The 56,459-nt window shown below is 67.7% G+C and carries 49 protein-coding genes and 1 tRNA gene (2 of these 50 cut by a window edge); 28 read left to right on the top strand and 22 right to left on the bottom strand.

Going from position 1 to position 56,459, the window contains the following annotated elements; translation table 11 throughout:
- A protein-coding gene (locus tag N5D62_RS08960) for a hemagglutinin repeat-containing protein (RefSeq protein WP_279757367.1) crosses the window boundary here: on the top strand, positions 1-7,076 show its end. 7,705 nt of this gene lie to the left of the window's left edge; the window shows 7,076 of its 14,781 coding nt (coding positions 7,706-14,781); its start codon lies off the left edge, out of view; its stop codon occupies positions 7,074-7,076.
- Positions 7,073-7,960, top strand: a complete 888-nt coding sequence (locus N5D62_RS08965; protein ID WP_279757368.1) for a PoNe immunity protein domain-containing protein — start codon at positions 7,073-7,075, stop codon at positions 7,958-7,960. Before N5D62_RS08960 ends, N5D62_RS08965 begins: the two co-directional genes overlap by 4 nt.
- On the opposite strand, the gene N5D62_RS08970 is transcribed toward N5D62_RS08965, so the two are convergent.
- Positions 7,940-8,614, bottom strand: coding sequence for a hypothetical protein (locus tag N5D62_RS08970; protein ID WP_279757369.1), 675 nt, complete (start codon positions 8,612-8,614; stop codon positions 7,940-7,942). The genes N5D62_RS08965 and N5D62_RS08970 overlap by 21 nt on opposite strands.
- A gap of 157 nt (positions 8,615-8,771) precedes the next feature.
- On the opposite strand from N5D62_RS08970, the gene N5D62_RS08975 reads away from it, so the two are divergent.
- The 7 genes from N5D62_RS08975 to N5D62_RS09005 all read left to right on the top strand — a co-directional run bounded on the left by N5D62_RS08975 (position 8,772) and on the right by N5D62_RS09005 (position 15,563).
- Complete coding sequence (locus N5D62_RS08975; RefSeq protein WP_279757452.1) at positions 8,772-12,170, top strand: hemagglutinin repeat-containing protein; 3,399 nt, start codon at positions 8,772-8,774, stop codon at positions 12,168-12,170.
- A 2-nt stretch (positions 12,171-12,172) separates the two neighbouring features.
- Positions 12,173-12,595, top strand: coding sequence for a hypothetical protein (locus tag N5D62_RS08980; RefSeq protein ID WP_279757370.1), 423 nt, complete (start codon positions 12,173-12,175; stop codon positions 12,593-12,595).
- Between the two features lie 143 nt (positions 12,596-12,738).
- The gene (locus N5D62_RS08985) at positions 12,739-13,137 is read left to right on the top strand and encodes a hypothetical protein (RefSeq protein WP_279757371.1); all 399 of its coding nucleotides are present in this window, start codon (positions 12,739-12,741) and stop codon (positions 13,135-13,137) included.
- A gap of 175 nt (positions 13,138-13,312) precedes the next feature.
- Positions 13,313-13,774 carry a hypothetical protein gene (locus tag N5D62_RS08990; protein ID WP_279757372.1) on the top strand — a complete coding sequence of 154 codons (462 nt, stop codon included), beginning with the start codon at positions 13,313-13,315 and terminating at the stop codon, positions 13,772-13,774.
- 126 nt (positions 13,775-13,900) lie between these two features.
- Complete coding sequence (locus N5D62_RS08995; protein ID WP_279757373.1) at positions 13,901-14,245, top strand: hypothetical protein; 345 nt, start codon at positions 13,901-13,903, stop codon at positions 14,243-14,245.
- Positions 14,246-14,581: 336 nt separating this feature from the next.
- The gene (locus N5D62_RS09000; protein ID WP_279757374.1) at positions 14,582-14,863 is read left to right on the top strand and encodes a hypothetical protein; all 282 of its coding nucleotides are present in this window, start codon (positions 14,582-14,584) and stop codon (positions 14,861-14,863) included.
- Between the two features lie 388 nt (positions 14,864-15,251).
- Positions 15,252-15,563 (top strand): hypothetical protein, encoded by a 312-nt coding sequence (locus tag N5D62_RS09005; protein ID WP_279757375.1) that lies wholly within the window; start codon positions 15,252-15,254, stop codon positions 15,561-15,563.
- 53 nt (positions 15,564-15,616) lie between these two features.
- On the opposite strand, the gene N5D62_RS09010 is transcribed toward N5D62_RS09005, so the two are convergent.
- The gene (locus N5D62_RS09010; protein WP_279757376.1) at positions 15,617-15,991 is read right to left on the bottom strand and encodes an antibiotic biosynthesis monooxygenase; all 375 of its coding nucleotides are present in this window, start codon (positions 15,989-15,991) and stop codon (positions 15,617-15,619) included.
- Between the two features lie 60 nt (positions 15,992-16,051).
- Here N5D62_RS09010 and N5D62_RS09015 point away from each other — a divergent pair, with 60 nt between their 5' ends.
- Positions 16,052-16,729 carry a glutathione S-transferase gene (locus tag N5D62_RS09015; RefSeq protein ID WP_279757377.1) on the top strand — a complete coding sequence of 226 codons (678 nt, stop codon included), beginning with the start codon at positions 16,052-16,054 and terminating at the stop codon, positions 16,727-16,729.
- 12 nt (positions 16,730-16,741) lie between these two features.
- Here the strand turns inward: N5D62_RS09015 and N5D62_RS09020 are convergent, their stop codons facing one another.
- The 3 genes from N5D62_RS09020 to N5D62_RS09030 form a co-directional block, all read right to left on the bottom strand.
- A complete protein-coding gene (locus tag N5D62_RS09020) occupies positions 16,742-16,954 on the bottom strand; it encodes a DUF4287 domain-containing protein (RefSeq protein WP_279757378.1) in 213 nt (70 codons plus the stop codon).
- An 81-nt stretch (positions 16,955-17,035) separates the two neighbouring features.
- Positions 17,036-18,352: an Nramp family divalent metal transporter gene (locus N5D62_RS09025; protein WP_279757380.1), complete on the bottom strand. Its 1,317-nt coding sequence runs from the start codon at positions 18,350-18,352 to the stop codon at positions 17,036-17,038.
- A 63-nt stretch (positions 18,353-18,415) separates the two neighbouring features.
- Positions 18,416-19,825, bottom strand: a complete 1,410-nt coding sequence (locus N5D62_RS09030; protein ID WP_279757381.1) for a hypothetical protein — start codon at positions 19,823-19,825, stop codon at positions 18,416-18,418.
- Positions 19,826-20,049: 224 nt separating this feature from the next.
- Here N5D62_RS09030 and N5D62_RS09035 point away from each other — a divergent pair, with 224 nt between their 5' ends.
- On the top strand, positions 20,050-22,035 hold the full coding sequence (locus N5D62_RS09035) for an ATP-binding protein (RefSeq protein WP_279757382.1): 1,986 nt from the start codon (positions 20,050-20,052) through the stop codon (positions 22,033-22,035).
- Between the two features lie 57 nt (positions 22,036-22,092).
- On the opposite strand, the gene rpoZ is transcribed toward N5D62_RS09035, so the two are convergent.
- From rpoZ to N5D62_RS09050, 3 genes are all read right to left on the bottom strand, one after another.
- On the bottom strand, positions 22,093-22,296 hold the full coding sequence (gene rpoZ, locus N5D62_RS09040) for a DNA-directed RNA polymerase subunit omega (protein WP_058936171.1): 204 nt from the start codon (positions 22,294-22,296) through the stop codon (positions 22,093-22,095).
- Positions 22,297-22,318: 22 nt separating this feature from the next.
- Complete coding sequence (gene gmk / locus N5D62_RS09045) at positions 22,319-22,942, bottom strand: guanylate kinase (RefSeq protein WP_279757384.1); 624 nt, start codon at positions 22,940-22,942, stop codon at positions 22,319-22,321.
- Between the two features lie 103 nt (positions 22,943-23,045).
- Positions 23,046-23,963, bottom strand: a complete 918-nt coding sequence (locus tag N5D62_RS09050; RefSeq protein WP_279757385.1) for a YicC/YloC family endoribonuclease — start codon at positions 23,961-23,963, stop codon at positions 23,046-23,048.
- Between the two features lie 31 nt (positions 23,964-23,994).
- Here N5D62_RS09050 and N5D62_RS09055 point away from each other — a divergent pair, with 31 nt between their 5' ends.
- The 5 genes from N5D62_RS09055 to hemW are packed head-to-tail and all read left to right on the top strand — an operon-like array spanning position 23,995 to position 28,453.
- On the top strand, positions 23,995-24,963 hold the full coding sequence (locus N5D62_RS09055) for a serine/threonine-protein kinase (RefSeq protein WP_058936168.1): 969 nt from the start codon (positions 23,995-23,997) through the stop codon (positions 24,961-24,963).
- Positions 24,960-25,859: a serine/threonine-protein phosphatase gene (locus N5D62_RS09060; RefSeq protein ID WP_279757388.1), complete on the top strand. Its 900-nt coding sequence runs from the start codon at positions 24,960-24,962 to the stop codon at positions 25,857-25,859. Before N5D62_RS09055 ends, N5D62_RS09060 begins: the two co-directional genes overlap by 4 nt.
- An 11-nt stretch (positions 25,860-25,870) precedes the next feature.
- A complete protein-coding gene (gene rph, locus N5D62_RS09065; RefSeq protein WP_279757389.1) occupies positions 25,871-26,605 on the top strand; it encodes a ribonuclease PH in 735 nt (244 codons plus the stop codon).
- A gap of 36 nt (positions 26,606-26,641) precedes the next feature.
- Positions 26,642-27,247 carry an RdgB/HAM1 family non-canonical purine NTP pyrophosphatase gene (gene rdgB, locus N5D62_RS09070; RefSeq protein ID WP_279757390.1) on the top strand — a complete coding sequence of 202 codons (606 nt, stop codon included), beginning with the start codon at positions 26,642-26,644 and terminating at the stop codon, positions 27,245-27,247.
- Between the two features lie 24 nt (positions 27,248-27,271).
- On the top strand, positions 27,272-28,453 hold the full coding sequence (gene hemW / locus N5D62_RS09075) for a radical SAM family heme chaperone HemW (protein WP_279757453.1): 1,182 nt from the start codon (positions 27,272-27,274) through the stop codon (positions 28,451-28,453).
- Here the strand turns inward: hemW and N5D62_RS09080 are convergent.
- The gene (locus tag N5D62_RS09080; RefSeq protein ID WP_279757391.1) at positions 28,419-29,384 is read right to left on the bottom strand and encodes a LysR substrate-binding domain-containing protein; all 966 of its coding nucleotides are present in this window, start codon (positions 29,382-29,384) and stop codon (positions 28,419-28,421) included. The genes hemW and N5D62_RS09080 overlap by 35 nt on opposite strands.
- A gap of 164 nt (positions 29,385-29,548) precedes the next feature.
- On the opposite strand from N5D62_RS09080, the gene N5D62_RS09085 reads away from it, so the two are divergent.
- Positions 29,549-29,905 carry a hypothetical protein gene (locus N5D62_RS09085; RefSeq protein ID WP_279757392.1) on the top strand — a complete coding sequence of 119 codons (357 nt, stop codon included), beginning with the start codon at positions 29,549-29,551 and terminating at the stop codon, positions 29,903-29,905.
- Between the two features lie 52 nt (positions 29,906-29,957).
- Here N5D62_RS09085 and N5D62_RS09090 read toward each other — a convergent pair whose 3' ends face one another.
- The 4 genes from N5D62_RS09090 to N5D62_RS09105 form a co-directional block, all read right to left on the bottom strand.
- A complete protein-coding gene (locus tag N5D62_RS09090; protein WP_279757393.1) occupies positions 29,958-31,676 on the bottom strand; it encodes an AAA family ATPase in 1,719 nt (572 codons plus the stop codon).
- Positions 31,677-31,848: 172 nt separating this feature from the next.
- Positions 31,849-32,970 (bottom strand): chemotaxis response regulator protein-glutamate methylesterase, encoded by a 1,122-nt coding sequence (locus N5D62_RS09095; RefSeq protein WP_279757395.1) that lies wholly within the window; start codon positions 32,968-32,970, stop codon positions 31,849-31,851.
- A 47-nt stretch (positions 32,971-33,017) separates the two neighbouring features.
- The gene (gene cheD, locus N5D62_RS09100) at positions 33,018-33,689 is read right to left on the bottom strand and encodes a chemoreceptor glutamine deamidase CheD (RefSeq protein ID WP_279757396.1); all 672 of its coding nucleotides are present in this window, start codon (positions 33,687-33,689) and stop codon (positions 33,018-33,020) included.
- A 12-nt stretch (positions 33,690-33,701) separates the two neighbouring features.
- Positions 33,702-34,568, bottom strand: a complete 867-nt coding sequence (locus N5D62_RS09105; RefSeq protein WP_279757397.1) for a CheR family methyltransferase — start codon at positions 34,566-34,568, stop codon at positions 33,702-33,704.
- Positions 34,569-34,835: 267 nt separating this feature from the next.
- Between N5D62_RS09105 and N5D62_RS09110 the strand changes: the two genes are divergently transcribed.
- From N5D62_RS09110 to N5D62_RS09125, 4 genes are all read left to right on the top strand, one after another.
- Complete coding sequence (locus tag N5D62_RS09110; protein WP_279757454.1) at positions 34,836-35,474, top strand: GGDEF domain-containing protein; 639 nt, start codon at positions 34,836-34,838, stop codon at positions 35,472-35,474.
- Positions 35,471-36,283 carry a MinD/ParA family protein gene (locus N5D62_RS09115; RefSeq protein ID WP_279757398.1) on the top strand — a complete coding sequence of 271 codons (813 nt, stop codon included), beginning with the start codon at positions 35,471-35,473 and terminating at the stop codon, positions 36,281-36,283. The genes N5D62_RS09110 and N5D62_RS09115 overlap by 4 nt, the downstream gene beginning before the upstream one ends.
- Before the next feature lie 17 nt (positions 36,284-36,300).
- Complete coding sequence (locus tag N5D62_RS09120) at positions 36,301-36,738, top strand: group II truncated hemoglobin (protein ID WP_279757399.1); 438 nt, start codon at positions 36,301-36,303, stop codon at positions 36,736-36,738.
- A 135-nt stretch (positions 36,739-36,873) separates the two neighbouring features.
- Positions 36,874-37,257, top strand: a complete 384-nt coding sequence (locus tag N5D62_RS09125; RefSeq protein ID WP_279757400.1) for a hypothetical protein — start codon at positions 36,874-36,876, stop codon at positions 37,255-37,257.
- A gap of 100 nt (positions 37,258-37,357) precedes the next feature.
- Here the strand turns inward: N5D62_RS09125 and N5D62_RS09130 are convergent, their stop codons facing one another.
- The 3 genes from N5D62_RS09130 to radC all read right to left on the bottom strand — a co-directional run bounded on the left by N5D62_RS09130 (position 37,358) and on the right by radC (position 39,661).
- Positions 37,358-38,026, bottom strand: a complete 669-nt coding sequence (locus N5D62_RS09130; protein ID WP_279757401.1) for a hypothetical protein — start codon at positions 38,024-38,026, stop codon at positions 37,358-37,360.
- A gap of 292 nt (positions 38,027-38,318) precedes the next feature.
- Positions 38,319-38,960 carry a Smr/MutS family protein gene (locus N5D62_RS09135; RefSeq protein WP_279757402.1) on the bottom strand — a complete coding sequence of 214 codons (642 nt, stop codon included), beginning with the start codon at positions 38,958-38,960 and terminating at the stop codon, positions 38,319-38,321.
- Positions 38,957-39,661: a DNA repair protein RadC gene (gene radC, locus N5D62_RS09140; protein ID WP_279757403.1), complete on the bottom strand. Its 705-nt coding sequence runs from the start codon at positions 39,659-39,661 to the stop codon at positions 38,957-38,959. The genes N5D62_RS09135 and radC overlap by 4 nt, the downstream gene beginning before the upstream one ends.
- A gap of 73 nt (positions 39,662-39,734) precedes the next feature.
- Here radC and N5D62_RS09145 point away from each other — a divergent pair, with 73 nt between their 5' ends.
- The 5 genes from N5D62_RS09145 (at position 39,735) to N5D62_RS09165 (ending at position 43,511) form a co-directional block, all read left to right on the top strand.
- Positions 39,735-40,181: an FKBP-type peptidyl-prolyl cis-trans isomerase gene (locus N5D62_RS09145; RefSeq protein WP_279757404.1), complete on the top strand. Its 447-nt coding sequence runs from the start codon at positions 39,735-39,737 to the stop codon at positions 40,179-40,181.
- On the top strand, positions 40,181-41,161 hold the full coding sequence (gene ispH / locus N5D62_RS09150; protein WP_279757406.1) for a 4-hydroxy-3-methylbut-2-enyl diphosphate reductase: 981 nt from the start codon (positions 40,181-40,183) through the stop codon (positions 41,159-41,161). Before N5D62_RS09145 ends, ispH begins: the two co-directional genes overlap by 1 nt.
- Before the next feature lie 123 nt (positions 41,162-41,284).
- Complete coding sequence (gene serS / locus N5D62_RS09155) at positions 41,285-42,586, top strand: serine--tRNA ligase (RefSeq protein ID WP_279757407.1); 1,302 nt, start codon at positions 41,285-41,287, stop codon at positions 42,584-42,586.
- A gap of 150 nt (positions 42,587-42,736) precedes the next feature.
- Positions 42,737-42,824: transfer RNA gene (locus N5D62_RS09160), tRNA-Ser, on the top strand.
- Positions 42,825-43,169: 345 nt separating this feature from the next.
- Positions 43,170-43,511, top strand: coding sequence for a hypothetical protein (locus N5D62_RS09165; protein WP_279757408.1), 342 nt, complete (start codon positions 43,170-43,172; stop codon positions 43,509-43,511).
- A gap of 613 nt (positions 43,512-44,124) precedes the next feature.
- Here the strand turns inward: N5D62_RS09165 and N5D62_RS09170 are convergent.
- The 3 genes from N5D62_RS09170 to N5D62_RS09180 form a co-directional block, all read right to left on the bottom strand.
- Entirely contained in the window at positions 44,125-45,153 is a 1,029-nt protein-coding gene (locus N5D62_RS09170) for an acyltransferase (RefSeq protein ID WP_279757409.1), read from the bottom strand.
- A gap of 92 nt (positions 45,154-45,245) precedes the next feature.
- A complete protein-coding gene (locus tag N5D62_RS09175; RefSeq protein WP_279757410.1) occupies positions 45,246-45,842 on the bottom strand; it encodes a PEP-CTERM sorting domain-containing protein in 597 nt (198 codons plus the stop codon).
- Between the two features lie 11 nt (positions 45,843-45,853).
- Positions 45,854-49,447, bottom strand: a complete 3,594-nt coding sequence (locus tag N5D62_RS09180) for an alpha-1,6-glucosidase domain-containing protein (protein WP_279757411.1) — start codon at positions 49,445-49,447, stop codon at positions 45,854-45,856.
- A 243-nt stretch (positions 49,448-49,690) separates the two neighbouring features.
- On the opposite strand from N5D62_RS09180, the gene N5D62_RS09185 reads away from it, so the two are divergent.
- Positions 49,691-50,428, top strand: coding sequence for a VacJ family lipoprotein (locus tag N5D62_RS09185; protein ID WP_279757412.1), 738 nt, complete (start codon positions 49,691-49,693; stop codon positions 50,426-50,428).
- A gap of 55 nt (positions 50,429-50,483) precedes the next feature.
- On the opposite strand, the gene N5D62_RS09190 is transcribed toward N5D62_RS09185, so the two are convergent.
- The 3 genes from N5D62_RS09190 to N5D62_RS09200 are packed head-to-tail and all read right to left on the bottom strand — an operon-like array spanning position 50,484 to position 55,729.
- Positions 50,484-51,458, bottom strand: a complete 975-nt coding sequence (locus N5D62_RS09190; protein ID WP_279757413.1) for an aspartyl/asparaginyl beta-hydroxylase domain-containing protein — start codon at positions 51,456-51,458, stop codon at positions 50,484-50,486.
- A complete protein-coding gene (locus N5D62_RS09195; RefSeq protein WP_279757414.1) occupies positions 51,455-54,523 on the bottom strand; it encodes an efflux RND transporter permease subunit in 3,069 nt (1,022 codons plus the stop codon). Before N5D62_RS09195 ends, N5D62_RS09190 begins: the two co-directional genes overlap by 4 nt.
- A gap of 12 nt (positions 54,524-54,535) precedes the next feature.
- On the bottom strand, positions 54,536-55,729 hold the full coding sequence (locus N5D62_RS09200) for an efflux RND transporter periplasmic adaptor subunit (RefSeq protein WP_279757415.1): 1,194 nt from the start codon (positions 55,727-55,729) through the stop codon (positions 54,536-54,538).
- Positions 55,730-56,186: 457 nt separating this feature from the next.
- On the opposite strand from N5D62_RS09200, the gene N5D62_RS09205 reads away from it, so the two are divergent.
- Positions 56,187-56,459, top strand: partial view of a MipA/OmpV family protein gene (locus N5D62_RS09205; RefSeq protein WP_279757416.1) — the 5' portion only. It continues 519 nt past the right edge of the window; the window shows 273 of its 792 coding nt (coding positions 1-273); the start codon lies at positions 56,187-56,189; the stop codon falls past the right edge of the window.

Below are 56,459 nucleotides of genomic sequence, written 5' to 3' on the forward strand. Positions count from 1 at the left end.
CGCTGGTCGGCGGCCTGACCAACGGCGCGGGCACGTTGCTGCAATCGCGCGGCGACCTGTCGCTCACGCTGGGCGGCGACTTCATCAACCAGGGCGTGCTGCGCGCCAACGGCGCGTTGAGCGTGGACGCCCGCAACATCGATAACCAGGCCAGCGGCGAGCTCAGCAGCGCCGACACCCGGTTGACGACCTCGGGCACGCTGAGCAATCGCGGGCTGATCGACGGCGACCGCGTTCGCATCGACGCGGGGCAGGTGCTGAACCTGGGCAGCGGCCGCATCTACGGCAGCGACTTGACGATCACCGGCGGCCAACTGACCAACGGCGCGGAGGGCGGCCAGTCGGCGGTGATCGCCTCGCGCGGCGCGATGGCGGTGGCGATGACCGGCGCGGTGGCCAACACGGCGCAGTCGATGATCTACGCGGACGGCGACCTGTCGCTGCGCGCGGGCAGCCTGCTCAACGAGAACGCGACGATCGAGGCGAGCCGCCTGCTGCAGCTCGACGTGACCGGCGCGGTCCGCAACGCGAGCGTGCATGACGGCGCGGACAGCCTGCCGCAGGACCCGGCGGCGCCGCGCGTGCTGGCCAGCAAGTCCTTCATCAGCAGCGGCGGCGACATGCGCATCACCGCCGGCCAGGTCGTCAACAGCGGCGCGACGATCGAGGCGCGTGGCGACCTGCTGCTGCAGTCGGCCGACATCCAGAACCTGAACCCGTATCTGAAGTGGGCGCTGGTCAATGGCGAGACCACGACGGGCTGGGAGTTCCAGGCGCCGGGCAGCACGACGCGCTACAAGCCGGAGGACATCCGGGTGCTGTGGGCGGTGACCTTCTACAACGGATCCTGGGGCAGCGAATGGGGCAGCCCGGCGCAGAACTCGCTGGAGCCCTTCGTGTACGAGTTCCACCCGAAGAGCAAGAGCTGGTCGCAGGACACGTACAACCGCAAGATGCTGCTGCCGTCGGTGCGGTATCCCAACGAGGTGTTCGGCCGCTACCTGGGCGGGCTGGGCGGAGACACGGACGGCTCGGCGTATCGAGGCTTCGAGGTCAAGGCCAGCGGCGACCACCCGTACCGGGACTGCACGCCGGACGGCTGCACCGACACGACCATCACCGGCGCGCACTATCCGGCCTCGGACCGGATCTGGTCGGACTTCGGCGTGACGCCGGGGGACGACGCGGGGCTGGATGCCGCGCTGCAGGCCTTCTACGACGACACCAACAGCCGTTTGCGTGGTGACTTCACCGCGTTCGACATCACGCGGACGATGCAGTCGGCGAAGGTCACGCAGAGCTCGGCGGGCCAGATCATCGTCGGCGGCACGCTGCGGGTGGAAGGCGGCGGGCGCATCGTCAACGACATGAGCCGGGTGATCGGGCGCGACGGCGTCGACATCCAGTCGGCGTCCGTCGACAACCGGACGAAGGAGGTGACGGTCACCGGGACCGAGAAGACCTACGTGTACGTGACCTGGAACGACGGCACGGGCGTGCCCAACACCGGCTACGACTACACGACGACGGAAGTGGCCATCAATCGGCCACAGAAGCTGGTGTTGCCGGAATCGGGCGCCGGCGGGGCCGGGACGGGCACCACGCCGGGCGGCCGGCAGCTGGCGGGCGCCGTCGGCGGCGACGCGGGCGCGCAGGCGCAGCAGGCGTCGTCGTCGGGGACGGTGAACGCCGGCGCGACCGGCGCGGTCGGCGCGCTGAACGGCGTGTCGCGGCAGGCGGTCCTCGGTGGCGGCGCCGCGGGCGCGGGGCGCGCGACGACGGGCTGGCGCGCGAGTGGCGATGAAGCGCTGCAGACGCTGACGGCGCAGGACGGCACGAATGGCGCGGTGGAGGCGCAACTGCGCGTGATCGACGCCGCGGAGGCAGGCGCGCGGGTGGTGCAGGGCGAGGACGGCGCGCTGGTGCGAACCGGCGCGCGCGCGGACCGCGTGACGGCGCAGGCGGTGCGGTCGCAGACGCTGCAGCCGCTGGACGGGCAGGGCGCGAATGTCGGCGGTCCGGGGCGCCTGACGTCGATCGGCGCGGGCGCGGCGCAGGTGGTGACGGGCACCGATGCGAACGGCCGGCTGCGGGCGACGCCGGTGTCGCTGGCGTTGCCGGGCAACAGCCTGTTCAAGCTGCGCGCGGACACGCGCTCGGGCTACCTGGTGGAGACGGATCCGCGCTTCGCCAACTACCGCGACTGGCTGTCGAGCGATTTCCTGCTGCAGGCGATGCAGCTGGATCCGGCGACGGCGCAGAAGCGCCTGGGCGACGGCTTCTACGAGCAGCGGCTGGTGCGCGAGCAGATCGGCAAGCTCACGGGCTCGACCTTCCTGAAGGGCTACGCGAGCGACGAGGAGATGTACCGCGCGCTGATGGCCAACGGCGCGAGCTTCGCGCAGGCGCACCAGCTGCGCCCGGGCGTGGCGCTGACGGCGGAGCAGATGGCGCTGCTGACGACCGACCTGGTGTGGCTGGTGGAGCAGGAGGTGACGCTGGCGGACGGCTCGACACAGCGCGTGCTGGTGCCGCAGGTGTACCTGCTGCCGCGCGACGGCGACCTGGCGGGCACGGGCGCGCTGATCGCCGGGGACCGGGTGAAGCTCGCGTTGAGCGGGACGCTGGACAACAGCGGGGACCTGCGCGCGTCGCAGTCGCTGAGCGCGACGGCGCAGGGCATCGTCAACACGGGCAGCGTGCGCGGCACGAGCCTGGCGCTGAGCGCGAAGGAGGACCTGCGCAACCTGGGCGGCGAGCTGAGCGCGACGCAGGACCTGAGCCTGAAGGCGGGACGCGACCTGGTGATCGCCAGCACGACGGCCAGCGGGACGTCGGCGACGAGCCAGCGCACGGTGCTGGACCGCGTGGCCAGCCTGACGGCGGGCGGCGTGATGGTGCTGCAGGCGGGACAGGACGTGGTGCTGGACGCGGCGCGGCTGAAGCAGACGGGCAGCGACGGCGGCGTGCTGGTGGATGCCGGGCGGGATCTGAAGCTGGGGACGGTGAAGACTGTGAGCAGCGATCGGGCGACGTTTGATGCGAAGAACTTCATCAACGTCAGCCAGAGCGCCGATGTCGGCAGCTCGATCCAGGCCGAAGGGGTCGTGATCCTCAAGGCGGGCCAGGACTTGAGCGCCAAGGCGGCCCAGGTGGCCAGCGAGAAGGGCGCGGTGTCGCTGTCCGCAGGGCGGGACGTCGCGCTGCTGGCGGGGGAAACGACCGCGGGCCTCGAGCAGCAGACGTATCACACGACCAAGAGCCTCTTCTCCAAGACCACGACGAGCACCTACGACAAGGTCGATGAGAAGGGCGTGGTCGCCACGACGCTGTCGGGCGATTCCGTGACCGTGCTGGCGAAGCAGGACATCCGCCTGCAGGGCGCGCAACTGACGGCCGAAGGCAAGGCGACGCTGGACGCCGGCCGCGACCTGCTGGTGGAGAGCGCGGAGCAAAGCCGCGACAGCACGAGCATGCGTCAGTCGGTCAAGCAATCGACGGGGCTGGGCAAGGCGGTCGGAGGTGCCCTGGTGCTGACGGGGTCACCGTTGGGCGTGAGCGCCGGCGCCGCGCTGATGGGCGGCAAGAGCGGCGCGCAAGGCCAATCGCAGAGCGTTACCGAGGCCGTGGGCAGCAGCATCAGCGCGGGCAGCGTCGTGGCGCATGCCGGACGCGACGCATCGCTGCAAGGCGCCACGGTCGTGGCCGATGGCGACGTGCTCATCCGCGCGGAGCGCAACCTGACGCTGGGCACCTCAGAGAACACGCAGGACGGCAGCAGTAGCGCCAGCAGCAAGAAGAGCGGCTTCATCGGCAGCTTCCTGCAGCCGGCGGTGGGCACGGTCAAGCAGAGCAACACCAGCGACCAGCACGGCACGACGCAGACCGGCACGCAAGTGGGAAGTCTCGGCGGCAGCGTCACGCTGCAGGCCGGTGAGCGCTACACGCAGACCGGCTCACAGGTCATGGCGCAGAAGGCGGCCGACGGCAGCGGCGGCGACATCGACATCCTGGCCAAGCAGGTCAAGATCGACGCGGCGCAGAACACCGCCGACAGCACGCAGACCAGCAAGTTCAGCAAGACGGCGTTGGGGGGCACGGTGAGCGTGCCGTTGGTCAGCGCGGTGCAGAGCGCGATCGGCGCGGCCGAGGCCGGCGGCAAGACCAGCGACAAGCGCATGCAGGCGCTGGCCGGTATGAGCGCGGCGTTGGCGGCCAAGGATGCGGTGGACGCGGCGCAGACGCTGTCCAAGGGCACCGGCATCAAGGTCGGCGTGAGCCTCGGTACCTCCAAGAGCGAAAGCACGACCACCGAGCAGAGCACGACCGCGATCGGCAGCCAGGTGGCGGCACAAGGCAACGTGAGCATCCGAGCCACCGGCGGAGGAAAGGACAGCACGCTGCAGGTCGTCGGCTCCGACATCAAGGCTGATGGCAAGGCCACGCTGAAGGCCGATGGCGCGGTCAGCCTGGAGGCGGCGCAGTCGACCAGCACTCTGCACAGCACCAACAGCAGCAGCGGCGCGAGCATCGGCGTGTCGTATGCCTTCGGCGGCACGCAGAACGGCTTCACGCTGGAGGCCTCGGCCAACAAAGGCAAGGGACGCGCGGAGGGCACCTCGGTGACCAACACGCAGACGCATGTCGCCGGCAACGAGGTCCGGATCGAGTCCGGCGGCGACACGACGCTCAAGGGCGCGGTCGTCGAAGGCGGCAAGGTCAGCGCCAACGTCGGCGGCAACCTCAACATCGAGAGCGTGCAGGACGGCGCCACCTACGACGCCAAGCAGCAGAGCTCGGGTGTGGGCGTGAGCCTGTGCATCCCGCCGTTCTGCTACGGCACGAGTTCGGTGAACGCCAGCGTGAGCAACGCCAAGGCCAAGGGCGACTTCACGTCGGTGACGGAGCAGAGCGGCATCGCCGCGGGCGACGGCGGCTTCCAGCTGACGGTGAAGGGCAACACGGACCTGAAGGGCGGATCGATCACCAGCACGCAACAGGCGGTCGACGACAAGAAGAACAGCCTGGTGACAGGCTCGCTGACGCAGAGCGAGCTGCAGAACTCCGACAGCTACAAGGCCAGCGGCTACAGCGTGGGCGTGAGCCTGAGTTCGAAGGTGGGGGACCAGCCGTCGACGAAGACCGAGGAGGAAAAGAAGGGCGACGGGAAGTCCAGCACCAAGCCCGGGTTCTCACCCGGCATGGGCAGCGTGAACGGCAGCCAGGGCAGCACGACGGTCAGCGGTATCAGCGGAGCGGAAATCACGATCACCGACGAGGCCAAGCAGAAGGAGCTGACCGGGAAGGATGCGGCCACGACGGTGGCGGAGCTGAACCGCGATGTCACCACCGGCAAGGACGCCAGCGTCTCGCTGAAGAAGAGCTGGGACGGCCAGGCGCTGATGAACGAGGTGCAGACCCAGATGCAGATCACGCAGCAGGCGCTGCCGCGGATCGCCAATGAGATTGGCACGGAGATGGGGAACATGGCCACGCGTCTGCGGGCGGAAGGTAAGGACGAGGAGGCGGCCAAGTACGACGAAGGTGGCGCGTATCGCGTGGCGGCGCATGCGGCGCTGGGAGCGCTTGGTGGTGGACTGGCCGGGGGTGTCGGCGCGGGAACATCCGCGTACGTGACGGCGGATATCGCCAAGGCCCTCAAGGGCTTGCCGGAGGCGGTCAGTGACCTCGTCACCGCGGCCGCGGCCACGGCGGTGGGTGCTGCGACGGGTGGAGCGGCGGGCGCTGCGACGGCGGGGAATCAGGTGGTGAACAACTATCTGAATCACCGCGAGGCCGCTCAACTGGAAGCCGCTCGCGAAAAGTTGCAGAAGTGCAAGGGCGACAGCCAGTGTCAACAAGAAGCCAAGCAAGAGATTGCGGCTCTGGTTGCGCTGGACAACAGCCGAAACGCCGCCCTCCAAGCTGCCTGTGTGAATCCGTCTTCCGCCGCATGCGCCAAGGAACTTTCCGGCGTTCAAGGCGCGGCTCAAAGCTATGCCGGCAAGCCTCGGCAGGTCGACATCTTTGGCGTGATCGCGAAGGAGCAAAGTGAGGCGCAGACGCTCAGCGAGATGTACGGCAACAGAGCAAGAAATGCTGGAGCGTTCAACACGATCAGCGCTGTCGGCGATGTGATCGCACAGGGAGTGGTCGACGGGCTGAAACTTGTCAAGACAGCGGTGCTCGCGACCGAGCCTCTTGGCCCGGACGGGATGCCGATTGATCGCGGAGTTGGTGGCGAACCGAATCCGGTACGGCAGCAGGCCCAAAAGGATCTTTCGGACCTGTCCAAGGGTCTGGCTACCTTCCTTTCCGCGCCCATCGACAACACGGAGAAGGCGATCAAGGCAACGCTGGATCGCGCTGACCAACTTGAAGCCGCAGGTCGAGTTGACGAGGCCCAGCGCGTCCGCGCGGAGCTCTACACCAACGGGCTGCTTGTCGTTACGGGCACCGGTAGCGTCATGGTGAGCGGCGGCCGAGTCATCAAGCAGTTGGCGCAAGGAAGCGAGGCCGCATTGGAGGCGGTCGCGAAGGAGGCGCTGATGAAGTCTGGTGGCGTTGTCGACAGATCGGGAGCGCCGTTACTCGATATGCGTCAGCTCTCTACCGAGCAGAAGGGGGTGATGGGGGACCTCTTTGGCCAACGCACGGTTCAGCAGATCGTGCCGGACGGCCAAAAGATCGCTCGAACGCCTGGTGTGGGCGAGACAGGTATCGACGACATGTTCAAAGTTCAACGCGCCGACATCGATTACCTGTTGATCGAATACAAGTTCGTCGGTCCGGATGGCAAGACGGGCGCCCAGGTGCTAGGTAAGACCAATGACGGTCTGCAGGGTAGCCAAAGTTGGACCACCGGAAGTAGTCGACTGGAAAGAGCGGTTGGAGAGCGCGAGGCAGGAGCGGTTCGCGACGCAATCGCCGCGAATAGGCTGGAGACTTGGGTTGTCACGACTCGGCCGGATGGTTCGACGCTTGTTCAAGTTCTGGATGCGAGAGGTAAGCCAAAAGTCGTAGATACTTCCAAGCTTATCCTTCCAGGAAAATCGGTTACCGGAGCCAAGCCATGATTCGAGCACCCGTTGGAGATGCAGCTTACTGGGATGAATGGGTAGCGTACGGAAAAGAACGTATTGCAAAAGAGCAAGCGATTCTTCGTCAACCAAGTGCAAATCCGGCATATATGCCGCAATATGCGTTTGATCTCTCTATTGGGGTCGGTAGGTACATGCTGAAACGATATTGTCGCGGAGATGATGTCAAGGAAATAGCAACCAGCTTCCCTGATTTGTTGGACGCGTGGGAAATTTCCAATCGCCTAAGTGACGATGTCTGTGGTAAAGAAGAGGTGTCGACCTGTCGAGACTGGGATTTTCTATTGACCAACTTGAATCACTACAACTGGTGCTTCTGGTTGGTTGGTTTGGCGTTGGCGCTGGATGTTCCTGAAGATCAATGGCTTCGCCTCCTGGCTCTTATTGGGGACGACGGTGAAGATGTTCTCTTGGATCGAGTGATTGCCAGTCGCCAATCGTCTTGGAAAATCGGTGGTGCACTTATCCATGAGAAACCTTATCGCCGTTTACAGCGCGCGGTGGACGCGGAAAGAGAAGAGCAGGCCGACCTGCTTTTTGATTTTGTTGCTCATTGGTACGACGAGTTGAAGCGGCCAAGCCCGAGGAATTCCAAGGCACCAACGAAGGAGCCTTTTTGGTACGCGTACGGCGATGCGACGTTGATGCCAATAGAGAAGGGCAGTTATTTTGGTCGTTGGTGCATCGAGGCTGTTGCTGCGGTAAAAGCATTTGGTTTGGATGACAGCAAATGCGTCGGGCACCAGCACTATCCGGGAGATCTGTTGAGAGCGGATGCTCCGAATAATGGCGCCGCAAGTGAAATTGGATCGGTGTCGCGGGTCAGCATTCTTTCCCGCCTATTTGGTTTTCGCAAATAGGCTTTGTTTTTCGTAGGCGATGTCGTGTCGGGTAATCGCGTCGAAACATTCCTTTCTGGCCGCTTCCACCATTGAGTGAGCCACTCCGATTCCGTTCCATAGGGATCGATTCTCTCGCGAAGAATCGCCGTATTGTTCATCAAAAGATGAATCGTAGGCTTGGATGCCTGTCTCAATGCGTTCAAGCTGAGTTGACATTAGTACTAGTAATTCAATTGCCCGAGTGGAAGGGCAGTTGAAAAGGTCAATCGCTCTGACAGCTCTGATGGCTACTCGAAGATATAGTCCGTGGGGACCTAGTGGAATCGTGTGCTCCAAAAGGGCTTTCTGGGCTTCCAAGCACTGCCGTTCGAGGCAGCCGAGCACGGTATCCAGGACCTGCAGGCGTCGAACGTCTTCACTACTGCGGCGAAAGAGCTCAAGTTTTCGATCGGCCTTGGCTTGGTTATGCCCTAAAAGCAATGCAGCGAATATGGCGCTAATAGAGCCGATTGCCTGTATCCAAGCCGCTAGATCAACTTCCTTGTATGTTATGCCATATGTGATTTGGCGGTCCACGAATAACAATGCGATGTATGCCAGGACCAGGCAAGCGAGAAAGCCTATGGTGATCGCGAGAACCAAGTCCGACGGTGTGTTTTGCTCTTGCTTCATGAGCCCTCCGAAACAAATATCTCGGAAGAGTACCCGATTGGTACTCGGCCGCTGAAAGCCATTTTTGCCATTAATATTCCGACAGATTGATCTTCGGCACAGGCAGCTCCGCTTGTACGAACTCCCCTGAAACGCTTCGCGCAGTGCCAAGGGCTTCCTGAAGTCGACGACGACGACGACGCGGGAGACGCAGCTCGAGCGCACGACCGCGCTGGGCACGACGATCTCGGGCCAGACGGTGTCGGCGCAGGCCGGGCAGGACCTGCTGATCAAGGGCTCGAACGTGGTGTCCGACAACGGCACCACGCTGGTTGCCTCGCGCGACGTGAAGATCGAGAACGCGCTGGACACGTCGACCTTCTACGAGAACAAGCAGCAGGTCACGAAGGGCCTCATGGGCGGCGGCATCGGCTTCACCGTGGGCACGCGCGACCAGCGCCCCGGCCATCAGGCCTACAGCCAGACGGTGGTCGGCTCGACCGTGGGCAGCGTCAACGGCGACGTGACGATCGTGGCTGGACGCGACTTCGCCCAGGTCGGCTCGGTGATCCAGACGCCCAAGGGCGACGTGGACGTGCTGGCGCAGAAGATCTCGATCCAGGGCGCGGCACAGGAAGGCAAGGACGTGCAGACGACGGCCTTCCGCCAGAGCGGGCTGACGGTGGCGGTCAGCGCGCCCTTGCTCAGCGCGCTGGAGAGCACGAAGGACATGGCCGAGAACGTCGGCGAGGTCGGCGACGCGCGCATGCAGGCGCTGGGCCTCGCGGCCACGGCGATCAAGGCCAAGGAGGCGGTGCAGGCGCTGCAGGCTGATCCCAAGGCCGCGGGCGGGCTGTCGGTCAGCATCACCGTGGGGTCGAGCCAGTCCAAGAGCCGGACCGAGACGACAACCACGACGAACCAGGGCAGCGAGGTCACCGCCGGCGGCGACATCCGTCTGACCGCGCAGGGCGCGGGCAAGGACAGCAGCATCGACGTGCAGGGCTCGGACCTGGCGGCGGCGCAGCGCCTGGCGATCAAGGCGGAGGGCGACGTGTCGCTGACCTCGTCGCAGGACCTGGTCAAGCAGAAGAGCGAGAACTCGTCCAGCAGCGCGTCAGTGGGCGTGGCCATCAGCGTGGGCTCGGGTGGCGCCTCGATGGGCTTCACCGCGAGCGCCAGCCTGGCGCGCGGTAAAGCCGACGGCGAGGACGTCATTCAGCGCAACACGCATGTGCAGGGGAAGGAAGTCAGCATCGAGTCCGGCGGCGATACGACGCTCAAAGGCGCGGTGGTCAGCGGCGACAAGGTGAAGGCGACGGTGGGGGGCGACCTCAACATCGAGAGCCTGCAGGACACGAGCCGCTTCCGCAGCGAGAGCATGCAGGCCGGCGGCAGCGTGACGGTGGGCGCGGGCTTCAGCGGCAGCGCGAGCTTTGGCCAGAGCAAGGTCAACAGCGACTTCACCAGCGTGGTCGAGCAGAGCGGGATCCGCGCCGGCGACGGCGGGTTCCAGGTGGCGGTCAAGGGCAACACGGACTTGAAGGGCGGCTCGATCACGAGCACGCAGGCTGCGGTCGACGCGGGCGTCAACAGCTTCAAGTCGGGCAGCCTGACGATGAGCGACATCGAGAACAAGGCGGATTACAAGGGGTCGAGCTTCTCGGTGGCGGCGGGGTTCGGGAAGAAGGATGGGAGCGAGAAGAACGAGGGCGGGGAGAAGCCCAAGGACGGGTCGTACCAGCTCATGACGATGAAACCGGGGGATCCGGGGCAATCGGCGGGGGTGGGGGTGGTCAGCGAGAAGGCCGGCAGCACCACGAAGGCGGGGATCAGCGGGGTGGCGGGGAACTCGACCGCCCGCACTGGCGATGCCGAGAGCGGCATCAAGCAGATCTTCGACAAGGAGAAGGTGCAGCAGGACCTCGCCGCGCAGGTGGCGGTCACGCAGACGTTTGGGAAGGAGGCGGCGAAGCAGATTGGGGAGTTCGCCAAGGAGAAGCTGGACGAGGCGACGGTGCTCAGGGGCAAGGCCGTAGCGGCAAAGGACCCAGTTGAGCGAGATGAGTACCTTGCACAAGCCGCGCAATTGGAGAAGAACTGGGGACCCGACGGCGCACTCCGAGTCGCTGCCCATACGGCGCTGGGCGCTCTGACGGGCAATCTCGATGGAGCGATCGGAGCGGCCGCAGGCACCTTGACTGCGCCCAATGTGAAGTCCGCGCTTGAGGCTGCGGGTGTTGACGGCAGTCTCGTCAACGGTCTGACCGGTCTTGCCAGCACTGCCGTCGGTGGATTGACGGGCGGCTCGGCTGCCGGTGCGGCCACGGCTTTCAATGAGGTCACCAACAACTTCCTCGCCCACCCGCAGCGCCAACAACTAGAGGCCCTCAAGAAGAAGAGCCAGAACGGTGGACTCTCTGTCGATGAGAGTCGCGCGCTCGTCGCCCTGGAAATCGCGGATCAAATGAGCGATGAGCTCTTGGCGAAGTTCTCCAAGGGGCAGGCGCTGACGAAGGATCAGAAAAATGATCTTGCCTTCTACGCCGTGGCCTATACCGAAAGCAAATATGGCGAGGCATATCGCAGTCTCTCTCCGGACGCAGCAATGGCGCTCGCAGGCCAAGAGCTTCGTAAACTTGCCACGAATCCACCATCTCCAAGCTACACCTATCCCTATGCGGGCAGCAATGATGCAATGGCGGCATGGGTGAATGGCACGTATCCCGGCGGGGAGAGGGTATTCGCGTACCTGTTCGGCGCGGCACCTCAATCAACTGAAAGGGATATCTTCCTTGCCGCGAAGAAGGACATCGGAATGGTGGGTGACAGGCAATGGAATGAAAGTCGATTGCCTTCTGCCATTGCACGAGAGACCGCGGGTGCGGAAATCGAACCGCTGCGCAACAGTGCGTATGCTTCCGCTGGCTACTTGATTGGGCACGCTGCTGGCTACGATAAGGAAGACAAGGATCGGATTGCGACTATCCTTTCCATTGCTTCTGATGTCTTCGGCACCATCGGAATGCCGAAGCAGATCCTAGAAGTCCAGAAGGGACCAGTCCGAGTAAGTAGTGGGGGTGGTAGGAAGGACCGAAGCGACCCAACAACAGGAGAGTCCACACGGAATGGTCCACCACAATCCTCAACTTTAGAACTATTTACCGATGAGCGAGGCCCTCAAGTCGCCGGCGCCAAGGGGGTTGGACCTACCGACCCTACCGCCGTAGCCGCAGATGTTAGAAATATGTCGAGCGTCCTGACTGGCAGTCAAGGTCGAGTAGTCGCCAACAATCCGCTCATTCCGAAATCTGCGGGAGGCACCGGGAACCCAATGGAATACTTGCCAGAGGTTTCTCGAGTGGTAAAGAGTGGGGGTGAGATTGTGATCAATTTGAACGAATCGAATCCTACCTTCCGAAAGTTTCCGAGTGAGGCTGAGCTCAGCACTCTTGGTCTAAAGGTTAAATATCAAGGTGCGTTGTTGTCAGAATTTTCTGATATGACCTTCCGGAGGGTTGATGGTTCTTCCATTCCAAAGGAAACTATGAAAACAATCGTTTTGGTAAAGGATTAAAAATGAAAGTTTTACGAGACTGCTGGGATGAGTTGACCGTCACAGAATGTCAATACGGATCTTATTTTTTTAACGGGAACGAGTTTTCAATCTACGTGTCCTCTTGGTTGGATGCTTCGCCTTCGCTCTCCGAGCAGTTCTCTAAGAAGAATTCATCAGGCTTCGTTGGACACTGCGTACTGAAGTTCTCCGGCGTGCAATCGGTCAGGCTCAAAACCTCTACATATACGCTAGATGCACAAAATCAAGCGATATGGGACGCCCCAGTGATGAATGAACTACATGGATCGGGACAGGGGGGTAATGAATTCTATCTATCAGGATCATTACGAGGCTTTTTCAGTTCCATCGATCTTGTGGTTGATGCGTCTGAGTTTGAGCTGCATGTTTTGAATTTGGATGAGCCGGTCTCGGAAGGTGCGTGATTGGAGACTCGGGTCACAATTTTCTGAATTTGTCGGAGATTTTTGATTGCTTGCTGGAATAGTAATCAAACATTCTGACGCTCGGCACTTCGGAGAGTCGCAGCAAGAGGGGCGGCTTTATCGGCTGCTTTCGGCAGCCGGCGGTGAGCACGGTCAAGCGGAGCAACACGAACTGCCAGCACAGCGTTGCGATCGGAAGGTTGATTGTGGCTGTTGAATATACTCTGGAGCTGGAAGGCTATTCACCGGATTGGGCGCTGATAGAAATGGTGCTTCGACGTTCTGGTGTTGTGGGGGTGACCTATATAGAGAACAAGCCTGCCCGTGGCTACTTCGAAAACTCCTCCACCGCACTTCGAATTATTGAGCATACGGATTATCATCCAGTGACTGCTGAAGGATACTCGGGAGAAAGATTTCTTGTTAGGTATGTGATAGTGTTTCGATTGAATGTGGATGTTGATGAGTCTGCTAGTGAAATTCACCTTTTCTTGAGCCTTCTTTCTGAAATCACCCCTTGCAAGTTTGTGCTTTCGTTTTAGTATGAGAATGTCCGAGCCTATCGCGATAGCACCTTTGTATGGGATTGGGAGGATTGACGAGCAGGAAATGGGCTGCAGCTTGATAGACTAGATGATTGATTGGTTCTCAATTGCGCATGTGGACTTGGGTCGAAATGAGCGTGGCGCTGCCGGCTGAGGAAGCCGTTTAGGCAGAATGATTGCTTCTGAAGATATTGGTCCTCAATGGTCGAATCGACTGAATCGATTCGATGTGAGTCGGTCGAGTTTATCTTCCGGCGCGGAGGTGCTGGCATCTTGGCTATCCGATGATGTCGGCTCGAAAAGCGCCGCACAGGCCTTTATTCGGAAATTGAATGAAGCTGCAGCGACCAATTTTGGTGGTTATGTTGGTGCTGGCAATTCATTTCATGTCAGAGTGGCAAGTGGAAGGACCTTCATTGAGAATCAGTTTGTCGATGGCCAAAGCGTCTTGCTGAAAATTGAGGATGCCATCGCTTTGCTTATGGAGTATGGGAAGTTCCTTGACGATGCTAGGCGTGGTCAGTCCTTGCCGCCCAATCCCATCCCAGTCAAGTTCGAAATGGAGGGGTCGTTGGCCATGGAGTTTTATTTGTCGACTGGCTTCCCCCTTGGTTTGATCAAGCGCTCCTGGTGAGAAACGAGAGTTGTGTAGTTATTGGCGGAATACTCCCGATTTCAAGAAAATAGAAAAATATGCTCTGCTGTTATGGCATTGGGCTGCTTCGATCGGTACTTAATCCTAGAGTTGTGAGAGCATTCGATGGCAGCGTCAATTATTCTCGGAGTCAATCGTTTAGGGAATGGTTTGGTCAGGAATGATTCAAGCGTAGAGCCGTTCCTCTTTGATGCATTTGGTGAAATGCTTCATGCTGTTTTAAGCGGCAAGTGTCAAGATATCTTTGAAAAAATAACTCAAAGCGATGTGTTTAATATTTACAACTTCGACGCTTTGAATGATGAGGAATTCAACGTCGCTGTCCGGTTGATTGACCAGTATGTCGGCGGAAAGACCCCGGAAACACATAATGAAGAGCTGGTGTGGAATTATTGGAAAAACTTTGCAAAACCATTCATTCACCAAGACCCTAGATTTCAAGCTGGCTGACAGTCGAAGTATTGGGCTCGACACTTGAATAGCTAGGCGAACTTGCCTCTCGTAACCAACACCGCGCGGGACGCAGGTCGACCGCTGGATCGCACGGGGCACGACGATCTCGGGCCAGACGGTGTCGGCGCAGGCCGGACAGGACCTGCTGACCAAGGGCTCGAACGTGGTGTCGGACAACGAAGACGCTGATCGCCGCGCGCCGTGAAGACCGAAAACGCGCTGGACGCGTCGACCTTCTACGAGAACAAGCAGCAGGTCACGAAGGGCCTGATGGGGACGGTGTATCGGACTGGCTGGAGTTGGAGTTGCTAGATCGAAAGCTACGAAGGACGTATGAAAACTATGCTCGCCTTCGCAAGGGCCATCGCGAATGCTGCTTTGGTATTCGAGTTCTCCGAGGACTCGCAAGTCGATTCGGACTTGGCGGTCCAAGCGCTTGAACAGATGGCGAACGACCTCCAGCGCCTATCGACTGAAGATCAGCATGTTTTGAGCGAGACCTTCATGAGCCTTTCCTCCGCCTACCCATATCCGCCTCACGCAGAGTTCGTGAGCAGTCTTGGCACATTGTTGGGGCTGGCAGACGAACATCGGAACATAACGCCTACGGCGTGAATGCAGATCGATCGTTGTTTGGTTGCATCCGTGGCAGTATCAAAGACATTGGGCCTGTCGCCGTCGGGGAAAAGTTGTGTCGCTATATTCTGATCCCGGAGGAGGTGATGGACCATTTTTAATGGTTGCCGTCGAAGTATGACGTTCGACATCACGCATTGTTCGGCGCAGCCGTGTCCTTTGAGGTCGACGGATCAATCAACGCCAAGATCGCTTGGCGACATGGATATAAGGTTGCGGCCAAATTAGATTTATCAGCCGCTTGCATGAAGAGCTTTGAAATCCTATGAGGGCCGATATCAGATGTGAAATGTGCGGTCAGCCCATGCGAGAGGAAGTTCCCTTTCTCCACAGCTGTTCATCGTGCGGAAATCAGTCTGACTCGGCGATGGAGGAAGAGGATTTTCTTGTTGGCGCTGCGCAGCTCGTCAAATTCCAAGTACGGTTCTCCGAGTTGACCGAGCAACGACGAAAAGAACTGTTCAGGCTATGGAACGAGTGGGAGGAGCGGGGGATGCCAAAGTCAAAGTGGTTGGCCGGTCAATTGGACGAACGGCATGGGGACCAAGACTCCGTGACGGTCGTCAGCGCCCCGCAGGATTGGCGAAAGCTCCATCGGCTCTTCTATGAGACCGTCAGCGATGTCGTGCGGTTGAGCGCCGAGGAGATCGAGCGCGAGATGGCGAGAAGGGCGCTCTGAAAGGCGAAATCGGAGTGCCGACTTCGCCACCTGTTTCCTTGGTGCCTCCCGGCTCACCGCTCAGCGCGAGGCACCGGATCCCCCACGCCATCCGCCTCATCCCACGAGTAATGCCGCTCCACCTTCGCGATGCGCAGCTCGTAATGGCGATACCAATCCCGTCTTCCCTGATCGCGAGCCGCCTGGTGCTCGCTGACGGCGCGCCACGCGCGGATGTCTTCCAGGCTGCGCCAGTACGACACGGTGATGCCCAACCCGTCCTCGCCTCGCGCGCTTTCCACGCCCAGATACCCGGGCTGTTGCGCTGCGAGCGCCACCATTCGCTCCGCCATCTCGCCATACCCGTCCCCGGGCGTGGCCTCGGTGCGCTGGCTGCAGAAGATCACCGCGTAATACGGCGGCTCGAAGGCGCGGGTAGGGGTATTCATGGCGCGATTCTCTTCAAGCGCCGTCGCGAAGCCATCCTTCACCCCGCATAGACTCCGCCGATGCTCACCGTCCATCACCTCAACAACTCCCGCTCGCAGCGGGTCCTGTGGCTGCTCGAGGAACTCGGGCTGCCTTACGAGATCAAGCACTACCAGCGCGATCCGAAGACCATGCTCGCGCCCCCGGAGTTGCGCGCGGTGCATCCGTTGGGCAAGTCGCCGGTGATCAGCGACGAGGGCCTGGTGGTCGCCGAATCCGGCGCGATCCTCGAGTACCTCGTCGACCGCTACGGCGAAGGCCGCTTCAAGCCCGCCGCCGGCACGCCGGACGCGCTCCGCTACCGCTACTGGATGCATTACGCCGAGGGCTCGGCGATGCCGCCGCTGCTGCTCAAGCTGATCTTCGACCGCATCGAGCGCGCGCCGATGCCGTTCTTCGCCAAGCCGATCGCCAAGAGCATCGCCGCCAAGGCCAAGGCGAGCTTCGTGCAGCCGCAGATCGACACGCACATGAACTACCTGGAAGCCGAGCTCGCCAAGAGCCCGTGGTTCGCCGGCGAGCAGTTCACCGCCGCGGACGTGCAGATGAGCTTCCCGCTCGAGGCCGCCGTGCAACGCGGCGGCGCCGTCGCCCGTCAGCCGCGCATCACCGACTTCCTCAAGCGCATCCACGCCCGGCCGGCCTACCGGCGGGCGCTGGAACGCGGCGGGCCGTATGCGTTGGTGAGCGGGGACTGAACCTCGTCAGCCTCAGCGCTGCTTCGCCAAGAACCACGCCACCAGCGCATTCGCATGCCCGTGGCCCATCTCGTGGTCGGCCTTCAGCAGCGCCACCAGCTCCATGTGCTTGAGCGGCCCCGCCGCCTTCAGCACGCCCATCCAGTGGTCGATCGACTGCCCGTACTTCTTCTCGATCGACGGGAAGTAGGACGCCGGTCCCTGGACCTTCTCTTCGGTGCTCATCTGGGTCTCCCTTGCTTCAGAAAGCGTTGATCACATTCCCACGACGATCAACCCCCGCCGTTTTCGACACGCGCCGCCGCCTCACGTCATCAGCGACCACAACAGCGCCGCGTTCGCCCCCGTCACCAACCCGAAGAGCGACCAGCTCAGCACCCGCACCACCGGGCCGTTGGCGAATTCCCCCATCACCGCGCGGTCGCTCGTCAGCCGGATCAACGGCCAGATCGCGAAGGGCAGTTGCAGGCTCAGCACGACCTGACTCGCCACCAGCAGCCGCCCGATCGCCTCTTCCCCCAGCCACAGCAGCCCGATGAACGCCGGCACCAGCGCCAGGAAACGCGTCGCCAGCCGGCGCTGCCAGCACGGGATCTTCAGCCGCAGGAAACCCTCCATCAGCACCTGCCCGGCGATCGTGCCGGTGAAGGTCGAGCTCTGCCCAGCCGCCAGCAGCGCCACCCCGAACAGCACCGACGCGATCGAGCTCCCCACCAGCGGATCCAGCAGGTGATACGCATCCTGGATCTCGGTGACCTCGCGATGGCCGTGGGCGTGGAAGGCCGTCGCCGCCAGGATCAGGATCGCCGCGTTGACCATCAGCGCCAGCGTCAGCGACACCAGCGTGTCGATCGTCGACAGCCGGATCGCGTCGCGCCTGGCCGGCGCCGTGTCGCGCACCCGCCGCGTCTGCACGATCGACGAATGCAGGTAGAGGTTGTGCGGCATCACCGTCGCGCCCAGGATGCCGATGGCCAGCAGCAGCGCCTTCGGGTCGTGCACCGCGACGCCGTTGGGCAAGAAGCCCCGCGCCACCGCCGCCCAGTCCGGCCCCACGAGCACCAGCTGCACCGCGTAGCAGATGCCGATCGTCATCACCAGGCCGAGGATGATCGCCTCCACCTGGCGGAAGCCGCGCCCCTTCAGTCCCAGCACGATCACCGTGTCCAGCGCCGCGATGCCCACGCCGCCCAGCAGCGAGATCCCGAACAGCAGGTGCAGCGCCAGCGCGGTGCCCAGCACCTCCGCCACGTCGCAGGCGACGATCGCCAGCTCCGCCATCGCCCACAGCGGCAGGCGCACCGCCGGCCGGTAGCGCTCGCGGCAGGCCTGCGCCAGGTCCATGCCCGACACCAGCCCCAGCCGCAGCGACAAGGTCTGCAGCAGCATCGCCGCCAGGCTCGACGCCAGCACCACCCACAGCAGCGCATGGCCGAAACGCGAGCCGGCCTCGATGTCGGTGGCCCAGTTGCCGGGATCCATGTAGCCCACCGAGACCAGCAGCCCCGGTCCCGCCACGCGCAGCAGCCGCTTCCACAGCGGCGCGCCTTCGCTCAGCGCGATCGAGCCGTGGACCTCCGAAGGACAGAAGGGAGCGGTGGCGGTGGTGGGCAGGCCGAGCATGGGCGGGATTCTCCGCGCGCGACCCGCGGCCGGCGCGCGCTGGGGTCAATCGTTGCCAGCGGTCTACAGACGCGCGCCGCGATAGGTGTCCGAGACCGTCGAGAGCAGCTCGCCGAGCGCCGCCTCGTCGCGCCAGCGGCCCGCGGCCAGCACGCCCAGCGGCCGCGACAGCGTGTGGAGGTCGTCCAGCGGATTGGCCTCGGTCAGCAGCAGGTCGGCGCGCGCGCCCGGCGTGACCGTGCCGAAGGGCGGCGCGCCCGGTTTCGTCGACGCGATGAAGGCGCCGGCCTGGCGCGTCGCGGTCGACAGCGCGTCGAAGCGCGACAGGCCGGCGGCGGTCAGCAGCCGCAGGTTCTCGTGCAGCGAGAAGCCCGGCACCAGGCCCGGGATGTCCGAGACGTCCGTCCCCGACAGCAGCGGCACGCCGGCGCGCTGCATCGCGCGCACGAACGCCTCGAGGAACGCGTAGCGCCGCATCAGGTCGCCCTGGCGGCGCGCGTAGCCGGCCAGCGGCCACAGCGCGCGCTGCGTCGGCGCGACGAAGGCGGCCTCGGGTTGCTTCAGGTAGCCCGCGATGACATCCGGCCGTCCCCATTGCTCGGCGATCCGGCGGTAGGTCACCAGGTCCGCGACCACCGCCGTGCCGTGCCGGCGCAGCAGCGCCACCGCGTCGGCGATCGCCGATTCGGGCGGCGCGCCGTTGGGATCGTCCTCGCGCGCGGGCGGGAAGAATGTGTAGAAGAACTCCTCCGCGTGCGCGACCAGCACCTGGCCGGCCTCGATCTGCTTCGCGAGCCCGACCGCGGTCACCCCGTGGCCGACCACCGGGATGCCGGCCGCCGCGCCTTCGCGCACGAGCGCGGCGAAGACCTCCGGCGCGAGGTTGTTGTAGACCTTCAGGAAGTCGTAGCGGTTGGTCCTGGCGAGCTGCACCGCGGCGCGCACGTCGTCCACCGATCGCAGCACGAGATGGCCGTAGTCCGGCGTGCCGTCGACCGCGAGCGCCGCGAAGGCTTGCGGGCCAGGCACGTCGCCGCGCGCGATGGCGAGCCGCAATCGGCCGACGAAGCTGTTGCGCGCCTCGCCCAGGTTCATCGTCGTGGTGACGCCCTGCGCCAGCAGCACCGCCATGTCCTGGCGGCTGTCGCAGTGGTTGTGCATGTCGGCCAGGCCCGGCGAGAGCCACCGGCGCCCGTGGCCCTCGATGCGCAGCGCGTCCGCGGGCACGGGCGCGTCCGGCGCGATCGACGCGATGCGGCCATCGCGCACGACGACGGTCATGCCGCGCAGCACGCGATCGCGGTCCATCGGCACGACGTTGACGTCGATGAAGGCGGTCGCCGGCGGCGAAGCGCCGAGGGGCGAGGGGGTCGTCGCTGGCGTCTGCGCGCGCAGGAGCGACGCGGGGAGGGCCGCGGCACCCGCGGCGGCGAGGAAGGCGCGACGGCCCAGGCGAGGCATCGGGAGCGGCATCGGGCGATTATGGTGAGCGACGGCGCGGGCCCCGCTCGTCATGGCGGAGCGCCTGAACGCGGCGCCAGGGCCTGCGGTCATGTGCACCCAGTGCCTCCTGCCTCCTGCCTCCTGCCTCCTGCCTCCTGCCTCCTGCTTGCTGCTTGCTGCTTGCTGCTTGCTGCTTGCTGCCCGAGGCGGCCGCTATAGTCCCGCCTCCTCGCATTTCCAGTCTGGTCGCGCTCATGCCCATCGCCGACATCCGCGCGGCGATCGACGCCGAGTTGGCCGCGACGCCCGAGTTCTACGACTTCAAGGTGCTGCGCACCGCCGCCGACGGCGCGCTCTGGCGCGTCACGCTCGAGCCCGACTACGTCTATGCCGAAGGGCAGCGCCCCGGCCAGGCGTCGGCCCAGACGCTGCTGGACGAGCGGCTGGAGGGCGCGTCCGCCTGGTGGGGCGCGCCGGCCAAGGGCGGCGCCAGCGTGCTGGGCGTCGTGGTCGAGGACGATCAGTTGGTGCTCAAGGACGCGAGCGGCCCGCCGCCTGGGGAAGGGCACCTGATCCGGATCTATCCGCCGCGCTTCCTGAAGGCCGTCGCCGACGCCTGGTCGGACGACGGCTGGGCTGCTCGCGCGGCCGCGAGCTGGCCGGGGCTCGCGGCGCCGCGCGCCGTCGCCGACGCGCCGGTGCTCGATGGCTCGCCCTTCCGCTGGCTGCGCGCGGCGCAGCGCGAGGCGCTGTCGCTGATCGGCGTTGACAACGCCTTCCTGTGGGGCCCACCCGGCACTGGCAAGACGACCACGCTGGGCGTGCTGCTCGCGGAGTACCTGGATCGCAAGCCGGACGCGCGCGTGCTGTTGCTGTCGACGACGAATCACGCGGTCGACCTCGCGACGCTGGCCGTCGACAAGGCGCTGCAGAAGGGGCGTCGCGAGGCGTTGCGCGCGAGCGTCCAGCGCCTCGGGTCGCGCTTCGATGCCGAGGCCTACGCGGGCCGCGGGCACCTGCTGCCGCCCGCCGGCACGCCGTCATCGCAGGCGTTGAGGCACTGCCGCCTCGCGACGATGACGACCACGCGCGCCGCCTTCACGCTGAAGTCCTTGCGCGAGGTGGGTGAGTCCGATGAGCACGACGGACGCCAGGCTCGTCTCGATCGCCCTTGTCACCTCGATGGCGACGAATTTCGCGAGATCGGCGGCCGTGGCGACGCGCCCTTCGACCTCATCGTCTTCGACGAGGCCAGTCAGGTCAGCCTGGCGCATGCGCTGGCGCTGATGCCGCTCGGCCGCGCGAGGCTCTTCGCGGGCGATCCGCAGCAGCTTTCGCCGGTACTGCGCAGCGAGGACCGGCTGGCGAAGATCTGGCTCGGTCGCTCGCCCTTCGCGGCGATGCCCAGGGGCGCTCCGAGCGAGGGTACCGCGCCGTCGGTGGCGATGCTCGACGAGCAGTCCCGCATGGCCGCGCCGATCGGCGAGCTGGTCAGCGATCTCTTCTACGACGGCGCGCTGCGCGTGGCCGCGGATGCCGTGGCTTCCGCCGAATGGGGAAGGGCGCGGGCCCGGGCGCTCGGCGACATCCCGGCGGACGTCCACGTGAAGGTGCATCGCGTGACCCGCGAGGGCGGCTGGTCCGCGAAGGACCGCGGGCCGGTGCGGCGCGAATCCGCCGACGCGATCGCGGCCACCGTCGCCCAGGCGCTGGCCAGCGGCGAGTGGGCGCCGCACGAGTTGATCGTGCTGACGCCGTTCCGGGCGCAGCGGGCGCTGATCCGGTGGCGGCTGGACGCGCTGGGCGTCGACGCCCGGGTGAAGGTCAGCACCGTGCACCGCGCGCAGGGCAGCGAGGCGCCGGTGGTGTTCTTCGATCCGGCCGACGGCACGCAGCCGTTCCTGCGGACCGAGGAGGCGCGGCGGCTGCTCAACGTGGCGCTCAGCCGCGCGCAGGCGAAGGTGGTGATCTACCTGTCGTCGGCCGACCTGACCAACGAGGTGCTCGCGCCGATCGTCCAGCGGATGCGGCTGGCCGGCGATGCGCGCGAGGCGGTGCCGCTGGCCGCGCTGGCGAAGGCGGCGGACTTCCCCTTCAACGCGAAGGGCCTGCGCGTGGCCGCCGGGCGGCTGGTGGGGGAGGTCGACCGCGTCGCGCCGGACGGCGCGCGGCTGTGGGTGATCAACGAGAAGTCCGGCAACGAGGTCGAACTGGACGCCGAGTTCTGGCGCCGCAAATGACAACGCCCCGCGGGGCGGGGCGTTTCAGCGAGACGGCCGGCAGGCGGTCGGTCAGGCTCAGACCGGCACGCGGCGCAGCATTTCCACGCCGACGTCGCCGTTGGCGACTTCGCGCAGCGCGGTCACGCCGGGCTTGTTCTTCGACTCCAGCTTCGGCGCGTGGCCTTGGCTCAGCATGCGGGCGCGATAGGTCGCGGCGAGCACCAGCTGGAAACGGTTCGGGATCTTGGTCAGGCAGTCTTCGACGGTGATGCGGGCCATGCTGGTTTCCTGCGGGAGAGGGTTATTCGATCAGGTCGAGCGCGCGGAACACGGTCGACCGGTTGCGGCGCTGGGTCGCGTATTTTAGCCGCTGCGCCTGCACGATCGCCTTCAGGTCGAAAAGCGCCGTCTCGAACACGGCATTGATGACCACGAAATCGAAGTGCCGCGCCTGCGCCACCTCGTTGCGCGCGGCGGCCATGCGCTTGGCGATGACGGCCTCGGCCGTGTCGCCGCGGCGTATCAGGCGCTGCTTGAGCTCGTCCCAGCTCGGCGGCAGGATGAAGATCAGCACCGCGTGCGGGAACAGCTGCTTGATCTGCAGCGCGCCCTGGTAGTCGATCTCCAGCACGACGTCGTCGCCATGCGCCAGCCGTGCCTCGATCGCCGCGCGGGAGGTGCCGTACAGGTTCTCGTGGACTTCCGCCCACTCGAAGAACTCGCCCCGGTCGACCATCGCGCGGAACTCGTCCTTGGTCACGAACAGGTACTCGCGGCCGTGCTGTTCCTGGCCGCGCGGGTCGCGCGAGGTGTGGGAGACGGAGACGCTCAGCTTGGCGTCCAGTTCCAGCAGCGCCTTGACGAGGCTGGATTTGCCGGCGCCGCTCGGCGCGGCGACGACGAAGAGATTGCCCGGGTATTCCATCGCGTGATTTTATGAGGGACGCCGTGAAGGCCCCGGCACGACGCGCGCGAGCGGCCCGCGGGCCGCGCGCACTCGTTCACGCCGGACCCGGCCGCCAGTGCGCTTATTCGATGTTCTGGACCTGCTCGCGCAATTGCTCGATCGCCACCTTCATCTCCACCGAGATGTTGGTCAGCTCGATCGCCACCGCCTTGGACCCCAGCGTGTTGGCCTCGCGATGCAGCTCCTGCATCAGGAAGTCCAGCCGCTTGCCGATCTCGCCGCCTTTCTTCAGCAGCCGCTCCACCTCGTCCAGGTGGGCGCGCAGCCGCGTCAGCTCCTCGGCCACGTCGATGCGCAGCGCGTAGGCGGCGGCCTCGTTGACCGCGCGTTCCTGCAGCGTCTGCTCGGAAATGGTCTGCGTGGCGCCGCTGGCGCTCAGCGCTTCCTGCCAGCGCTCGAGGAAACGCTCGCGCTGGCGCTGCACCGCGGCGGGAATCAGCGGCTCGGCTTGTGTGGCGAGGTCCCGCAAAGTGGCGACGCGCTGCTTGAGCATCGTCACCAGCTTGCCGCCTTCGCGCTCGCGCGCTTCCAGGAATCCCTTGATGCACTGGCGGGCCGCCTCGAGCACCGTCTCGTCGTTGGCGCTGGCGCCGGTCGCGCCGGTCTTGCACCAGTTCAGCGCCTCCTGGACGCTCAATCCCTGCGCCTTCGGCAGCCAGGTCTGCACCTGCGATTCCAGCCGCGCGAGCCGGTTCAGCTGCTCCGGCTGCGGGTTCGGCCACGAACTGTCGGCATCGCGCTGCGTGTTGATGCGCAGCTCGATCTTGCCGCGCTTGACGCTGCCGGCCACCAGCTCGCGCAGCGCCGGCTCCAGCGAGCGCAGCTCGTCGGGCATCCGGAAGCTCAGGTCCAGGAAGCGGCCGTTGACGGACCGGGCCTCCACCGTCACGGCCGGGGCGGCCGCGGGGCTAGGGGTTTCGCCGGAGTTCGCGGGTTGTGCCGTGGCGCTGGCATAACCGGTCATGCTGTAAACTGGCATCAGCTATCGGTAGAACAATCGAACCGCGATTATGTCAAAGCCGAAACCGGCGCCCTTGCCCGCAGGCACGGTGGTGGGGGGCTATCAGATCATCAAGAAATTGGCTGCGGGTGGATTCGGCGTCGTGTATTTGGCCGAAGACCCCGACCATCATTTGGTGGCGCTGAAGGAATACCTCCCGTCGTCCCTTGCAGAACGATCCCCCGGCGAACTCACGCCTCGAGTGAAGCCTGAGAAGCAGCCCCTGTACCGCCTGGGGCTGCGCAGCTTTTTCGAGGAGGGCCGTTCCCTCGCGCAAATTTCGCACCCGAGCGTCGTCTCGGTGCTGAATTTCCTGCGCGAGAACGAGACCGTCTATATGGTCATGAATTACCTGCAAGGCGATACCTTGCAGGATTTCATCGTGACCGCGCGCGATTTGAAGCGTGACAAGGTGTTCCGCGAATCGACCATCCGGTCGCTCTTCGACGAAATCCTGAAGGGGCTGCGCATCGTGCACCAGCACAAGATGCTGCACCTGGACATCAAGCCGGCCAATATCTTCATCACCAACGACAACAAGGCGGTGCTGCTCGATTTCGGCGCGGCGCGCGAGGTGCTGTCCAAGGAAGGCAACTTCATCCGGCCGATGTACACGCCCGGCTTCGCCGCGCCCGAGATGTACCGCCGCGACGGCTCGCTGGGCCCGTGGACCGACATCTACGCGATCGGCGCCTGCATCTACGCGTGCATGCAGGGCTACCCGCCCAACGACGCGCCGCAGCGCCTGGAGAAGGACCGCCTGGGCCTGTCGCTCTCGCGGCTGCGCAACGTGTACTCCGACAACCTGCTCGAAGTGACCGAGTGGTGCATGTCGCTGGACCCGCTGACCCGCCCGCAAAGCGTCTTCGCGCTGCAGAAGGAACTCTCGCGCGAGACCGAACGCCGCTACACGAAGCTCAGCTTCAGCGAGCGCCTCAAGCTCCAGCTGGAGAACCTGAAGACCGGGGCGAAGGCGTGAAGTTCTCCGTCTATCAGGTGAGCCGCCGTGGCGGCCGTGAGAAGAACGAGGACCGCATGGGGTATTGCTATACCCGCGAGGCCGGTCTCTTCGCGCTGGCCGACGGCATGGGCGGCCACCCCGACGGCGAGGTCGCCGCGCACCTGGCGCTGCAGAACGTCGCCGCGCTGTTCCAGCGCGACGCGCAGCCGATCATCCGGGAGCCGTCGCAGTTCCTGGAGACGGCGGTGCTGCTCGCGCACCAGCAGCTGCTGGCCTACGCCGCCGAGCGCGCCATGAACGACACGCCGCGCACGACCATCGTCGTGGGGCTGATGCAGCAGGGCCAGATCTGGTGGGCCCACTGCGGCGACTCGCGCATGTACCTGCTGCGCGACGCCGAGCTGATCGCCCGCACCCGCGACCACTCCTACAGCGAGCTGCAGGAGGCGCTGGGCCGCCACGCCACCGGCGCCGAGCGCTTCAACCGCCATGTGCTGTTCACCTGCCTGGGCAGCCCCGGCAAGCCGATGATCGACGTCAACGGCCCGGTGCTGCTGCAGAACGGCGACCGCATGCTGCTGTGCTCGGACGGGCTGTGGAGCTCGGTCAGCGACGCCGACATCCTGCGCCACCTGTCCGACAGCCGCTCGGTCGGCGACGCCGTGCCGGAACTGGTCGAGCAGGCGCTGCGCCAGGCCGGCGCCCGCAGCGACAACGTCACCGCCCTGGCGGTGGAGTGGGAAGGCGAGGGCGACGCCCCCGACTCCATCTCCACCCAGGACCTCGACGACCAAGGCTTCGCCTCCACGATCCAGGGCGCGAGCCAGGACGTGCAGCTCGACGAAGCCGAGATCGATTCCGCCGTGCGCGAGATCCAGGACGCGATCCGCAAGGCCGGCAAGAAGCCCCACTGAAGGACCTCCCCATGAGCAGCCATGCCAGCCGCCCGAACGGGCGCGCGGCCGACGCCCTGCGTCCGGTGCGCATCACCCGCCAATACACCCGCCATGCCGAGGGCGCCGTGCTGATCGAGTTCGGCGAGACGAAGGTGCTGTGCACCGCCTCGGTCGAGGAGAAGGTGCCGCCGCACAAGAAGGGCAGCGGCGAGGGCTGGGTCACCGCCGAGTACGGCATGCTGCCCCGCGCCACCCACACCCGCAGCGACCGCGAGGCCGCGCGCGGCAAGCAGACCGGCCGCACGCAGGAGATCCAGCGCCTGATCGGCCGCGCGCTGCGCGCGGTGTTCGACCTGTCCAAGCTGGGCGAGCGCACGATCCAGCTCGACTGCGACGTGATCCAGGCCGACGGCGGCACCCGCACCGCGGCGATCACCGGCGCCTACGTCGCCGCGCACGACGCGGTGAGCTGGCTGATGGCGCAGGGCAAGCTGAGCGCGTCGCCGCTGAAGGACGCGGTCGCCGCGATCTCCGTGGGCATCCATGACGGCCAGGCGCTGCTGGACCTCGAGTACGTCGAGGACTCCGCCTGCGACACCGACATGAACGTGGTCATGACCGGCGCGGGACACTTCGTCGAGCTGCAGGGCACCGCCGAGGGCGTCGCCTTCACGCGCGCCGAGGTGGACGTGCTGCTGGACCTGGCCCAGAAGGGCATCGGCGAGCTGCTCGCCGCGCAGCGCGAGGCGCTCGCCGCGCAATGACCCCGGCTCGTTGAGCCGCCACGATTGGAGCAAGCGATGAAGTTGGTCCTGGCCTCCAACAATGCGAAGAAGCTGAAGGAACTGCAGGCGCTGTTCGAGCCGCTGGCGATCGAACTCGTCACGCAAGGCAGCCTCGGCATCCCGGAAGCGGAAGAGCCCTTCCACACCTTCGTCGAGAACGCGCTGACCAAGGCGCGCCACGCGGCCAAGGCCAGCGGCCTGCCGGCGCTGGCCGACGATTCCGGCCTGGCCGTCGACGCGCTGGGCGGCATGCCCGGCGTGCTGTCGGCGCGCTACGCGACGCTGTTCGGCCGCGAGAAGAGCGACGCCGAGAACAACCGCGTGCTGCTGGAGAAGCTCCAAGGCATCGAGGACAGGCGCGCACGCTTCGTCTGCGCGTTGGTGGCGGTGCGCGCGGCCGACGATCCGGAACCGCTGATCGCGATGGGCCGCTGGCACGGCGAGATCCTGCACGCGCAGGAAGGCGAGGGCGGCTTCGGCTACGACCCGCTGCTGTTCATTCCCGACCTCGGGAAGAGCGTCGCGGCGCTGGGCGCCGAGGTGAAGAACCGGCTGAGCCATCGCGCGCTCGCGTCGCAGGACCTGCTGCGCCAGATGCGCGAAAGCTGGCACCTGGGCTGAACCGTGGCCGACATCATCCGCATGATGCGGCCCGGCACGCTGACGCTGTCGGCGCTGCCGCCGCTGTCGCTGTACGTGCACCTGCCGTGGTGCATCCGCAAGTGCCCGTACTGCGACTTCAATTCGCATGAATACCGCGACGGCCGCGAGCTCGACGTCGAGACCGCGCGCGCCTACCTGGCCGCGCTGCGCGCCGACCTCGAGGCCGCGCTGCCGCTGATCTGGGGCCGTCCGGTCGTGTCGCTCTTCATCGGCGGCGGCACGCCCAGCCTGTTCGCGCCGGAGCAGATCGCCGAGCTGGTCTCCGACGTGCGCGCGCGGCTGCCGCTGGAGCCCGGCTGCGAGATCACGATGGAGGCCAATCCCGGCACCTTCGAGAAGGACCGCTTCGCCGGTTTCGCGCAGGCGGGCATCACGCGGCTGTCGATCGGCGTGCAGAGCTTCGACGACGAGAAGCTCCACGCGCTGGGCCGCATCCACAGCGGCACGCAGGCGCGCGCCGCGATCGAGGAGGCGGCGCGGTCCTTCGGCACCTTCAACATCGACCTGATGTACGCGCTGCCCGGGCAGACGCTGGAGGAGCTGGGCCGGGACCTGGACATCGCGCTGGCGTTCGACCCGCCGCACCTGTCGGTCTATCACCTGACGATCGAGCCGAACACGCGCTTCGCGAACTCGCCGCCCGAGCACCTGCCCGACCCCGACCTGGCCAGCGACATGCTGGACCTGATCACCGCGCGCACCGGCGCGAAGGGCATGTCCCGCTACGAGGTCTCGGCCTACGCGCGCGACGGCCACCGCTGCACGCACAACACCAACTACTGGCAGTTCGGCGACTACCTGGGCATCGGCGCCGGCGCGCACACCAAGCTCAGCTTCGCCCACCGCGTCCTGCGCCAGGTGCGCTGGCGCGATCCCGCGACCTTCATGGACAAGGCCGCGCAAGGCCAGGCGGTGTCCAACGAGCACGAGGTCGCGCGCAATGAACTGCCCTTCGAGTTCATGCTGAACGCGCTGCGCCTGCGCGAGGGCGTCACCCTGCAGAGCTTCCTCGAGCGCACCGGCCTGCCGCCGTCCGCGATCGCGACGGCGATGGCCAGGGGCCGCGAGAAGGGCCTGCTCGATCCCGATCCCGCGCTGATCCGCGCGACACCGCTGGGCTTCGACTTCCTCAGCGATCTGCAGGCGCTGTTTCTGGCATCGTGACCCGCCCGGTGGACAGGCAGGTGCGCGCGCCGTCCAGCGCCGCGCGCGACTGCGCGGTCTCCTCGTGCAGCCAGTCGATGAAGGCGCCGACGGCGGGCTCGTGGCGCGCGCCCGGCCGATAGACGATGTGATACCGCTGCGGCTCCTTGAGCATCGCCTGGCGCGGCGCGACACGCACCAGCCGGCCGTCCAGCAGCGCGTCCGCCGCGAGCAGCTCGCGCGTCAGGCCCACGCCCATGCCTTGCTCGGCGGCCTGCAGCAGGATGCCGAAGTCGTTGAAGATGGCCACCGGCACGACCTGGCGCCGCAGCCCGGCCTGCGCGAACCAGTCCTCCCATTGCCCCGGATCGCCCAGCAGCGGCGCCTGCGCCAGCGCCTCCAGCGGCTGGCCGATCAACTGGTGCGCCAGCGCCGGTGAGGCCACCGGCAGCATCGACAGGTCGAACAGCGGTTCGCTGTCCACGCCCGGCCACGGACCCAGGCCCTGCCGCAGCGCGATGTCGAACTTCTCCCGTTCCAGGTCGACCAGGCGCGCGGTCGCCTCGATCTCCAGCGTCACCTCCGGATGCAGCGCATGCCAGCGGCCCAGCCGCGGCAGCAGCCAGCGCTGCGCGAACGAGGGCAGCACCGTCACGCGCAGGCTGCGCTGCTCGATGCCATGCGCGGCCGTGGCGGCGCGCAGGCCCTGGTCGAGCTCCTGGTAGGCGCGCTCCACCGCGCGCAGCAGCGCCCCACCGGCCGCGTTGAGCACCACGCGCCGGCCCTGGCGATCGAAGACCGGGAAGCCGAGCTGGACCTCCAGCGCGCGGATCTGCTGGCTCACCGCGCTGTGGGTGAGGTTGAGCTCCTCGGAAGCGGCACGCAGGTTCTGGTGCAGCGCGGCCGCGCGGAAGGCGGCCAGGTACTGGAGCGGCAGGCGGGGGAGTCGCATCGGGAGAGGTCCTCGCAAAGGGGTCGGCGGGGCGACTGTAGCCATTTACTGGAAAGAATGGCTGCACAAGGAGGCAAGGATATAGCGTTTGTGACGGCGTTCGTGGGCATCTAGCATTACCAGCACGCTCTCCCTCCCACCCACCGATGAACGAAGGAACGACCATGAACGAGCCCGACATCACCGCCCGCCTGGCCCCCCGGCTCACGCCCCGGGCCCCGTGCTACGCCTATTCGCCGTGGGCCCGCTGGCCGGTGATCGGCCCGGCGCTGACGGTGCTGCTGGCGATCCTCGGCGCGCTGGCGCTGGTCTCGAACGCCAACGCGTTCAACGACGTCAACGCCGAGCTGCAGATCGCCGCCCGCGAGCAGCGCCTGGCCCGCCAGGACGCGGAACGCGTCGCCCGCGCGCAGGCGGCGCGCCAGGCGGCCCTGCTGGCCAGCGCCGGCGACCGCAAGGCCGCCACGCCGCAGGCGCCGGCCGCCCCCGGGACTGCCCGCAAGGACGGCCGCCCTCAATGACGCCGACCGCGCCAGGCCCGCGCCCGGCCCGGTCATCGCGCCGGTCTCCGGGCTAGCCCCCGGCCTCGTCGAGCTCCGCCGCCTGGAGGTCCGGCTGGTACCAGAGCGGGTCGCCCGGCGACACGCGCTGCGTCAGGTAGGCGTCGAGCTTGCGGTCGAAGGCCGGCTGCGTCGTTTGCCCGGCCGCCTCGCCCGCGAGGATCGGCACCAGGGCCGCGACGATGCGCTGGAAGTCCTCCGAATCCGGATCGTCCAACGCGCGCAGCACCCGGTCGACCTTGCCCGCCTTCATCGCCTCGCCGAAGTACTCCCCCTCGAAGTGGGGGAACTGCACGTGGATGCGCCCGATCGCCGCCGCGCTGACCGCGACGCGGATGCAGGCGTTCATCGTCCACATGGCGTTGCGCTGGTAGCCCTTGGCGCCGCGCACGAAGCGCGTGTCCGCGTCGTGCAGGACGGCGTAGGGCACGCGGAAGTGGTTGAGGATGCGCGCGAACATCGGCAGGTTGGCCTTGCCCAGGCAGTTGATGACGTGCACCTCGCGTCCCATGCCGCGCGCCACGTGCAGCAGCGCGATCTGCTCGGTCGCGCCCTCGACCAGCACGATGTCGTCGTGGAAGAAGAACTCGTTGACCACCGGGTTGCAGGCCCGGATCATCTTCAGCCGCTCGCGTTCCTGCGCGTCGAACGAGACCTTGTCGGTCGAGACCGCGTGCCGCGCCGCGCCCGGCGCGTTGTCGACGCGGATGATCGTCGTGTGGTCCTTGGACAGGTCGATGAAGATCGGCGAGTGCGTGGTCGCGATCACCTGCCAGTCCGGGTTCTGCAGCGCGAAGGCGTAGAGCGCGTCGCGCGCGGCGCGGATCGTCGGCGGATGCAGGAAGGCCTCGGGCTCGTCGATCAGCAGGATGCGCGGCGCGTCGGGCTCCAGCGCTTTCCTTCGGGCGCCGCCCGAGGACATCACCGACAGCGTCGACCACAGCAGCGCGCGCTGCAGCCCGGTGCCCTGCAGCTCCAGCGGCGAGGTGCCGCCGTGGGTCACCTGCAGGTAGGAGTCGGCGGCGATCAGCTTCTCGTCCAGCGCATCCTTGGAGCGCGGGATCAGCTCGATCGTCGTGCCCGGGAAGACCTCGCCGACCTGGCGCGTGATGCGCGCCGAGAGCTCGTCGAAGGACTGCCGCGTGCTGTCGAAGATCTCGCGCGCGAGCTGCTCGATCTGGTCGAAGGCCGCCTGCGTCTGGCCGGCGTCGGCCTTGAGGCTGAGCTTGACGTGCTCCTTGAGCATCGCCAGCAGCCGGGCCTGCGTCGTGTCGGTCGGGTCCGTCGGCCGGATCCGCACCGGCTGCGGGATGCGGCTCATGATCATCGAGTCGAAGCCGCCCAGCCCGCCGTCGTCGAAGTCGCCCAGTCCGGGGTTGTAGGACTGCTTGCGGGCGCGCTCGTCCGGCGCGCGCCAGACGTAGCGGAAGGCGATGCAGGTGCCGAACTCGGGGTGCGGGTACTGCCAGCCCCGGCCGATGCGCTCTTCGTCCTCCGGCGTGACCTGGTCGAAGTAGCCGGTGATGACGATGGGGACGCTCGGGTCCTGGTTGTGGAAGTGGCTCAGGCCGAGCTCCTTCCCGCTCGAGGCGAGCGCCTCGTACGCATCCAGGATCGTGGATTTGCCGGCGTTGTTGCGGCCGATCAGGACGACGATCCGGTCGATCCGGATCAGGCAGCCCGACGGGCCGATGCTCTTGAAGTTCTCGACGTGGAATCCGGCCAGGCGCATGGTGCGCTCCTCCATGGGTTGACGGACAAGGCTGGCGAGCAGCGACGCTGTTCGCAGCGCTTCTCCGTGCGGGAGCGCGTGGCGGCGGGTTCGAAACGAGGATGTCGACGGCCCGCCAGGCGGGCGGGCCGGGGTGGGGTCAGGCCTTGATCAAACGCGGATCGGAGGCGGATCAGACGCGGTTGAGCGACATGCCGGCCGTGCTGCGCAGCCGCTCGATCAGCCGGGTGGCGATCTGGTGCAGCGGCAGCACCTCGTCGGCGGCGCCGGCGTTGATCGCCTCGCGCGGCATGCCGAAGACGACGCAGGTCGACTCGTCCTGGACCAGGTTGTAGGCGCCGGCGTCCTTCATCGCCTTCATCGCCTTGGCGCCGTCCGCGCCCATGCCGGTCAGCATGATGCCCAGCGCGTTGGGGCCGACGACGCGCGCGGCGGAGTTGAACAGCACCTCCACCGAGGGCTTGTGGCGGTTCACCGGCTCGCCGTCCTGGACGCGGGCGATGTAGTTGGCGCCCGAGCGCTCGACGCTGAAGTGGAAGCCGCCCGGCGCGATGTAGCCGTGGCCGGGCAGGATGCGCTCGCCGTCCTGCGCCTCCTTGACGCGGATCTTGCACAGGCTGTCCAGCCGCGCGGCGTAGCTGCGGGTGAAGCCCGGCGGCATGTGCTGCGTGATGCAGACCGCGGGGCAGTCCGCCGGCAGGTTGATCAGCACGTCCTTGGTCGCCTCGGTGCCGCCGGTGGAGGCGCCGATGAAGATGATCTTCTCGGTGGAGAGCCGGCCCAGGCTCGCGATCGGCGAGGCGGGCTTGAGCGGCGGCGTCGCGCCGCCGGCCGGGGCGGGGGCGCCGGGGGCCGCGGCCGCGCCGGGGGCGGGCGCGTTCAGGCGGCGGATGTGCGCCTTGGAGGCGATGCGGATCTTGTCGGTGATGTCCTGCGCCAGCGCGCGGATGCCGTCGGCCACGCCGATCTTGGGCTTGGCCACGAAGTCCACCGCGCCCAGCTCCAGCGCCTTGAGCGTGACCTCCGCGCCGCGCTCGGTCAGCGTGGACACCATCACGACGGGCATCGGCCGCAGCCGCATCAGCCGCTGCAGGAAGTCCAGCCCGTCCATCTTGGGCATCTCGACGTCCAGCGTGATGACGTCGGGGTTGAGGTTGCGGATCATCTCGCGCGCCGCGAGCGGGTCGCTGGCCGCGCCGACGCACTGCATGTCGGGCTGCCGGTTGATGATCTCGGTCAGGATGCTGCGCACCAGCGCGGAATCGTCGACGACGACGACGGTGGTCTTGGCCATTTCTTCTTACTCCTCGGTACTTCCAGGGCCTGCGGCGCGGGGCTGTCTCAGAACAGGTCGATCGAACCGCCGCTGCTGGCGACGGGCTGGGCGCGCTGCGCCGCGGCCTTGTCCTGCTGCACCAGCGAATCGGTGTTGGTCGGCGCCAGGCGCTTGACCATCGCCTTGCCGCTCCTGGGCAGGAAACACACCTTGCGCGGGTACACGTCCATCACGTCCTTGGACACGATGGGGATGCGCTCCAGCTTCAGGAAGTCGATGACGAAGTTGGTGTTGCGCTCGCCGACGTTGATCGTGTTCATGCCGGAGATCACCGCGCCGCCGCCGAAGATCTTCGCTTCCATGCGGCTCTTGGCGGCGCCGCGCTTCATCATCTCGTTGATCAGCAGTTCCATCGCGAACGAGCCGTAGCGGCCCGAGTCGCCGTGGCCCTCGGGCAGCATGAAGTGGTTCATGCCGCCGATCTGCGCGTGGCGGTCCCACAGGCAGGCCGCGATGCACGAGCCCAGCGTCGTCATGACCAGCAGGTCGTCGTTGTCGACGAAGTACTCGCCGGGCAGCACCTTGACCGCGGCGTTCTTGAAGTGCGCGTCGTAGAAGAAGAACGACGCCTCGCCGTTCTTGCGCGACACCGTCTTGAGCTGGGCCACGCGCGCCGCGCCGGCGCTGGCCAGCGCCGCGCTTTGCTGCATCGCGGAGGAGGCGGAGGGCAGGGTCATGGGGGTGTTCCGTTAAACGCGCTCGTAGATCGTCTTGCCGCGCAGGCGGAAGAGATCGCGGGAATCGGTGAAGTTCTCGGAATGCCCGACGAACAGCAGCCCGCCCGGACGCATCACCTTGTGGATGCGCTCCAGCACCTTGCGCTGCGTCGGGGCGTCGAAATAGATCATCACGTTGCGGCAGAACACGATGTGGAAGGGCTCGCCCAGCGACCACGACGTGTGCATCAGGTTCAGCGTGCGGAACTCGATCATGCGCGCCAGCTCCGGCTTGACGCGGATGCGGCCCTCGTTGGCGCCGGTGCCGCGCAGGAAGAACTGCTTGAGCCGCTGCGGCGACAGGCCGCGCGACTCCGCCGCGTAGACGCCGCGCCGCGCGGTGTTGAGCACGTTGGTGTCGATGTCGCTGGAGACGATCTGGACGCCCGAGCTCGCGCCCAGCGATTCCTGGCAGGTCATCGCGATGGAGTAGGGCTCCTCGCCGGTGGACGCCGCGCAGCACCAGATCCGGATCGGCTTGCCCTGCTGCGCCTTGAGGTCGTCGTGGAGCGAGACGAAGTGGTGGTCCTCGCGGAAGAACGAGGTCAGGTTGGTGGTCAGGCAGTTCACGAACTCCTGCCACTCCTGGTCGCCTTGCGGGCCGCTGACGCTCTCCAGCCATTGGAGGTAGTCGGCGAAGCTGCGATGGCCGGTGTCGCGCAGGCGGCGCGACAGCCGGCTGTAGACCATCGCGTGCTTGCCGTCGTGCAGCGAGATGCCGGCGTGCTGGTAGATCAGCTGACGAACGCGCTCGAAGTCGGCGCGGCTGAAGCTGAACTCGTGATCGATCGCCTCGACCGGCGACGGGGCCGAAGATGAAACCGGTTGACCTTGGCGCATGGGTCTGTTTGGACTTCTTCGAAGTGGAGATGCCGTAGCACCGGATGGCCGCCATTGTCGGCAATCGCTAGTTTGATTGCTATCGGCCCGTTTGATGTGTGAAAGAGGTGGGGGGAACCCCTCTTTTCTGCGCACTCATTCGAGGGGGAAGCCGCTAGACTGCGCCGGAAATTGCCATACCCGACCTTGGACGCTCCGCACAGTCTCATTGCCGCGCACACGCTGCGACTGGACCTGGCCCTGCAGCTGCTGCAGCAGGCCGGGGCGATGCTGCCCGACGCGGAGCCGTACTCGGAAGCCTGGCTGCAGGGCATCCTGGATGCCTTGTGCGACCTCTCGAGCAAGGACGCGCTGACCGGGCTGGTCAACCGCCGCAGCTTCGAGATGGCGCTGGCGCGGGAGGTGGACCGGGTGGCGCGCTCGGGGGAACCCGCGCTGCTGCTGATGCTGGACATCGACCACTTCAAGGCGGTCAACGACATGCACGGCCACGCCGCCGGCGACCTGGTGATCCGAGCGGTCGCCCAGGCGATCGGGCAGACGGTGCGGCCGATGGACACGGTGGCGCGGATCGGCGGCGAGGAGTTCGCCATCATCCTGCCCAACTGCCCCACCTCGGTGGGGGTGGTGGTGGCCGAGCGCATCCGTCAGCGGGTGCAGGCGCTGGCCATCAGCATGGGCAACGGCCAGCCGCCGCTGACCTGCACGATCAGCATCGGCGGGGCCTTCGCGCCGCAGTGGGTGCGGTCGTCGACATTGATCTGGACGGAACGGGCGGACCGCCAGCTGTACCGTGCCAAGGCCGAAGGCCGCAATCGCGCCTGCCTCGAGAGCCATGTGGACTCGCTGGTCAGCGCCGAGGAAAAGGGCATGTTGTTCGCCGTAACGCAACAGGATAGTGAATGAGCATGACAACAGCTCCTGCTGCACCGAGTGCCCGAGGAGGCGCCCGCACCTTGGCCGTCACGAGCGGCAAGGGCGGCGTGGGCAAGACCTTCGTCACCGCCAACCTGGCGGCGGCCCTGGCCGCGCGCGGCGAGCGCGTGCTGGTGCTGGATGCCGACCTCGGCCTGGCCAACCTGGACGTGGTGCTGAACCTGCACCCCAAGCTCACGCTGCACGACGTCTTCACCGAGCGCTGCACGCTGGAACAGGCGGTCCTGCCGGCCCCGGGCGGCTTCCATGTGCTGCTGGCGGGCTCGGGCATGGTCGAGTACTCGCGGCTGACGCCCGACGTGCGCGACAAGCTGCTGCACATCCTGGAGGTGGTGCGCCCGCGTTTCGACTACGTGCTGCTGGACACCGGCGCGGGCATCTCCGACGTGGTGCTGTTCGCGGTCTCGATGGCGCATGACGTGCTGGTCGTCGCGACGCCGGAACCCACCTCGCTGACGGACGCGTACGCCACCATCAAGGTGCTGGCCACGCAGCAGGAGCGCCGCCAGGTGCGCCTGATCATCAACCAGGCCAACCGGCCCGGCGAGGGCAAGCTGATCTGCGGCCAGCTGCAGCAGGTGCTGCAGCGCTTCGTCGGCCCGCAGCCGGGGCAGGCGTTCAAGCTGGAGCTGCTCGGCGAGGTCAAGAACGACACGATGGTCCGGCAGGCGGTGCTCAAGCGCCAGCTCCTGCTGGAACACTACCCCGGCTGCGACGCCGCCCAGGGCATCCGGGGCCTCGCGTCCAAGCTGCTGGAACAATCCGCCGGTCATCCCTGACCGCCGTCTTTCTCCCGATGTCCGATTTCCCCGAGACCGGTGCCGTCGACGGCACCGAGGCCACCCCGACGGGGGCCGCCCCCGCCACCCCGTTCGACTGGGTCGGCGGCGAGGACGCCGTGCGGCGCCTGGTCGACCGCTTCTACGACCTGATGGACCTGGAGTCGCGTTTCGCGCAGCTGCGCGCGATCCATCCGACGACGCTGGACGGCTCGCGCGACAAGCTGTTCTGGTTCCTGTGCGGCTGGCTGGGCGGGCCGGATCACTTCGTCGAGCGCTTCGGCCATCCGCGCCTGCGCGCGCGGCACATGCCCTACCGCATCGGCATCGCCGAGCGCGACCAGTGGATGGCCGCGATGACGCAGGCGATGGCCGAATGCGAGCTCGACCCGGAACTGCAGCGGCGCCTGGCCGCGTCCTTCGCCCACACGGCGGACTGGATGCGCAACGTCTGAGGCCGCCGGTTCGCCTCCCGGCGGACCGAAATGATGTAAACGGCGCGCCCGGCGTGCATATCTGACACTGCGGGGCGTCGTGTCGCAGGGCCGATGAACACGGGGATCGCGGCATCGTCTACTGTCGCGTCCATCATGGAAACCCTGCTCGACGACGATGTGGTCGGCATCGAAGCCAACCCCGACCTGCTGCATGTCCGGATCGACGACGGCCGCCTGTGGCTGTCCGACGATGCCCGCGAGGACATCGAGGTCTGCGCCGGCTACTGCCCCGACACCGACAGTCCCATCCAGATGCTGAACTTCCTGCGCGCGGCCTGCGTGCGGCTGCAGCATGTGGACATGGACGGCGAGGAGGCCGAGCACGCCTTCATGTCGTTCTGTGTGCTCAAGGGCCTGGAGCATGCGATCGAGACCCACTGGCAAGGCGCCGACGCGATCGGCGAGTTCCGGCCCGAGCGGCTGCTGATGGCGTTCACGACGCCGGTCTCGCCCTTCGGCAGCCTGCTGCTGCACTGACGCCGCGGGGACCGCGGCCCTCTCGCGGGGGCCCTCCGACGAACAAGGCGCCGGCCACGCGATGCGTGCCGGCGCCTTTGTCATGGCGGCGTCGCCGGGCTCAGTCCATGCGGAACGCGAAGTCCTGCTGGAAGCGGTTGCCGCCCGGGCAGACGTAGCGCGACTTCAGCGTGCCCTCGATCGCGTTGGAGAACGCGCGCCGGGTGCGGGCGTCCATCGCGCCGCCCAGCGCCTGGATCTGCACCGCCACGACACGGCCGCCCTGGACCTCGGCCACCGCGCGGAACAGCGCCTCGCCGCTCCAGTTGACCGCCGGCATCTCGGGCGCGGCCATCTGGGTGCAGATGGCGCCCGGCGGCTGGACGGCGTCCCGGGCCGGCTTGGCCGGCGGGTCCTCGGTCTTGCGCGTCTCGGCGATCTTGAAGCCGTCGTCGCGCGCTTCGGTCGCCGCCTCGGTCCGCACGACCGGCGGGACGGTCGAGTCGATGGCCACCTCCGGCACGGGCACTTGGATCGCCTTGGGCATCACCTGCGTCGGCGGGGGCGGGACGTCGATCACGACGGGCTCCGGAGGCTTGGGCCGCGGCTCGTCGATCGCGCGCATCTGGATCGGCGGCGGCGCCTCGGACACGTGGCGCTGGAAGCCCTTGACCAGCGCGCCCACCATCAGCAGGTGGACGATCCCGACCAGGATCAGCCCGGCGGCGCGGGCGTTCGGAGCGTGCATCCGGCCGCGGATCCCGGCGGTGGACGACAGTGCGGCGGACATGGACATCGACATGCGTGGTCCCTCCCCATCGTGGCGATGGCGGTGTGTTGCGAAGCCCCCGCTTCGAGGGAAGCGGGAGAGTCGTTGAGAACGGTTCTCGACTACGCCGGCATGGGCGCAGACTAGCCACGCGGGCGCGGCGACGCAATCGCGTGTTCCGGAAAACAACGTGGCGACGGGGAGGGGAAAGCCCGCGTGGCCGCCGCAGGCGCGGGCGACGAAGCTCGACGGTTGAGCTCCGGGAGGGGCCTCGAGAGAAGGCGGGAGAAGGCTGGCCGAGGTCGCGAGACGCTCAGGTCGCGTTTAGCAGGACCATCAGCGCGCCGCTGCCGCCATCGCTGGCGCGGGCCTGGACGAAGGCCAGGACTTCCTGCTTCTGCACCAGCCAGCGGCGCACGCGCGCCTTGAGCACGGGCTCGCGCCCCGGCGAGCCATTGCCCTTGCCGTGGACCACGCGCACGCAGCGCAGGCCGCGCCGGGCGCTGTCGTGGATGAACTGGCCCAGCGCCTCGCGCGCCTGGTCGCGGCGCAGGCCGTGCAGGTCGATCTGCGCCTGCAGCGTCCAGTGGCCGCGTCTGAGCTTGCGCACCGATTCGGCCGAGATCTCCGGGCGGCGGAAGGACAGCGTCTCGTCGGTCTCGAGCAGCGAGTCGACGTCGAAATCGTCCGACAGCGCCTGCTTCCAGGCCAGCCGCTCGTCGAGCTCGCGCTGGCGCGGCTCGGGCTCGGGGCGCCCGGGATGGAGGATGACGCGGTTGGCGTCGGGCAGCGGGATCACGTCGCCGACGGTGCGCTCGAAGATGCGGGCTTCCTGCTCGCGCAGCCGCCCGAGCGCGGCCTCGCGTTCGCGGCGTTCTTCCTCCGCGCGCTGGCGGAGCTTCAGTTCTCGATGCAGCGTCTGCAGGTCTTGCAGGCTGCGCAGGCGGTCGGTCACAGCAGGCCCAGGTCGGTCAACGGTACGGCATCGCCCGCGCCGACGATGAAATGGTCCAGCACCTTCACGTCCACCAGCGCCAGCGCCTGGATCATCACGCGCGTGAGCTGGAGGTCCTCGGGGGAGGGATCGGTGTGGCCGGAAGGGTGGTTGTGGACCAGGATGACGGCGGCGGCGTTCAGGGCCAGCGCGCGCTTCACCACCTCGCGGGGATAGGCAATGGTATGGGATAGGGTGCCCTGGAACAGCGTCTCCAGGGCGATGAGCCGATGGCGGGTGTCCAGGAACATCACGCCGAAGCACTCGGCGCGCAGGGCGTCGTACTCCAGGCGCAGGTAGTCGCGCACGGCGCTGGCGGACTCGAACACCGGCCCGTCGGCCAGCGCGGTCCGCAGCGCGCGCCGGGCGATCTCCAGCACCGCCAGCAGCGTGGTGCGCTTGGACGGGCCGAGGCCCTTGATCCCCTCCAGCGAGGGACCTTCGGCGCGCAGCAGCGCCCGCAGGCCGCCGCAGCGGTCGAGCACCTCGCGCGACAGGCTCAGCACCGGCCGCCCCGGGCGCCCGGTGCGCAGCAGGATGGCCAGCAGTTCGGCGTCGGCCAGGGCCGCCGCGCCGCGCGCGATCAGCTTCTCGCGCGGGCGGGCTTCGGGCGGCAGGGCGGCCAGCGCGTTCGGGACATTCGGGACGGCGAGGACGGTCATGGCGGTGCTCGGAGGAAAGGTCACGGCGCTACAGCCTAAAATCGCCCCTCGTTCCAAAAAATCCCCCTGACTAGTGAACCCCGTCCAACCCGGCTCGTTCCTGACCTTGCATTACCGGCTCAGCGGGCCGGACGGCGAGGACCTGATCAACACCTTCGCCGACAAGCTGCCGGCCACGCTGACGCTGGGCGCCGGCGAACTGGCGCCCGCCATCGAGGCCCGCCTGATCGGCCTGGACGAGGGCACGCACACCCGCATCGAGCTGGCGCCGGGCGAGGCCTTCGGCGAGCGCAACCCCGAGCTGCTGCAGCGCGTCAAGCGCAGCCTGATGCGCGAGCTGGGCGACCCGGACGAGCAATACCACGTCGGCGACGTGGTGCAGTTCCCGACGCCGGACGGCCAGGGCCAGTACGCCGGCGTGGTGCGCGAGCTGGGCGAGGACTGGCTGTTGTTCGACTTCAACCACCCGTTGGCGGGACAGCCCGTCAGCTTCGAGGTGCAGCTGATCGGGGTGCTGTGATGACCGCCATGGACGTGAACATGAAGGACATCGTGCTGGCGGAGCCGCGCGGCTTCTGCGCCGGCGTGGACCGCGCCATCGAGATCGTGGAGCGCGCGCTGAAGAAGTTCGGCGCGCCGATCTACGTGCGCCACGAGATCGTGCACAACACCTACGTCGTCAACGACCTGAAGGCCAAGGGCGCGATCTTCATCGAGGACCTGGCCGAGGTGCCCCCGGGCGCGACGCTGGTGTTCTCGGCGCACGGCGTCAGCCAGGCGGTGCGCCAGGAGGCGCAGGCGCGCGGCTTCCAGATCTTCGACGCCACCTGCCCGCTGGTGACCAAGGTCCACGTCGAGGTCGCCAAGCTGCACCGCGAGGGCTACGAGTTCATCATGATCGGCCACAAGGGCCATCCCGAGGTCGAGGGCACGATGGGCCAGCTCAGCGACGGGATCTACCTCGTCGAGGAGGCGTCGGACGTGCCGCACGTGCGGGTCAAGGACCCGTCCAAGCTGGCCGTCGTGACGCAGACGACGCTCAGCGTCGACGACGCGGCCGAGATCCTGGTCGCCGTGAAGCGCCATTTCCCGCAGATCCGCGAGCCCAAGAAGCAGGACATCTGCTACGCCACGCAGAACCGCCAGGACGCGGTCAAGGTGCTGGCGCCGCAGGTGGAGGTCGTGATCGTGGTCGGCAGCCCGACCAGCTCCAACAGCAACCGGCTGCGCGAGCTGGCCGAGCGCCTGGGCACGCCGGCCTACATGGTCGACGCGGCCGAGGACGTGCGGGCCGAGTGGCTGGACGGCCGCTCGCGCGTGGGCCTGACCGCGGGCGCCTCGGCGCCGGACGTGCTGGTGCAGGCGGTGATCGCGCGGCTGCGCGAGCTCGGCGCGACCACGGTGCGCACGCTCCCGGGCGTCGAGGAGCACGTGCGCTTCCCGCTGCCGATGGGCCTGGGCGACAAGTCGATGGCCGAGGTCACCAGCGGCCGATCTTGATCGCCGCGGCGGCCGCCGCCTTCGGCGCCGCCTGCTGACCCCGCGCTGACCGAGATCCCCCATGCCGCCGCCGCGCCCCCGCTGACGAGGGGTGCCGCGGGCAACGAACACGAAAGACACACCATGCTGGACATCACCCTGCTGCGCAAGGACCTGGACGCCGTCATCGAGCGGCTGCAGCTGCGCAAGAACCCGCAACCGTACCTGGACGTCGAGCGCTTCAAGGCGCTGGAGACCGATCGCAAGCAGCTGCAGATCCGCACCGAGGAACTGCAGGCGCGCCGCAACCAGCTGTCCAAGCAGGTCGGGATGCTCAAGGGCAAGGGCAAGGGCGAGGATGCCAGCGCCGTGATGGCCGAGGTCGCCGGCATCGCCGACGAACTCAAGGCCGGCGCGGACAAGCTCGAGGCGATCCAGCAAGAGCTCAACGCGATGCTGATGGGCGTGCCCAACCTGCCCGACGCCAGCGTGCCGGCCGGCGCGGACGAGACCGCCAACGTCGAGGTGCGCCGCTGGGGCCAGCCGCGCGTGTTCGATTTCGACGTCAAGGACCACGTGGACCTCGGCGCGCCGCTGGGCCTGGACTTCGAGACCGGCGCCAAGCTGTCGGGCTCGCGCTTCGCGTTCCTGAAGGGCCCGGTCGCGCGCCTGCACCGCGCGCTGGCGCAGTTCATGCTCGACATGCAGACGACGGAGCACGGCTACACCGAGTGCTACACGCCCTACATCGTCAACCGCGAGATCCTCGAGGGCACCGGCCAGCTGCCCAAGTTCAAGGAAGACATGTTCTGGGTGCTGCGCGGCGGCGACGAGGAACAGGCGGAGCAGTACCTGATCTCGACCTCGGAGATCTCGCTGACCAACTCGGTGCGCGAGCGGGTGCTGAGCGTCGACGAACTGCCGGTGAAGCTGACGGCGCACAGCCCGTGCTTCCGCTCGGAGGCCGGCTCGGCCGGGCGCGACACGCGCGGCATGATCCGCCAGCACCAGTTCGACAAGGTCGAGATGGTCCGCATCGAGCAGCCCGAGCACAGCATGGCCGCGCTCGAGGAGATGACCGCCCACGCCGAGGCCGTGCTGCAGAAGCTGGGCCTGCCGTATCGCACCGTGCTGCTGTGCGCGGGGGACATGGGTTTCGGCTCGACCAAGACCTACGACCTGGAGGTGTGGCTGCCGGCGCAGAACACCTACCGCGAGATCAGCTCGTGCTCGAACATGGGCGCCTTCCAGGCGCGCCGGATGCAGGCGCGCTTCAAGAGCGCGCAGGGTAAGAACGAGCTGGTGCACACGCTCAATGGCTCCGGCCTGGCGGTGGGCCGGACGCTGGTGGCGGTGCTGGAGAACTACCAGCAGGCCGACGGCAGCATCACGGTGCCGGAGGCGCTGCGTCCGTACCTCGGCGGCAAGGATGTGCTGAAGGCTTGAGGGGGAAGGCGAGGGGTCCGCGCCGCGGGTCCGTGGCGGGCGACATCGGCGGCATTCGCACAACATCGCCGCGGTTGTTGCCAAGCCCTGTGAAACCTCGCTATACTCTTAGGCTTAGTCGCTGACAACCACAGCGAGCGCCGAATACCTGGAGAGGTGGCAGAGTGGTTGAATGTACCTGACTCGAAATCAGGCGGACGGAAACGTCTCGGGGGTTCGAATCCCCCCCTCTCCTCCAAAAAAAGCGTTGCAAATCAACGCACTAAGCCAACCCTAGGGTTGGCTTTTTTACGCCCGCTCGACGTCATTTCCGCATCGTCGTTCCCGCATTTGTCGACGACTTCCGTCGAGCCCGTGCATCTCAGCGGCGCCTCCCAACTCCTGGGGGCCGAAGGCGCCGCCGCAGCGTCTTGTGCACCATTCTCCAGGTCGAGCCGAAGTCGTGATGACTGGCGGCGTGGCACATGGCGTCCCACTTCCAATCTGTCCTGGAATGTTGCCGCAGATCCATAACGAATGGCGTGGCAGAATCCCTTGCCTGAATTATTCGGGCGTTCACTCAATTATTCACACCAGGGACTCCATGAAGCACCTTCTTTCCACCATCTCTAAAGCATCGTTTGCCGTCGCGTGTGTGTTTGCTTGCTCGGCTGCTCACGCAGCGCTGGTTGGCGGCAATGGGAACTGGGTTCAGTCAATCAAAGTTGAATCCGGCTTGATCTATATTTCCTTTGACTATCCCATCGGCGGAACTTGCGGGAACCGGTTGTGGGTTGATCCTGCCACTGCGGCTGGCAAGGCAAATCATGCCACCGCCATGCTCGGGTTCTCCCTTCCAAAGACGGTGCGCGCGCGGGCGTACGAGGAGGCTCAGAGAGTTAACGGCGCTTGCCAACTCTTTGACCTCGAGGTGTCGAATGCCTAAGCAAGCTGGTTACGGCTCGCTGATAGGAAGAATGTTTAAGTCGGCCACGATGCCGTCATTGCTAGTCGCGCTACTAGGTGCCCTGGCAGTGACGCCAGCGAAAGCGCAGAACGCCTGTATATATTCGATGTCTACTGGAATTGCTGGGCCGGTGGAGTACACGCCCGGGGAGGCTAGTACGCTGCGCGTCAACGTTTCGTTGTTCGCTCAGCCTGGCAATCCCATGACAATAGAATGTTTTCCGAGCATCAATCCGATGCCGCTGCGAATATATATTGAGCCGGGGCATCTTCTTCTTGGGAATTTGGATATTTCCGTCGCCAGGCGGCCGGATCCTCTCCATTACGAAATGCGAGGTGCCAATTCGTTTGCATTTCCAAATCTTCCTGTCGGGTCCTATCGGGTGATCGCGGAAGGTTGGGACGATGGAGGCAGCGCGACGATCAGGTTCTTCACGAGGCTGGAGATCGTCCCCATCCCTCCAATTCCTAGGCCGAATCCGGCCAAGAGGGCATTGCAAGCGATCATCCCAATCCTTGACTAGCTTTCAGTTGTAGAGCGTTGAGGCATGTTCAAGGACTCGCGGAGCGAGTCCTTTTTTGTTCGCGCAGGCTCAGCCTGGCCCAGGGCCTGTCAGCGAGTGCAAATGGGCAGGTCGGCGGTGTCGCCGACCCAGGACCGGGGCTTCGACGAGATGCCACAGCGGCACCGCCATTCCGAGCGTCAGAACGACCGCGGCGAACACGCCGCCCCATGGCGATCGCTGGAAGGCGCCCAACTCGATCAGCACTTGCACGATCGGGAAGTGCAGGATGTAGATGCCGTAGGAGAAGTCCCCGTGCTGGCCAAAGTCGCCCACGCTGGGCGCCAAGGCGAAGGCCAGGACTGCGCCGCCGATGGCGATCGGGTACAGCGGGCCGAGGGGCGCGACCTGGTGTGCCAGCAGCAGCGTGGCAGCTGCCGCACCCACCTGCAACAGCCGCGGCTGGATCCACGGCCAGCCGTAGTAGAAGGCGGCGCCCACCATGAAGTACCGCAGTTGGCCTGGCAACTGGTGGGCGAACGGGCTGCGCATCGTCATCGCCCAGAACGTCGACAGCAGGAACACCAGCCCGATGAGCGCGGGTGCGCCGATGCGGCGCTGGGCCATCACCAGCAGCGGCGCCAGCAGGTAGAAGGCGATCTCGATCTTGATGGTCCAGAGCGCGCCGTTGACAGCCGGCACCACATGCGTGTCGAAAACGCCCGGCAGCGTCGGGTGCAGGAAACCCAGCGTCGACAGGTTGGCGCCGAGGTAGGCCCACCAGTCCCGCGTGAAGTAGAAGGCCGGCGCGCTGCTCAGCGGGCCCAGCGCCAGGGCCGCGCCCAGCACCACCAGCAGGTAGCCCGGCAGGATGCGCCGCGCGCGCTTCTCGAGGTAGGGCCAGAAGCCGCGGCTGCGCTCATAGCTGCGCATGATCAGCAGCCCGCTCACGGCGAAGAATGCCGGCACGGCCACCTCGGTCGCCAACGCGTGGCGCGCTGCGAGCATTTGCAGCTCCGGCATCCCCGGCAATTGCCCGGCGTGCACCAGGCAGACCATCATCGCCAGCGTGAATCGGACAAGGTCGAAGTTGTTCCGCTCCGGCAGATCGCGAGTCATTTTTTCTCCCCGTGACGCACTCTAGCGCCTGGGAAGTCGGTGCCATGACCCATCGACGCGTGCGAGGCGCCCAGGCGGGGGAGTCGAAACGGTCAGCCGGTGGCGCCGCGACCCCGACGCACCTGCGCGCCCATCACGCCCAGCCCCAGCAACGCCAGCAACGCGGTCGCCGGCTCCGGCACCGCGGCGGCGGCCGTGACATCGAAGGTCAGGGTGCCGCCCAGCCATTGCCCTTCGGCGACGCCCATCGCGAAGTCCTTGTAGGCCTCGCTGAACTCCACCCGCAGCAGCCCGTCCGCGCCGACGCCCAGGCCCAGTCCTCCCAGGTCCATCGAGCCCGCGTAGCTGCCCAGCCCGCTGGCGAAGTCCGCGCCGCCCGGCGTGAAGGTGACCAGGTCCAGGCCGCTCGAGTTGCCGAAGCTCACCTGCATCTCCGCCAGCACGCTGGGCGAGAAGGCCTCCAGATCCAGGGCCCAGGACAGCGCGTTCAAGCTCGCGTTGGCGCCGACATCGATGAACCAGACCGTGTTGCCGGCTTCCCCGAGCAGGTTGACGCTCTGCGCGCCGGTCACGTCGATGGCGACCGGCGTGGCCTGAGCCGCGCCAGCGGCGAGGCCCAGCGCGGCGATCGCCGCCGCGGCGGCCCAGCCGGCAAGCGGGCGGGAAAGAAGGCGAGCGGGAGTCTTCATGGCGTCGACTTTCATTGAGCGTTGGAAGCAGGGACGACGAACACGACCGCCGTGCGTGCCGGCACGCTGAAGCGGCCGGTGGTCCGGTCGAAGCTGGCCTGGCGGGCGCGCGCGTCCGCCGCCGTGGGCGCCGTGTGCACCGGATGCAGCGCCAGGGCATGGCCGGCCAGCGCGGGAAGGGTCAAGGACTTCTCGACCTTGTCGACGTTGATCAGGTAGACCAGTTCGTCGAAGTTGGCGCCGCGATACCCGGCGCCGTCCACGCGCCCGACCAGCACCGTCGCCTCCTGCGCCGAGCCGGTGTTCAGGAAGCTCAGCCGCGCCTTGATGTCGGCGGCGGAGCGCAGCCGCAGCAGCGTGCTGCTCTTGCGGATGCGCAGCAGGTCGCGGAACGCGTCGCGGGTCCAGGCGATCTCGGCGGCCGTCGGCTTGATCGCCGCATTGGCCAGCAGCGGCCGGGCGAGCGCCCAGTTGTCCGCGTTGTCCCGCGCGGGCGGCAGGCCGACGCCGAAGTTGTTGTCCGCGTACGTCCAGTCCAGCCGGTTGAACCAGTCGCCGCTGTCGTAGCTGTTGCGGTCCAGCGACTTGCTGCGCAACGTGTCCACGCCGGCATGGAAGTAGGCGACGCCCTGGCTGAACGCATTGATCGCGCTGGCCAGGACCTGCACGCGGGCGCGGTCCTCGCGGCTCGTGCCCACCGGCAGCCGGAAGGCGTTGTTGTCGAACAGCGTCAGGTTGTCGTGGTTCTCGACGTAGTTGACGACCTCGCCCGGCTCCAGCACCCAGCCGGCCGGGATGCCGCCGACGTCGATCTGCTCCAGCGGCAGCGTGGCGTCCCAGCTCGTCTGCATCTGGAAGCTGCGGATCGATCCGGCCAGCGCCGCGCGGATCCGGTCGGCCTGCCACATCAGCTCGCCGCGCGTCTGGTTACCGTTGCGGCCGTTGCCGTCGTAGAAATAGCCGTTCACGTAGCCCTGGCTGGCGACCAGCGCGTCGCCCGCGTCGCAGCAGCCGCCGCCGCGCACCGCGTCGCGGATCAGCGGATTGAAGCTGCCGATGCCCGAGCCGTTGAGCGACAGCATCTCCGCCTGCACGAAGCGCGCGCCGTTGGCGACCTCGCCGAAGTTCCAACCCTCGCCGACGATCTGCACCTCGCGGCCGGCCGCCGCCTGCACGCGCGCCTTGAGCGCCTCGATGACCCCGCGCGGGTGGTGGCCCATGATGTCGAAGCGCAACGAGCTGATGCGGTAGTCGCGGGTCCAGGTGACCGCCGAATCGATCATCAGCTTGGCCATCATCCGGTTCTCGGAGGCGGTGTTCTCGCAGCAGGTCGAGCGCTCGATGCCGCCGGCGGCGTTGTAGCGGTAGTAGTAGTTGGGCACCACCTTGTCGAGCACCGAGTTCGCGTTCTGGCCCGACGCGGCGGTGTGGTTGTAGACCAGGTCCATGCCCACGCGCAGGCCCGCGGCGTTGAGCGCCTGCACCATGCGGCGGAACTCGACGACGCGCGCCACCGGGTCGTTCGCGTTGCTCGCGTAGCTGCCTTCCGGCGTCGAGAAGTGCTGCGGGTCGTAGCCCCAGTTGAAGCAGTCGGTCGCGGCCGTCGCGGCGACGGCGGCCTGCTGCGTCTCGCCGTCCGGCGCGCCGGCGGGCGAGGGCGTGACGCAGCCCTTCTCGTTGACGCTGGTGAAGTCGTAGGTGGGCAGCAGGTGCACGTCGGTCAGGCCCGCCGCGGCGAGCGCCGCCAGGTGGCGCATGCCGTTGGAGCCGGCTTCGGCGAAGGCCAGGTACTTGCCACGCCTGGCGGCGGGCACGCTCGCGTCGTTGATGGAGAAGTCGCGGATGTGGAGCTCGTAGATGCTCAGGTCCGACGGCGCGGACACGGTGGCCGGCGGCGCGCCGCCGTCCCAGCCGGGCGGCTTGGTCGCCGCGGCGTTCAGGTCCATCACCACGCTTTGCTGGCCGCCCAGCGTCACGCCCAGCGAGTAAGGATCGGCCACCAGGTTGCTCACCAGGCCGACGCCCTTGACGAAGACCTGCACCTGGTAGCGGTAGGTCGCGCCCTGCAGGCTGCCGGCCTTGGCCAGGCGCCACACGCCGGTGGCGTCGTCGCGCGCCATCGGCTCGGTGGTGGTCCGGGTCAGCGTCGAGCCCGGGATCGGCGCGGTCAGCACCAGCGACACGGTCTGTGCCGTCGGCGCCCACACCGCGAAGCGGGTCGAGCCGTTGGCGACGACGGCGCCGAGGTCCGGCACGTCGGCGGCCGCGGCATAGAGGTCGTCCAGCGCGCCGGCGATCTGCGCGGTGGTCGCGTTCTGGACCTTGCCGGCGGCGTCCTCCTGCACCAGCACCAGTTGCTGCCGGTGCAGCGCGGGCAGGCGGGCGACGTCGGCCGCGCGCACGGTGAAGACGGCGCCGCTGCCGACGTACTTGAAGCGCAACGCGTCGGCGTCCGGCACGCTGCCGCCGAACGCGTCCAGCGTGAGGAAGCCGTCGGCGCCGCGGACCGGCGCGTCGGCGGACACGCCGATCTGCCCGGTCGCCGAGTGATAGAGCCGCACGGTGCCCGCGGCGGCGACGCGCGGCCACTTCACCAGCGTCTTGTTGAGCCACACGGCCCGCGCATCGGTGCTGGAGACCTGGCGCAGGTCCGGCGGCGCGGTGTAGACGGTCGCGTCGCGCTCGACGAGCCACACGTGGCCGACCCGGTTCTGCACCGTCAATGCGCCGAACTCGACGCGGATGTTGTTGTCGCGGCCGTCCTTGTCGTTCTCGTTGGGCGGCATGCCGTGGACGATGAACTCCAGCCCCTTGCGATTGGCGTCGCCCTGCGGGTTCAGCACCGGGATGTCGAAGACGACCTCGCCGTCGCCGACCGCGTAGCCGGGCATCGCGCTGAGCGCGACGGGCTGGCCCCATTGGTCGATCGCGACACCCGCGGGCAGGGCGGACACGTCCAGCCCGCTGCCGTTCCACAGGTGCAGGCCCCAGGCGGCGTAGGCGCCGTCGAAGCGCTTGTAGTGCACGCGCACCGTGCTCAGGTCGGGCGCGGCCAGCAGCAGCGGATTGCTCGCGTAGTTGGTGCCGTCGCCCTGCAGCCGCCAGATCTCGTTGGCGCCGGCCTGCAGCACCAGGCTCTGGTCGGCGCCGCCGTTGTCCTTGTCGTCGCCCTTGTGGAACAGGAATCCGACCGTGCCGCTGGTCGCGGCGAGCGGCACGTCGTAATAGACGCCGAAGTCGTCGCTGCCGGCGGCGTTCCAGCCCGCGTTCCAGGCCGGGCTGCTGGCCGCGTTCCAGGTGTGGATCTGCCAGCCGGTGGCGTTGCCGTCGGCGCGGCGGTAGTGCACGCGCAGCGAGGTGGCCGGCGCCTCCGGCGTGGCCGCCGCCGCCGCGCGGGCCCGCCCGCCGGTCGCCGTCGCCGGCACGCCCGCGAGGAGGAGGGTGTCGCCGTCGCCGGTCGCCGCGGCGCCGGCCTCGGTGGCCTGCGGCTTGGCGGCGCCGGTCTCGCCGCCTCCGCAGGCCGCGAGCAGTCCGCACAGCCCGATCGCCAGGGCGCCCATCACGCTACGCGCGGTGCGCGTCCAACCGTCCGTCCAAGCCTGCATGTCCGAGCCCTCCTCGAAAGTGGGCGGATGCTAGTGAAGTAAAACTACATGCGATACGTGGTGAAATCCCCAATCACTCGGAGGATGCAGGCGATGCGTCAGTGATTCGAGGGACGTTTCAGAGGAATTCCGGAGATTTGAATGTAGTTTTGCTCCGTGTTTCGCGTGAGGGTGGTGGTAAGGACCCGGAAAGTCGACCCGCCGCACGATGCCGGCGCTCCATCCCGGAGCAGGAGCCCTCTCATGTCGACCCTCGCTTCCCTGGCCGGTGCCCGCCGGCCCGCCTCGCCGCTCGCCCCGGCCGCGCTGCTGGCCGCCGCGCTGCTCGCCGGCTGCGCCACGCCGCAGAACCCCGATCCGCTGGAATCGGTCAACCGCAAGACCTTCGCGCTCAACGAGGGCGTCGACAAGGTCGTGCTCAAGCCGGTGGCCACGGTCTACAAGGCGGTGCTGCCGACGCCCGTGCGCACCGGCGTGTCCAACTTCTTCTCCAACCTCGGCGATCCCTGGTCGGGCGTGAACCTGATGCTGCAGGGGCGCTTCAAGGCCGGCTTCTCGGACTTCGCCCGCTTCGGCACCAACTCCACCGTCGGGTTGCTGGGCGTCATGGACGTCGCCACCGACTGGGGCCTGCCGCGCCACGGCGACGGCTTCAGCGACACGCTGGGCGCCTGGGGCGTCGGCGGCGGCGCCTACCTGGTGCTGCCGATCTTCGGACCGTCCGACCTGCGCGGCACCGCCTCGATCCCGGTCAACAGCTTCGGCAACCTGGCCGGTTACCTCGACGACGCCGGCGCCCGCAACGCGCTGATGATCGTGAACATCGTCGACAAGCGGGCCGGCATGCTCGAGCTGACCAAGACCATCGACGAGATCGCGCTGGACAAATACCTGTTCGTGCGCGACGCCTACCTGCAGCGACGCACGCAGCGCGAGACGGAACGGTCGGCCAAGCCCGCGCCCGCGGACGGCCCGACCTGATCCTCGCGATCCGGGGCCCCCGCGCGATCGGGGCCCCGGGTCCGGCGCGGGCCGGTCAGGCGGCGACGGCCTCGAGCGCCAGCAGCATCCCGTAGAACGCCGCGGCCAGGCCGCTCAGCAGGCTCGAGTTCAGCAGGAACTTCAGCGCCCGGTAGGTGCGGCGGCGCTCGGCGCGCAGCTTGAGCGAGCGCTCGCGCCACGGCGCGAGCCGGACGAACAGCGCGCTGAACACGCCGCGCCGGTCCTCGTCGGTGTTGGGCACGACGGTGCCCCGCGCGATCCGCAGGTACAGCGCGTGCACCAGCCGGCCCGGCAGGTGCATCGGCCGGTCCACGTCGCACATCAGGATCAGGCGCGGGCGGTCGCTGTCGTTGAGCGCGCGATGCGGGTAGGTCTCGTCGAAGACGAAGTCCTGGCCGTCGCGCCAGACCATCGTCTGGTCGTCGACCTGCAGCCGGCAGGCGTCGCCGCCGGGCGTGTCCAGGCCGAGGTGGTAGCGCAGCGAGCACGCCATCGGATCGGCATGCAGCGACAGCTCCGCGCCCGGCGGCAGGATCGAGAACATCGCGCCGCGGACCTGCGGCAGCCGCGCCAGCAGCTCGACGCTGCGCGGGCACAGCCGGCGCGCCGAGGCGTGCGTCGTCCCGTACCAGTTCAGGTAGAACTTGCTCCAGCCGCGCTTGTAGAAGGTGCGGAAGCCCACGTCGTAGAAGCCGGCCGAGCCCGGCGCCTTGGCGGCCTCGAAGGCGCCCGAGGCCTCCAGCGCCAGCGCCTCGTCGCGCAGCACGCGCCAGTGCTCGCGCAGCAGCCCGACCTGGTCGAGGTAGTCCGCCGCGATCACCGGCCGGCGCGCCCAGGCCTTCGTCGACAGGTACATCAGGCAGTTCAGCGGCGCGAAGACGGGCCAGCTCTTGCGCAGGTACTGGGTGAAGCTGTCGTAGCGCGCCTGGCCGCGCCAGCGGTAGACGTAGGCGACGCAGCCCGCCGAGTAGACGAGGGCGGCGGCCAGGCCGAGGAGAGGCAGACTCATGCGAAGGCTTTCTTGACGCGGACGATCAGGTCGTCGACCAGACTGTAGACAACGGGTATGACAAGCAGGCTGAGGGCGGTGGAACTCAGCAGGCCCCCGATCACGACGATGGCCATCGGCACGCGGAAGCTCGGATCGCCGACCAGGCCCAGCGCCACCGGCAGCATGCCGGCGCCCATCGCGATCGTCGTCATGACGATCGGCCGCGCGCGCTTGCGGCAGGCGTCCACCAGCGCCTCGGCCCGGGGGAGGCCATGATCGCGCCGCGCCAGGACGATGTAATCGACAAGCAGGATCGAGTTTTTCGTCGCCACGCCCATCAGCATGATCAAGCCGATCATCGAGGGCATCGACAGCGACGAGCCGGTGACCCACAGCGCCAGCATCGCGCCGGGCAGCGACAGCACCAGCGCGATCAAGAGCGTCAGCGGCTGCACGAAGTCGTCCAGCAGCAGCGCCAGCACCAGGTAGATGCACAGCACGCCGGTGACCATCGCCATCGCGAAGCCGGCCGTCATGTCCTCCATCTCCTCGGCGTCGCCCAGCGCCCCGAGCGCGATGCCGCGCGGCAGGTCCTTCAGGCTGGGCAGCGCCAGCGCCTCGCGCTCGATCTCGCCCAGCGGCCGGCCGCCGGCCTCGACCTCCAGCGTCACGGTGCGCCGGCGGTCGCGGCGCTGGATCTCCACCGGGCCGCTGTCCAGTTCCAGCGACGCGACGTGCTCCAGCGCCACCGGGCCGCGCGCGCCCGGCACCGGCAGGCGCCGCAGCACGCCCAGGTCCTCGCGGGCGCTGTCGTCCAGGCGTACCCGCACCGGCACCTGGCGTTCGCCGAGGTTGAGCTTGGCCAGCGACTGCGCGTAGTCGCCCACGGTGGCCACGCGCAGCGTCTCGGCGATCGCGGACGAGGAGACGCCCAGGTCGCCGGCGCGCGCGAAGTCGGTCCGCACCCGCAGCTCCGGCCGCGCCAGGCTGGCGGTCGACTGGACCGCGCCGACGCCAGGCAGCGCGCGCAGCTCGCGCTCGACGCGCTGGGCGTGGCGCTCCAGCGCCGCCGGGTCGTCGCCGGACAGCGCCAGCAGGTAGCTGTCGCCGGAGCCGCCCTGGCCGACCTTGACGCGCACGCCCGGCACCGCGGCCAGGCGCTCGCGCAGGTCCGCCTCGATGCGCTGCTGGGTGAGGCCGCGCGGCCGGTCGGCGCGGGGCGCCAGCGTGAGCGTCAGCACCGCGGTCCGGACATCGGCCCCGGCGCCGCCGCCGTCGCCCGGGCCGTCGCCGCCGGTGCCGCCGACGCCGATGGCGGTGAACACGCCGCGCACCTGCGGATGCGTGGCGACCAGCGTCCGTGCCTGCTCCGCCGACGCGACCGTGGCCGCGAGCGGGCTGCCCGGCGGCAGCGTGATCGTGATCTCCGACCGGATGCCGTCGTCGGCCGGGATGAAGGTCGTCGGCAGCAGGACGGCCACGCCGAGGCCGACCGCCAGGAAGGCGGTGGCAGCCGCCACCGTCACCGCGCGACGGCGCAGGCACCAGCGCGCCAGGACGAGGTAGCGGCTCACCCAGACGGGTTCGGCGTTCGCCTCGCGTTTCGGCGGGCGCAGCAGGTAGGCGGCCATCATCGGCGTGAGCAGGCGCGCCACGACCAGCGAGCACAGCACCGCGCCGGCCGCGGTCCATCCGAACTGCACGAAGAACCGGCCGACGGTGCCGCTCATGAAGGCCGTCGGCAGGAACACCGCGACCAGCGTCAGCGTCGTGGCGATCACCGCCAGGCCGATCTCGTCGGCCGCCTCCATCGCCGCCTGGTACGGCGTCTTGCCCATCAGCAGGTGGCGCTCGATGTTCTCGATCTCGACGATCGCGTCGTCCACCAGCACGCCGACCACCAGCGACAGCGACAGCAGCGTGACCGTGTTCAGCGTGAAGCCCATCGCGTGCATCAGCGCGAAGGTCGGAATGACCGACAGCGGCAGCGCCGCCGCCGCGATCGCCGTGGCGCGCGCGTCCCGCAGGAACACGAACACCACCAGCACCGCCAGCGCCGCGCCCTCCAGCAGCAGCCGCATCGAGCCGTCGTGGTTCTCGACGATCTGGTCGGTGAAGTCCAGCGTCTCGACCAGCCGCAGCTCCGGATGGTCGGCGCGCAGCCGCGCCATCGCGCGGCGCACGCCCTCGGCCACGTCCAGCTCGCCGAAGCCGCGGGCCCGCATGACCTGCAGGCCCACCGCCGGCCGGCCGTCCACGAGCGCCGCGGTGCGCGGCTCCGCGACGGTGTCGGCCACGGTGGCGACCTGGTCCAGGCGCACGCGCCTGCCGTCGCCCAGCGCCAGCTCGATCGCGCCGATCTCCGCGGCCGTGCGCACCGTGCCGATGGCGCGGATCGACTGCTCGGTGCCGCCGAGGTCGACGCGGCCGCCGGCGCCGTCCTGCTGCGTCTCGCGCAGCCGGCGCGAAATCTCGGCGGCGGTCGTGTTCAGCGCCATCAGCCGCCGCGGATCGAGCGTGACGCGCACCTCGCGGTCGACGCCGCCGACGCGCTTGACCTCGCCCACGCCCGGCACCGCCAGCAGCGCCTTGGCGGCCTCGTTGTCGATGAACCAGGACAGCGCCTCGGTGTCCGGGTCCCGCGCGGTGACGGTGTAGGTCAGCAGCGGACCGCCGACGACCTCGACCCGCTTGATCACCGGATCGCGCAGGTCGGCCGGCAGGTCGCCGCGGACGCGGGACACCACGTCGCGGACGTCGTCCAGCGCCTGCGCGGTGGGGATCTCGAGCCGGAACTCGAGGGCGATCTCGGCGCTGCCGTCGGTCAGCGTCGTCGACTGGTGCTTGAGGCCGGGGACGGTCGCGAGCGCGTCCTCGAGCTTGCGCGCCACCTCCGTCTCGAGTTGGGACGGCGAGGCGCCGGGCAGCGACGCGGTGACGGACACGCGCGGCAGGTCGACATCGGGGAAGTCCTGCACCGGCAGGGCGGGGAAGGCCATCGCGCCCAGCACCGTCAGCAGCACGAACAGCAGGATCGCGGGCGAGGGATGGCGGATGGACCAGGAGGAGACGTTGAAGCGCATCGCGACGGGTCCTCAGCGCTGGGCCTCGACGACGCGCACGCGGTCGCGGTCGCCCAGGAAGGCGATGCCGGACGCGACGACGCGGTCGGTCCGGTCCAAGCCTTCCAACACCTCGATCCGGTCGCCGGCCTGGCGGCCCAGCCGCAGCCGCGTCCGGGTGACGCGCTGGTCGGCGTCGACGCGCAGCGCGTGCACCAGGCCCTCGCGCATCTGCACCGCGCCGCGCGGCAGCGTGGTGGCGGCACTGGCGCCGAGGTCGAACTCGCCTTGCGCGTAGCTGCCCGCGCGGGCGGCGCCCGGCGCCGGCAGGTCCACGTAGACCAGCCCGTTGCGGGTGAACGCGTCCACGACCGGCGAGACCATGCGCACCTCGCCGGCGATCGCGACGCCGTCCGCCAGCGTCACGCGCACCGCCTGCCCGGGCCGGATGCGCGCGAGGTCGGGCGCCGCGACTTCCGCGCGCCATTCGAGCCGGCCGCGCCGGATCAGGCGGAACAGCTCCTGGCCCGCCGGCACGACCGCGCCGACGGTCGCCGCGCGCGCGGACACGATGCCGTCGTCGGGCGCCAGCAGGCGCGTCTGCCGCAGCCGCAGCCGCTGCAGTTCCTCGACCGCGCGGGCCGCGTCGAGCCGCGCCTGCGCCGAGAGCTCGGCGGCCAGGCTCTGCTGGACCTGCTGCTGCGCCATCGCGCCGCTGGCCTCGAGCGCCCGGGCGCGCCGCGCGTTGCCCGCGGCCTCGCCCAGCGCCGCGACGGCCGCCGCCGTCTCCGCGCGGCGCTGCGCGAGTTCCGCCTCGACCGTGTCGGCCGCGAAGCTCGCCAGCAGCTGCCCGCGACGCACGGTGTCGCCGACGTTGACGGCCACCTCGGCCAGGCGCAGGCCGTTGGCCTCGGCGCCGATCAGCGCCTCCTGCCAGGCCATCACGTTGCCGTTGGCGCTCAGCCGGATCGGCAGCGTCTCGGTGCGCAGCTGCGTCACGGTGACGGTCAGCGCGGGCTTCTCGGTTCCACCGGCGCCACCCGCGCCTGGGGCGGTGCCCGCTGCGTTGGCGGTGGCGTTGGCGTCGGCGTCGGCGGAGGCCGTGCCGGAGGCGGTTGCCGTGGCCGCGGTGGCGGTCGCCGTGCCGCCGACGAAGCGGATCGCCAGCGTGGCGCAGAGGACCGCCGCACCGGCGACGGTCAGGATGAGTTTGAGGGGAGGGGACATCGCGGCGCGGGAGGAAGGAAGCGGGCAGGGCCGCTGCCGGCCCCGGTCGAGGGACGCGACTATCCGGCGCACCGACTTGCCAGCCCCTTACTGACCCGTCGCGTGGCGCGGCGGCCCATGCGGCGACCGCTCCGGCGACCACTCCGGCGACCGATCCTGCGACCGATCCGGCGACCGATCCGGCGACCGGCGCGGCGGCCGGTCCTGACCGACTGGGAGCTGGCCAACCGGGTGGTAAGGACGCGGTAAGACGCTCGCCCCGACGATGCGGGCTCTTCTCACCGCCCCTTCCGGGAACCCCATGGCCACGCAGATCCGTCCCCTGTCGACCCGCTCCACGGCGCACCTTCGCGCAGCCTCTTCCACCGCCTTCTCCTCCGCCTCTTCCGCCGGCTCTTCCGCCGCCTCCGCCTCCTCTCCGACCGTCGGGGCGATCACGCTACCGACCGTCTTTTCCGTGGCCCTGGCCGCCGTCCTGCTGACGGCCGGCGCCGGCGCGCGGGCTGCCGGCCCAGGCGGTCCCGGTAGCCCTGGCGGTCCTGGCGGCGCCGACGGCAAGGGCTCCAGCTGGGGCCTGGGCATCGGCGCGATCTCGATGCAGAAGCCATACAAGGGCATGGACCGCGAGACCAAGGCGCTGCCGATGCTCAGCTACGAGAACCGCTGGGTGAAGGTGTTCGGCCCCGGCCTGATGGTCAAGCTGCCGTCGGCCACGCTCAGCCCGACGCAG

It is taken from the genome of Mitsuaria sp. GD03876 (assembly GCF_029840635.1).
Classification (GTDB): domain Bacteria; phylum Pseudomonadota; class Gammaproteobacteria; order Burkholderiales; family Burkholderiaceae_C; genus Roseateles.

Coding starts and splice junctions, on each gene's coding strand:
- N5D62_RS09180 (WP_279757411.1), bottom strand. CDS start 49,447: ATGCAGGCTTGGACGGACGGTTGGACGCGCACCGCGCGTAGCGTGATG.
- cheD (WP_279757396.1), bottom strand. CDS start 33,689: ATGACCCTGCCCTCCGCCTCCTCCGCGATGCAGCAAAGCGCGGCGCTG.
- N5D62_RS09115 (WP_279757398.1), top strand. CDS start 35,471: ATGAGCATGACAACAGCTCCTGCTGCACCGAGTGCCCGAGGAGGCGCC.
- N5D62_RS09170 (WP_279757409.1), bottom strand. CDS start 45,153: ATGACTCGCGATCTGCCGGAGCGGAACAACTTCGACCTTGTCCGATTC.
- N5D62_RS09005 (WP_279757375.1), top strand. CDS start 15,252: ATGGAGGAAGAGGATTTTCTTGTTGGCGCTGCGCAGCTCGTCAAATTC.
- rpoZ (WP_058936171.1), bottom strand. CDS start 22,296: ATGGCCCGCATCACCGTCGAAGACTGCCTGACCAAGATCCCGAACCGT.
- N5D62_RS08970 (WP_279757369.1), bottom strand. CDS start 8,614: ATGAAGCAAGAGCAAAACACACCGTCGGACTTGGTTCTCGCGATCACC.
- rph (WP_279757389.1), top strand. CDS start 25,871: ATGAGCAGCCATGCCAGCCGCCCGAACGGGCGCGCGGCCGACGCCCTG.
- N5D62_RS08965 (WP_279757368.1), top strand. CDS start 7,073: ATGATTCGAGCACCCGTTGGAGATGCAGCTTACTGGGATGAATGGGTA.
- rdgB (WP_279757390.1), top strand. CDS start 26,642: ATGAAGTTGGTCCTGGCCTCCAACAATGCGAAGAAGCTGAAGGAACTG.
- serS (WP_279757407.1), top strand. CDS start 41,285: ATGCTGGACATCACCCTGCTGCGCAAGGACCTGGACGCCGTCATCGAG.
- radC (WP_279757403.1), bottom strand. CDS start 39,661: ATGACCGTCCTCGCCGTCCCGAATGTCCCGAACGCGCTGGCCGCCCTG.
- N5D62_RS09195 (WP_279757414.1), bottom strand. CDS start 54,523: ATGCGCTTCAACGTCTCCTCCTGGTCCATCCGCCATCCCTCGCCCGCG.
- N5D62_RS09035 (WP_279757382.1), top strand. CDS start 20,050: ATGCCCATCGCCGACATCCGCGCGGCGATCGACGCCGAGTTGGCCGCG.
- N5D62_RS09030 (WP_279757381.1), bottom strand. CDS start 19,825: ATGCCGCTCCCGATGCCTCGCCTGGGCCGTCGCGCCTTCCTCGCCGCC.
- N5D62_RS09095 (WP_279757395.1), bottom strand. CDS start 32,970: ATGGCCAAGACCACCGTCGTCGTCGTCGACGATTCCGCGCTGGTGCGC.
- N5D62_RS08980 (WP_279757370.1), top strand. CDS start 12,173: ATGAAAGTTTTACGAGACTGCTGGGATGAGTTGACCGTCACAGAATGT.
- N5D62_RS09110 (WP_279757454.1), top strand. CDS start 34,836: ATGCTGCCCGACGCGGAGCCGTACTCGGAAGCCTGGCTGCAGGGCATC.
- N5D62_RS09000 (WP_279757374.1), top strand. CDS start 14,582: ATGAAAACTATGCTCGCCTTCGCAAGGGCCATCGCGAATGCTGCTTTG.
- N5D62_RS09120 (WP_279757399.1), top strand. CDS start 36,301: ATGTCCGATTTCCCCGAGACCGGTGCCGTCGACGGCACCGAGGCCACC.
- N5D62_RS08990 (WP_279757372.1), top strand. CDS start 13,313: ATGATTGCTTCTGAAGATATTGGTCCTCAATGGTCGAATCGACTGAAT.
- N5D62_RS09020 (WP_279757378.1), bottom strand. CDS start 16,954: ATGAGCACCGAAGAGAAGGTCCAGGGACCGGCGTCCTACTTCCCGTCG.
- N5D62_RS09085 (WP_279757392.1), top strand. CDS start 29,549: ATGAACGAGCCCGACATCACCGCCCGCCTGGCCCCCCGGCTCACGCCC.
- N5D62_RS09015 (WP_279757377.1), top strand. CDS start 16,052: ATGCTCACCGTCCATCACCTCAACAACTCCCGCTCGCAGCGGGTCCTG.
- N5D62_RS09165 (WP_279757408.1), top strand. CDS start 43,170: ATGAAGCACCTTCTTTCCACCATCTCTAAAGCATCGTTTGCCGTCGCG.
- hemW (WP_279757453.1), top strand. CDS start 27,272: ATGCGGCCCGGCACGCTGACGCTGTCGGCGCTGCCGCCGCTGTCGCTG.
- N5D62_RS09200 (WP_279757415.1), bottom strand. CDS start 55,729: ATGTCCCCTCCCCTCAAACTCATCCTGACCGTCGCCGGTGCGGCGGTC.
- N5D62_RS09080 (WP_279757391.1), bottom strand. CDS start 29,384: ATGCGACTCCCCCGCCTGCCGCTCCAGTACCTGGCCGCCTTCCGCGCG.
- N5D62_RS09175 (WP_279757410.1), bottom strand. CDS start 45,842: ATGAAGACTCCCGCTCGCCTTCTTTCCCGCCCGCTTGCCGGCTGGGCC.
- N5D62_RS09125 (WP_279757400.1), top strand. CDS start 36,874: ATGGAAACCCTGCTCGACGACGATGTGGTCGGCATCGAAGCCAACCCC.
- N5D62_RS08995 (WP_279757373.1), top strand. CDS start 13,901: ATGGCAGCGTCAATTATTCTCGGAGTCAATCGTTTAGGGAATGGTTTG.
- N5D62_RS09010 (WP_279757376.1), bottom strand. CDS start 15,991: ATGAATACCCCTACCCGCGCCTTCGAGCCGCCGTATTACGCGGTGATC.
- gmk (WP_279757384.1), bottom strand. CDS start 22,942: ATGGAATACCCGGGCAATCTCTTCGTCGTCGCCGCGCCGAGCGGCGCC.
- N5D62_RS09130 (WP_279757401.1), bottom strand. CDS start 38,026: ATGTCCGCCGCACTGTCGTCCACCGCCGGGATCCGCGGCCGGATGCAC.
- ispH (WP_279757406.1), top strand. CDS start 40,181: ATGACCGCCATGGACGTGAACATGAAGGACATCGTGCTGGCGGAGCCG.
- N5D62_RS09050 (WP_279757385.1), bottom strand. CDS start 23,963: ATGCCAGTTTACAGCATGACCGGTTATGCCAGCGCCACGGCACAACCC.
- N5D62_RS09055 (WP_058936168.1), top strand. CDS start 23,995: ATGTCAAAGCCGAAACCGGCGCCCTTGCCCGCAGGCACGGTGGTGGGG.
- N5D62_RS09105 (WP_279757397.1), bottom strand. CDS start 34,568: ATGCGCCAAGGTCAACCGGTTTCATCTTCGGCCCCGTCGCCGGTCGAG.
- N5D62_RS09025 (WP_279757380.1), bottom strand. CDS start 18,352: ATGCTCGGCCTGCCCACCACCGCCACCGCTCCCTTCTGTCCTTCGGAG.
- N5D62_RS09185 (WP_279757412.1), top strand. CDS start 49,691: ATGTCGACCCTCGCTTCCCTGGCCGGTGCCCGCCGGCCCGCCTCGCCG.
- N5D62_RS09090 (WP_279757393.1), bottom strand. CDS start 31,676: ATGCGCCTGGCCGGATTCCACGTCGAGAACTTCAAGAGCATCGGCCCG.
- N5D62_RS09190 (WP_279757413.1), bottom strand. CDS start 51,458: ATGAGTCTGCCTCTCCTCGGCCTGGCCGCCGCCCTCGTCTACTCGGCG.